This is a genomic window from Planktotalea sp., from assembly GCF_018607995.1.
Lineage (GTDB): Bacteria > Pseudomonadota > Alphaproteobacteria > Rhodobacterales > Rhodobacteraceae > Planktotalea.
Genome location: NZ_JABBAL010000002.1, coordinates 1 through 57,671, shown reverse-complemented (window position 1 = coordinate 57,671; position 57,671 = coordinate 1). Strand labels below are relative to the sequence as shown.

At 54.3% G+C, this 57,671-nt stretch carries 56 protein-coding genes (1 of these 56 running past the window's edge); 45 read left to right on the top strand and 11 right to left on the bottom strand.

Translation table 11 applies throughout. The annotated features are described in order from the left end of the window. The 7 genes from QZ280_RS00570 to QZ280_RS00540 form a co-directional block, all read left to right on the top strand. On the top strand, positions 1–726 hold the 3' end of the coding sequence (locus QZ280_RS00570) for a penicillin-binding protein 2 (RefSeq protein WP_293440132.1). It extends 1,059 nt beyond the left edge of the window; the window shows 726 of its 1,785 coding nt (coding positions 1,060–1,785); its start codon lies beyond the left edge, outside the window; its stop codon occupies positions 724–726. 42 nt (positions 727–768) lie between these two features. Beyond that, entirely contained in the window at positions 769–2,250 is a 1,482-nt protein-coding gene (locus QZ280_RS00565; RefSeq protein ID WP_293440130.1) for a UDP-N-acetylmuramoyl-L-alanyl-D-glutamate--2,6-diaminopimelate ligase, read from the top strand. After that, positions 2,247–3,704, top strand: a complete 1,458-nt coding sequence (gene murF, locus QZ280_RS00560; RefSeq protein ID WP_293440128.1) for a UDP-N-acetylmuramoyl-tripeptide--D-alanyl-D-alanine ligase — start codon at positions 2,247–2,249, stop codon at positions 3,702–3,704. The genes QZ280_RS00565 and murF overlap by 4 nt, the downstream gene beginning before the upstream one ends. Then, the gene (gene mraY / locus QZ280_RS00555) at positions 3,704–4,786 is read left to right on the top strand and encodes a phospho-N-acetylmuramoyl-pentapeptide-transferase (RefSeq protein ID WP_293440127.1); all 1,083 of its coding nucleotides are present in this window, start codon (positions 3,704–3,706) and stop codon (positions 4,784–4,786) included. Before murF ends, mraY begins: the two co-directional genes overlap by 1 nt. 177 nt (positions 4,787–4,963) lie before the next feature. After that, positions 4,964–6,364: a UDP-N-acetylmuramoyl-L-alanine--D-glutamate ligase gene (murD, locus tag QZ280_RS00550; RefSeq protein ID WP_293440125.1), complete on the top strand. Its 1,401-nt coding sequence runs from the start codon at positions 4,964–4,966 to the stop codon at positions 6,362–6,364. A 25-nt stretch (positions 6,365–6,389) separates the two neighbouring features. Further along, positions 6,390–6,719 carry a DUF2322 family protein gene (locus QZ280_RS00545; protein ID WP_293440123.1) on the top strand — a complete coding sequence of 110 codons (330 nt, stop codon included), beginning with the start codon at positions 6,390–6,392 and terminating at the stop codon, positions 6,717–6,719. 36 nt (positions 6,720–6,755) lie between these two features. Continuing rightward, on the top strand, positions 6,756–7,106 hold the full coding sequence (locus QZ280_RS00540; RefSeq protein ID WP_293440121.1) for a hypothetical protein: 351 nt from the start codon (positions 6,756–6,758) through the stop codon (positions 7,104–7,106). Positions 7,107–7,132: 26 nt separating this feature from the next. On the opposite strand, the gene QZ280_RS00535 is transcribed toward QZ280_RS00540, so the two are convergent. From QZ280_RS00535 to QZ280_RS00510, 6 genes are all read right to left on the bottom strand, one after another. Next, complete coding sequence (locus tag QZ280_RS00535; RefSeq protein ID WP_293440119.1) at positions 7,133–7,864, bottom strand: amino acid ABC transporter ATP-binding protein; 732 nt, start codon at positions 7,862–7,864, stop codon at positions 7,133–7,135. After that, entirely contained in the window at positions 7,864–8,697 is an 834-nt protein-coding gene (locus QZ280_RS00530) for an amino acid ABC transporter permease (protein ID WP_293440117.1), read from the bottom strand. The genes QZ280_RS00535 and QZ280_RS00530 overlap by 1 nt, the downstream gene beginning before the upstream one ends. A gap of 6 nt (positions 8,698–8,703) precedes the next feature. Next, a complete protein-coding gene (locus QZ280_RS00525) occupies positions 8,704–9,519 on the bottom strand; it encodes a transporter substrate-binding domain-containing protein (RefSeq protein ID WP_293440115.1) in 816 nt (271 codons plus the stop codon). A 64-nt stretch (positions 9,520–9,583) separates the two neighbouring features. Next, positions 9,584–10,558, bottom strand: coding sequence for an ABC transporter permease (locus QZ280_RS00520; RefSeq protein ID WP_293440114.1), 975 nt, complete (start codon positions 10,556–10,558; stop codon positions 9,584–9,586). Next, complete coding sequence (locus QZ280_RS00515; protein ID WP_293440112.1) at positions 10,551–11,558, bottom strand: ABC transporter permease; 1,008 nt, start codon at positions 11,556–11,558, stop codon at positions 10,551–10,553. The genes QZ280_RS00520 and QZ280_RS00515 overlap by 8 nt, the downstream gene beginning before the upstream one ends. Positions 11,559–11,702: 144 nt before the next feature. After that, on the bottom strand, positions 11,703–13,406 hold the full coding sequence (locus QZ280_RS00510; protein ID WP_293440110.1) for a peptide ABC transporter substrate-binding protein: 1,704 nt from the start codon (positions 13,404–13,406) through the stop codon (positions 11,703–11,705). A gap of 350 nt (positions 13,407–13,756) precedes the next feature. Here QZ280_RS00510 and QZ280_RS00505 point away from each other — a divergent pair, with 350 nt between their 5' ends. The 37 genes from QZ280_RS00505 (at position 13,757) to QZ280_RS00325 (ending at position 51,780) form a co-directional block, all read left to right on the top strand. Continuing rightward, positions 13,757–15,577: an ABC transporter ATP-binding protein gene (locus QZ280_RS00505; protein ID WP_293440108.1), complete on the top strand. Its 1,821-nt coding sequence runs from the start codon at positions 13,757–13,759 to the stop codon at positions 15,575–15,577. A gap of 1 nt (position 15,578) precedes the next feature. Then, positions 15,579–16,751 carry an acetylornithine deacetylase gene (argE, locus tag QZ280_RS00500; protein WP_293440106.1) on the top strand — a complete coding sequence of 391 codons (1,173 nt, stop codon included), beginning with the start codon at positions 15,579–15,581 and terminating at the stop codon, positions 16,749–16,751. Continuing rightward, on the top strand, positions 16,751–18,091 hold the full coding sequence (locus QZ280_RS00495) for an FAD-binding oxidoreductase (RefSeq protein WP_293440104.1): 1,341 nt from the start codon (positions 16,751–16,753) through the stop codon (positions 18,089–18,091). The genes argE and QZ280_RS00495 overlap by 1 nt, the downstream gene beginning before the upstream one ends. 57 nt (positions 18,092–18,148) lie before the next feature. Then, positions 18,149–19,324: a M20 aminoacylase family protein gene (locus QZ280_RS00490; protein ID WP_293440102.1), complete on the top strand. Its 1,176-nt coding sequence runs from the start codon at positions 18,149–18,151 to the stop codon at positions 19,322–19,324. Positions 19,325–19,336: 12 nt separating this feature from the next. Further along, positions 19,337–20,503 (top strand): M20 aminoacylase family protein, encoded by a 1,167-nt coding sequence (locus QZ280_RS00485; protein WP_293440100.1) that lies wholly within the window; start codon positions 19,337–19,339, stop codon positions 20,501–20,503. Positions 20,504–20,582: 79 nt separating this feature from the next. Further along, positions 20,583–21,383: a glycosyl transferase gene (locus QZ280_RS00480; RefSeq protein ID WP_293440098.1), complete on the top strand. Its 801-nt coding sequence runs from the start codon at positions 20,583–20,585 to the stop codon at positions 21,381–21,383. 152 nt (positions 21,384–21,535) lie between these two features. Next, entirely contained in the window at positions 21,536–22,699 is a 1,164-nt protein-coding gene (locus tag QZ280_RS00475) for an isovaleryl-CoA dehydrogenase (protein ID WP_293440096.1), read from the top strand. Then, positions 22,699–23,007, top strand: coding sequence for a hypothetical protein (locus QZ280_RS00470; protein ID WP_293440094.1), 309 nt, complete (start codon positions 22,699–22,701; stop codon positions 23,005–23,007). The genes QZ280_RS00475 and QZ280_RS00470 overlap by 1 nt, the downstream gene beginning before the upstream one ends. Position 23,008: 1 nt before the next feature. Further along, a complete protein-coding gene (locus QZ280_RS00465) occupies positions 23,009–24,550 on the top strand; it encodes an AMP-binding protein (RefSeq protein WP_293440092.1) in 1,542 nt (513 codons plus the stop codon). Beyond that, on the top strand, positions 24,547–26,151 hold the full coding sequence (locus QZ280_RS00460; protein ID WP_293440090.1) for a carboxyl transferase domain-containing protein: 1,605 nt from the start codon (positions 24,547–24,549) through the stop codon (positions 26,149–26,151). Before QZ280_RS00465 ends, QZ280_RS00460 begins: the two co-directional genes overlap by 4 nt. A 64-nt stretch (positions 26,152–26,215) precedes the next feature. Further along, on the top strand, positions 26,216–28,162 hold the full coding sequence (locus QZ280_RS00455; protein WP_293440088.1) for an acetyl/propionyl/methylcrotonyl-CoA carboxylase subunit alpha: 1,947 nt from the start codon (positions 26,216–26,218) through the stop codon (positions 28,160–28,162). Beyond that, positions 28,159–28,827, top strand: coding sequence for a glutathione S-transferase family protein (locus QZ280_RS00450; RefSeq protein WP_293440087.1), 669 nt, complete (start codon positions 28,159–28,161; stop codon positions 28,825–28,827). Before QZ280_RS00455 ends, QZ280_RS00450 begins: the two co-directional genes overlap by 4 nt. Next, positions 28,824–29,669: a hydroxymethylglutaryl-CoA lyase gene (locus tag QZ280_RS00445; RefSeq protein ID WP_293440085.1), complete on the top strand. Its 846-nt coding sequence runs from the start codon at positions 28,824–28,826 to the stop codon at positions 29,667–29,669. Before QZ280_RS00450 ends, QZ280_RS00445 begins: the two co-directional genes overlap by 4 nt. A 14-nt stretch (positions 29,670–29,683) precedes the next feature. Further along, positions 29,684–30,478 carry a crotonase/enoyl-CoA hydratase family protein gene (locus QZ280_RS00440; RefSeq protein WP_293440083.1) on the top strand — a complete coding sequence of 265 codons (795 nt, stop codon included), beginning with the start codon at positions 29,684–29,686 and terminating at the stop codon, positions 30,476–30,478. A gap of 305 nt (positions 30,479–30,783) precedes the next feature. Then, positions 30,784–31,149 (top strand): NADH-quinone oxidoreductase subunit A, encoded by a 366-nt coding sequence (locus QZ280_RS00435; RefSeq protein WP_040777564.1) that lies wholly within the window; start codon positions 30,784–30,786, stop codon positions 31,147–31,149. After that, positions 31,140–31,685: an NADH-quinone oxidoreductase subunit B gene (locus QZ280_RS00430; protein WP_293440080.1), complete on the top strand. Its 546-nt coding sequence runs from the start codon at positions 31,140–31,142 to the stop codon at positions 31,683–31,685. Before QZ280_RS00435 ends, QZ280_RS00430 begins: the two co-directional genes overlap by 10 nt. Positions 31,686–31,706: 21 nt before the next feature. Next, on the top strand, positions 31,707–32,315 hold the full coding sequence (locus QZ280_RS00425) for an NADH-quinone oxidoreductase subunit C (RefSeq protein WP_293440078.1): 609 nt from the start codon (positions 31,707–31,709) through the stop codon (positions 32,313–32,315). After that, positions 32,315–33,538, top strand: a complete 1,224-nt coding sequence (locus QZ280_RS00420; RefSeq protein WP_293440076.1) for an NADH-quinone oxidoreductase subunit D — start codon at positions 32,315–32,317, stop codon at positions 33,536–33,538. The genes QZ280_RS00425 and QZ280_RS00420 overlap by 1 nt, the downstream gene beginning before the upstream one ends. A gap of 86 nt (positions 33,539–33,624) precedes the next feature. Further along, positions 33,625–34,779, top strand: a complete 1,155-nt coding sequence (locus QZ280_RS00415; protein WP_293440074.1) for an NADH-quinone oxidoreductase subunit E — start codon at positions 33,625–33,627, stop codon at positions 34,777–34,779. A gap of 27 nt (positions 34,780–34,806) precedes the next feature. Continuing rightward, a complete protein-coding gene (locus QZ280_RS00410) occupies positions 34,807–35,649 on the top strand; it encodes an endonuclease (RefSeq protein WP_293440072.1) in 843 nt (280 codons plus the stop codon). Between the two features lie 12 nt (positions 35,650–35,661). Beyond that, positions 35,662–35,889: a DUF5337 domain-containing protein gene (locus tag QZ280_RS00405; protein ID WP_293440070.1), complete on the top strand. Its 228-nt coding sequence runs from the start codon at positions 35,662–35,664 to the stop codon at positions 35,887–35,889. 7 nt (positions 35,890–35,896) lie between these two features. Further along, entirely contained in the window at positions 35,897–37,198 is a 1,302-nt protein-coding gene (nuoF, locus tag QZ280_RS00400) for an NADH-quinone oxidoreductase subunit NuoF (RefSeq protein WP_293440068.1), read from the top strand. Further along, positions 37,195–37,524 (top strand): hypothetical protein, encoded by a 330-nt coding sequence (locus QZ280_RS00395; protein ID WP_293440067.1) that lies wholly within the window; start codon positions 37,195–37,197, stop codon positions 37,522–37,524. Before nuoF ends, QZ280_RS00395 begins: the two co-directional genes overlap by 4 nt. A 130-nt stretch (positions 37,525–37,654) precedes the next feature. Continuing rightward, positions 37,655–38,065 carry a DUF5333 domain-containing protein gene (locus QZ280_RS00390; RefSeq protein WP_293440065.1) on the top strand — a complete coding sequence of 137 codons (411 nt, stop codon included), beginning with the start codon at positions 37,655–37,657 and terminating at the stop codon, positions 38,063–38,065. A 3-nt stretch (positions 38,066–38,068) separates the two neighbouring features. Further along, entirely contained in the window at positions 38,069–40,090 is a 2,022-nt protein-coding gene (gene nuoG / locus QZ280_RS00385) for an NADH-quinone oxidoreductase subunit NuoG (protein ID WP_293440063.1), read from the top strand. Positions 40,091–40,113: 23 nt separating this feature from the next. Beyond that, on the top strand, positions 40,114–40,491 hold the full coding sequence (locus QZ280_RS00380) for a hypothetical protein (RefSeq protein ID WP_293440061.1): 378 nt from the start codon (positions 40,114–40,116) through the stop codon (positions 40,489–40,491). 7 nt (positions 40,492–40,498) lie between these two features. Then, positions 40,499–41,539, top strand: a complete 1,041-nt coding sequence (nuoH, locus tag QZ280_RS00375) for an NADH-quinone oxidoreductase subunit NuoH (protein WP_293440060.1) — start codon at positions 40,499–40,501, stop codon at positions 41,537–41,539. Between the two features lie 3 nt (positions 41,540–41,542). Continuing rightward, a complete protein-coding gene (nuoI, locus tag QZ280_RS00370; RefSeq protein ID WP_293440059.1) occupies positions 41,543–42,037 on the top strand; it encodes an NADH-quinone oxidoreductase subunit NuoI in 495 nt (164 codons plus the stop codon). After that, complete coding sequence (locus tag QZ280_RS00365) at positions 42,034–42,441, top strand: carboxymuconolactone decarboxylase family protein (RefSeq protein WP_293440058.1); 408 nt, start codon at positions 42,034–42,036, stop codon at positions 42,439–42,441. The genes nuoI and QZ280_RS00365 overlap by 4 nt, the downstream gene beginning before the upstream one ends. Further along, positions 42,438–43,046, top strand: coding sequence for an NADH-quinone oxidoreductase subunit J (locus QZ280_RS00360; protein ID WP_293440057.1), 609 nt, complete (start codon positions 42,438–42,440; stop codon positions 43,044–43,046). The genes QZ280_RS00365 and QZ280_RS00360 overlap by 4 nt, the downstream gene beginning before the upstream one ends. Positions 43,047–43,145: 99 nt before the next feature. Then, positions 43,146–43,451 (top strand): NADH-quinone oxidoreductase subunit NuoK, encoded by a 306-nt coding sequence (gene nuoK / locus QZ280_RS00355; RefSeq protein ID WP_072630106.1) that lies wholly within the window; start codon positions 43,146–43,148, stop codon positions 43,449–43,451. Between the two features lie 4 nt (positions 43,452–43,455). Then, positions 43,456–45,567, top strand: a complete 2,112-nt coding sequence (gene nuoL, locus QZ280_RS00350; RefSeq protein WP_293440052.1) for an NADH-quinone oxidoreductase subunit L — start codon at positions 43,456–43,458, stop codon at positions 45,565–45,567. Further along, entirely contained in the window at positions 45,567–47,111 is a 1,545-nt protein-coding gene (locus QZ280_RS00345; protein WP_293440050.1) for an NADH-quinone oxidoreductase subunit M, read from the top strand. The genes nuoL and QZ280_RS00345 overlap by 1 nt, the downstream gene beginning before the upstream one ends. A 15-nt stretch (positions 47,112–47,126) precedes the next feature. Next, a complete protein-coding gene (gene nuoN, locus QZ280_RS00340; protein ID WP_293440049.1) occupies positions 47,127–48,569 on the top strand; it encodes an NADH-quinone oxidoreductase subunit NuoN in 1,443 nt (480 codons plus the stop codon). Beyond that, on the top strand, positions 48,559–49,317 hold the full coding sequence (locus tag QZ280_RS00335) for a biotin--[acetyl-CoA-carboxylase] ligase (protein WP_293440047.1): 759 nt from the start codon (positions 48,559–48,561) through the stop codon (positions 49,315–49,317). Before nuoN ends, QZ280_RS00335 begins: the two co-directional genes overlap by 11 nt. 15 nt (positions 49,318–49,332) lie before the next feature. Further along, on the top strand, positions 49,333–50,106 hold the full coding sequence (locus QZ280_RS00330) for a type III pantothenate kinase (protein WP_293440045.1): 774 nt from the start codon (positions 49,333–49,335) through the stop codon (positions 50,104–50,106). A 6-nt stretch (positions 50,107–50,112) separates the two neighbouring features. Continuing rightward, positions 50,113–51,780, top strand: a complete 1,668-nt coding sequence (locus QZ280_RS00325; RefSeq protein ID WP_293440043.1) for a ribonuclease J — start codon at positions 50,113–50,115, stop codon at positions 51,778–51,780. Here QZ280_RS00325 and QZ280_RS00320 read toward each other — a convergent pair. Beyond that, positions 51,777–52,142: a MarR family transcriptional regulator gene (locus tag QZ280_RS00320; RefSeq protein ID WP_293440041.1), complete on the bottom strand. Its 366-nt coding sequence runs from the start codon at positions 52,140–52,142 to the stop codon at positions 51,777–51,779. The two genes, QZ280_RS00325 and QZ280_RS00320, sit on opposite strands and share 4 nt — an antisense overlap. A 250-nt stretch (positions 52,143–52,392) precedes the next feature. Between QZ280_RS00320 and QZ280_RS00315 the strand changes: the two genes are divergently transcribed. Further along, positions 52,393–52,881, top strand: coding sequence for a hypothetical protein (locus tag QZ280_RS00315; protein WP_293440039.1), 489 nt, complete (start codon positions 52,393–52,395; stop codon positions 52,879–52,881). Between the two features lie 65 nt (positions 52,882–52,946). On the opposite strand, the gene QZ280_RS00310 is transcribed toward QZ280_RS00315, so the two are convergent. From QZ280_RS00310 to QZ280_RS00295, 4 genes are all read right to left on the bottom strand, one after another. Then, the gene (locus tag QZ280_RS00310) at positions 52,947–54,434 is read right to left on the bottom strand and encodes a DEAD/DEAH box helicase (protein WP_293440038.1); all 1,488 of its coding nucleotides are present in this window, start codon (positions 54,432–54,434) and stop codon (positions 52,947–52,949) included. Positions 54,435–54,584: 150 nt separating this feature from the next. Further along, the gene (locus QZ280_RS00305; RefSeq protein ID WP_293440037.1) at positions 54,585–56,141 is read right to left on the bottom strand and encodes a glycosyltransferase family 2 protein; all 1,557 of its coding nucleotides are present in this window, start codon (positions 56,139–56,141) and stop codon (positions 54,585–54,587) included. Between the two features lie 118 nt (positions 56,142–56,259). Next, positions 56,260–56,469 (bottom strand): hypothetical protein, encoded by a 210-nt coding sequence (locus QZ280_RS00300; protein WP_293440035.1) that lies wholly within the window; start codon positions 56,467–56,469, stop codon positions 56,260–56,262. A 3-nt stretch (positions 56,470–56,472) separates the two neighbouring features. Beyond that, a partial coding sequence (locus QZ280_RS00295) for an EF-Tu/IF-2/RF-3 family GTPase (RefSeq protein WP_293440033.1) occupies positions 56,473–57,671 on the bottom strand: 1,199 nt, incomplete at its 5' end.

Below are 57,671 nucleotides of genomic sequence, written 5' to 3'. Positions count from 1 at the left end.
AGGAATTATGGCGTTTTGAGTGTTGCGGACATCATTGTCAAAAGCTCGAACCGTGGCACGGGTCGTTTGGCGTTGCAGATCGGTGCGAAGCGTCAAAAAGAGTTCATGAAGCTGATGGGTTTCATGGATTACACCCCGCTTGAAATCATTGAGGCGAAAGGTGGTAAGCCGCTTTACCCAGAGCGTTGGACGGATTTGAGCGCGGTTACGATTTCTTATGGCCACGGCATATCGAATTCGCCGCTACATTTGGCCGCGGGCTATGCTGCGCTGGCAAATGGTGGCACCTATATTAAGCCAACAATCGTCAAACGCATGGGAGCTCCGCAGGGCACGCGCGTTGTGCGCGAAGACACTGCGCGCTTTGCGCGTCAGATGCTGCGTAAAGTGGTGACCGAGGGTACGGCAAGCTTTGGCGAAGTGCAGGGTTATGCGGTGGGCGGCAAAACTGGCACCGCCGATAAACCCAAGCCACGCGGCGGGTATTATAAAGACAAGGTCATCGCGACGTTTGCGTCACTCTTTCCCGCGCACAATCCAAAATATGTGCTGGTCGTGACCTTGGATGAGCCGAGCGAAACATCTGGCAAAAAACCGCGCAGAACTGCAGGATGGACGGCAGTTCCCGTCGCTGCAGAGATGATTGGCCGTGTCGCGCCGCTTTTGGGGTTAAGACCAGAGATTGAACCGGGTGAATTGGCTGGTATAACGCTTACATCGAATTAAGGGGTGCGCGTACCCGTGAACCGCAAGATGTAGGGGCAGCCCATGGCAGCATCAGTGACTTTGCAACAGCTCGGTTTGACCGCGGCAGAGGGGCGTAATCCCGCCATTACAGGTATTGCGGTGGATAGCCGTGAAGTGCAGGCAGGCTTCTTGTTTGCGGCCTTGCCAGGCTCCAAAGTACATGGTGGTGAGTTCATTCAATACGCTTTGCGCATGGACGTGGGCGCGATCCTCACGGATGCGGTTGGTGCCGAAATCGCAGCGGATGGGCTTGCCAATTCCGATGCTGCCATCATTGTCACAGACGATCCGCGCAGCGCTTTGGCCTTTGCGTCGGCACTTTATTTTGGTGCGCAACCACAGATTGTGACGGCTGTGACAGGCACCAACGGCAAGACATCGGTGAGCACATTTGTGCGCCAAATTTGGAATCTTCTGGATCTTGAGGCAGTGAACCTTGGCACCACGGGTGTCGAGGGAAGTCTGTATCTCCCGCTCGCGCACACAACACCAGAACCGATAACATTACATCGCACCCTTGCGACCTTGGCACGCGAAGGGATTTCGCATGCGGCGATGGAAGCTTCGTCACACGGGTTGGATCAGCGTCGCCTTGATGGTGTGAACCTCGCTGCTGCTGGCTTTACCAACTTCACGCAGGACCACCTTGATTATCACGGCACGTTTGAGGCGTATTTCGACGCGAAGATCGGCCTGTTTACGCGGGTCTTGCAAGATGATGGCGTAGCTGTCGTCAACCTTGACGATCCCAAAGGGGCAGAGGTGGCGATGATCGCTCAAGCTCATGGGCACGAGTTGATCGGCGTGGGTAGGGACCCCGAAGCGGACCTATGTTTGCAGGGGCAACGCTATGATGGCACGGGGCAGGATCTGTTGTTCAAATGGCACGATAGCCCGTTCCAAGTGCGGCTCAATTTGATTGGTGGCTTTCAGGCAGAGAATGTTTTGCTTGCCGCTGGTCTCGTTATTGCGTGCGGTGAAGACCCTGCGCAGGTGTTTGACACGCTGGGTGATCTCGAAACGGTGCATGGTCGTATGCAACTGGCCGCGACGCACAGTAATGGCGCTACGGTTTTCGTGGATTACGCGCACACGCCAGACGCCATCGAAACTGCTCTGCAAGCGATGCGCCCGCATGTGATGGGGCGGCTTGTCGCCTTGATTGGTGCGGGTGGGGATCGTGATGCGGGCAAACGCCCATTAATGGGACAAGCGGCTACCGAAAACGCCGATCTGGTGTTTGTGACGGATGACAATCCGCGCTCTGAAGACCCGGCGCTAATACGGGCCGCTGTGATGGGCGGCGCACCAGAGGCAATCGAGGTTGCAGATCGCGCCGAAGCCATTTTGCGCGCGGTTGACGCGCTTGGGCCGGGTGATGCGTTGTTGATCGCGGGGAAAGGCCATGAGACGGGACAAACCGTCGGCGACACAGTGTTTCCGTTTGATGATTGTGAACAGGCCAGCGTTGCGGTCGCCGCTTTAGAGGGAGATCGCGCATGACACTATGGACAGCCGCAGATGCGGTGAACGCCACAGGTGGCAAGGCGGTTGGCGATTGGTCGGTGAGCGGCATTTCCATTGACACACGCAGCATCGAGGCGGGCGATTTGTTCGTCGCTTTGAAAGCCGCGCGCGATGGGCATGAATTCGTGGCGCAAGCGTTGGCTAAAGGGGCAGGGGCTGCCTTGGTTACCCATGTGCCGGAGGGGGTGGCGGGGAAAGCGCCTTTGCTGCTGGTCGAGGATGTGCTGAGTGCACTCGAAGATCTGGGCCGCGCAGGTCGCGCCCGCACAGAGGCAAGAATTGTAGCGATCACTGGCTCTGTGGGGAAAACATCCACCAAAGAAATGCTGCGCGATGTTCTGTCAGCGCAAGGGCGCACACATGCCTCTGTGGCGAGCTACAACAACCATTGGGGCGTGCCTTTGACCTTGGCGCGTATGCCGCAAGAGACCGAATTCGCGGTGATCGAGATCGGTATGAACCACCCCGGTGAAATAGCGCCTTTGACCAAGATGGTGCGTCCGCATGTGAGCTTAATCACTACAGTCGCCGCCGCGCACCTTGAAGCGTTCGACAATATCGATGGCATTGCCGCTGAAAAAGCAGCCATCATGAATGGACTGGAGCCTGGCGGGGTTGTGATCCTCAACGCTGATATCGAGACTGCGCATGTTTTGAAGGCTAAGGCTGAGACTATGCACATAAACGCAGTTTGGTTTGGTGCATCGGCGGATGAATACTGCTTAGAAAAATGCGTGTTAAGCGGTAACACGACAGTCGTCGAAGCCAATATTCTGGGCGCACCGCTGTTGTTCAAAATACAAAGCGCTGGACAGCATTTTGCGATGAATGGGTTGGGGGCTTTGGCGAGTGCAGAAGCACTTGGCGCTGACCTCGCGCTCGCGGCGCAATCTATCGCAAATTGGACGCCGATTACAGGACGCGGCGCACGTGAAGTGATCGCGCTTGACCCTGCAGACAGCCGCATGACCCTCGAGCTGATTGATGACGCCTATAACGCAAATCCAACGTCGCTGAGTGCGGCTTTGGAGGTGCTCGCCGCAGCTGAGGTGACCCATGATATCGGGCGTGTCTACAAGGGGCGGCGCATTGCGTACTTGGGGGATATGAAAGAGCTGGGCGACGATGAAAACGCGATGCATAAAGCCGTCGCATGGCTTTCTAGTATTGAGCATTTGGATATGATCCACTGCGTCGGCCCTTTGATGCGCCATTGCTATGAGGCCTTGCCCGACGCTAAGCGCGGCCACTGGTTTGAAACTAGCGCTGAGATGGCATCCACAGTGGGGCACGATCTTGATGCGGGCGATGTGGTGTTGGCAAAGGGATCTTTGTCTGTGGGGTTGGCCCGCGTAGTAGACGCGGTTCGCAAATTGGGCCATACGGCCAAGAAAGACGCTATGATTACGCGTAAAAAGGACGATTTTTAATGTTATATTGGTTAACAGCCCTCTCTGACGGAGGCGATTTTTTTAACCTCTTTCGCTACATCACTTTTCGTGCGGGCGGTGCGTTTTTGACAGCGCTTATTTTCGGATTTGTGTTTGGCAAACCTTTGATCAATGTGTTGCGCCGCCGCCAAGGCAAGGGCCAACCGATCCGCGATGATGGTCCCGAAGGGCATTTCGTGAAGGCGGGCACGCCCACGATGGGCGGGCTTTTGATTGTGGGAGCTTTGCTAACATCGACGCTGTTGTGGGCACGTTTGGACAATCCGTTCGTTCTTATTTGTCTATTTGTTACAATATCTTATGGTACAATCGGGTTTGCAGATGATTACGCGAAAGTGTCCAAGCAAACCACCGCCGGCGTTTCCGGTAAGATCCGTTTGCTGCTTGGCTTTGCCATCGCCGCGATCGCGGGATTTTGGGCGGCGCAGTATCATCCAGAAGGCTTGCAAAACAAACTTGCCTTGCCAATTTTCAAAGATACTCTGATCAATTTGGGGTATCTGTTTATCCCATTCTCAGTGATTGTGATCGTTGGTGCGGCCAATTCCGTTAACCTAACCGACGGTCTCGACGGTCTCGCAATCATGCCCGTGATGATTGCCTCTGGCACATTGGGCGTCATCGCCTATGCGGTGGGGCGCGTCGATTTCACCGAGTATCTCGACGTTCACTACGTTCCTGGCACAGGCGAAATCCTGATCTTCACGGCAGGTATCTTCGGCGGTGGCCTTGGCTTCTTGTGGTACAATGCTCCCCCAGCGGCGGTCTTTATGGGCGATACCGGTTCTCTCGCGCTTGGCGGCGCTTTGGGCGCAATCGCGGTGTCCACTAAACACGAACTGGTGCTTGCGATTGTTGGCGGTCTATTTGTGGTGGAGGCGCTTTCGGTCATCATTCAAGTGCTCTACTTCAAGCGCACAGGCAAACGCGTCTTCCTAATGGCACCGATCCATCACCACTATGAGAAAAAGGGTTGGGCAGAACCGACGATTGTGATCCGCTTCTGGATTATATCCCTGATCTTAGCGATGATTGGTTTGGCGTCGTTGAAGGTACGATAACGATTTCGATTGCCTCGTGTGCTGCAGCACACGAAGCCACTTCTCTATCTCAGACCATTTTGAAAGAAGGTTTCCACAGATCTTTTAGAGCGCTTTATCTTGCAGTATTGAACGGTGTAAGCCTTCCCAAACGGGGCTATTTCATTTAGCCAGATCGTAAGAATTGGGAGGCTGACCATGATTCCAGTGCAAGGTTATAAAGGCGCACGGGTGGGTGTGCTGGGGCTCGGACGGTCCGGCTTATCTGCTGCGCGTTCTTTGCGCGCGGGTGGCGCGATCCCAATCTGTTGGGATGATAATGAAGCAGCCCGTGCAATCGCGGAGGGCGAGGGCTTTGAGACGGCGAAACTCACAGGTCAAACGCTTGCCAATCTCGCGCTGCTCGTCATATCGCCCGGCATTCCACATCTCTTCCCGACGCCTAATCCTGTGATCAAAGAGGCACTGCAAATGGGCGTGCCTGTAGATAATGATATATCGCTCTTCTTCCGCTCTTTTGCGACGTCGCAATGGGACGACATGGACGTGACCCCGCGCGTTGTGGCGGTGACGGGATCGAATGGGAAATCCACCACGTCTGCCTTGATCCACCACGTATTGGAGCACACAGGCCGCGCCACGCAATTGGCGGGGAACATCGGGCGCGGTGTTTTGGACATAGACCCTGCAATAGATGGTGAGGTCGTGGTACTTGAACTTTCGTCCTATCAAACCGACCTTGCGCGTGCGTTAACGCCTGATGTTGCGGTCTTCACCAACCTTTCGCCAGATCACTTGGATCGCCATCAGGGCATAGGCGGCTATTTCGCTGCTAAACGACGTTTGTTCGCCGAAGGTGGACCAGAGCGTGCGATTATCGGCATCGACGAGGATGAGGGACTGTACTTGGCCGGGCAAATGGCTGAAGGGCCACAGGATGATCGGGTCATCCGCATCTCTGTCGAGCGCAAACTGACCGATTTCGGCTGGACCGTATTTGCCAAGAAGGGCTTTTTGTCAGAGTACCGCAAGGGGCGTCAGATCGGTTCTATCGATCTACGTGCGATCAAGGGTTTGCCGGGCACGCACAACCACCAGAATGCCTGCTGTGCCTATGCTGTGTGCCGCACCTTGGGGTTAGCACCACGCGTGATCGAAGCCGCGTTTGCGAGTTATCCAGGCTTACCACACCGCAGTCAGATTGTGGCGGATGTCGCTGGTGTGACCTACGTGAACGATAGCAAAGCGACCAACGTTGACAGTGCTGCGAAGGCTTTGGGCGCATTCAAAAAGATCCGCTGGATCTGCGGTGGATTGGAAAAAGAAGGCGGCGTTGAGGCTTTGGCGAACGCGGCGGACGAAGTGCTGAAAGCCTATGTGATCGGGCGCGAAGCCTCAGGATTTGCGATGCAATTGGCAGGGGTTAAGACGGAGGTCTGTACCTCGATGGAGCAAGCTGTGGCGCGCGCTACGGAAGATGCGAGCGAGGGCGAAACGGTGTTGCTGGCCCCTGCGGCGGCGAGCTTTGATCAGTATGATAGTTTCGAGAAACGCGGTGAGCATTTCACACAGTTAGTGCTGGGTGAACTGGCCAAATGAAACACACTCCATTGAGGACTAAGACATGATCCAACCGACGCTTTCCTTCAAAGAAAACCTGAAGCTTTTGCCATCAATCGACACGCTCGCGCGTATCGAGCTTATTGGTGCCACTGGCGATGTGATGGCGAGCATCGAAAACCAGCCGGGCAAACAGGGCTCACTGGTGGTGTATCAATATCTTTCCCAAGAATTCGGAGAGATTAACGCGGAGGCTGCACAGCACGGTCTGGAAGTTTTTGCGGAACACACAGCAGATGCCAAAGCACGTCCTGGAGCGCATCCGAATATCGATCATTTGTTGAGCATTCTTGATGGGTCTGACACGCTTCAAGTGCGTTTGGTTCAGGCCTGATCTTGCGAGGCTTGGTGCAGTGAAATCGCTCGCAACATGTTAGCTGATCGCGTTCGCCGCCACCTGACCGAAATTGCGGCGCAAGGCCAGTCCGTTACCTACAGCGCGCTTGCGCAACAGCTCGATCTTGAACCGCCCAACACCATTCAACAAGTGACGCAAGCACTTGAACAGCTGATGCAAGAGGATGCTGCGGCAGGCCATCCGTTGATCGCGGCACTTGTCGTTAGCAAGGCGACGGGTGGCATCCCGCGTCAAGGGTTCTTTGAGTGCGCGCAGCGCATTGGGTGCTTTCACGGGGATGCGTTTGGGGTGGAGGCGATCAGCTTTCATGACGCGGAATTTAAGCGGGCCGTTGCTTATTGGCCGTCTGCTGCACTGCGGTGAACCAGGGTAGGTTGGCTTAATGCGACTTACTTCAGGGTCCGCGCCAAAAACTGTTGGGTGTCTTCGTTTTGGGCACGCTCGAAAATCTCTTCTGGCTTGCCTTCTTCAAGGACGCGACCATCCTTCAGAAAACAGACCTTATCCGCGGCTTCACGGGCAAAGCCCATTTCGTGCGTTGCAAGGATCATCGTCATGCCATCTGCCTTTAGAGCGCGCAATGCGTCCAGAACGTCGCCCACGAGCTGAGGGTCGAGGGCGGATGTGATCTCGTCAAACAGCATCACCTCAGGGCGCATAGCTAACGCACGCACGATGGCGACGCGTTGTTGTTGGCCACCTGACAGTTGGTCTGGATATTTGCCCATGTGTTCGGCCAACCCGAAGCGCGCAAATAGGGCTGTGACTTCGGGCATCAGTTCTGCACGGGATTTTTTGTGGTTGCGGCGTGGGGCGAGCAGGACGTTTTCAACAGCTGTCATGTGCGGGAAAAGATTATAGCTTTGGAACACCATACCAATGCGGCGACGCACAGGTTCAGGGTCCAGACCGGGAATGGAGATGTCCGCGCCATCCAGAAAGATCTCTCCATCCTCAACGGGTTCCAGCAGGTTGATGCAGCGCAGAAGTGTTGATTTACCCGCGCCGGATGCGCCGATCAGGCAGACCATTTCGCCCGCATTCACGTCCAGATTAATACCATCACAAACCGTATTGTCACCAAAGCGTTTCACCACGCCGCGCAGGGAGAGTTTGGGCATTAGCTGCGCTCTCTGTTTTGTTTGTTCATCAGATAATCAGCATAGCGCGTGGCGGGGATTGTCACGCATAGAAAGATCACTGCAGCGCCCACATAGGGTGTGAAATTGGCGAGCAAGGATTTGAACACGCCCGCTTGGCGGAAGATCTCAACGGGGCCGATAAAGCTGAGGAGGGCCACGTCTTTTTGCAAAGCGATCAATATGTTCATTTGCGCAGGCACCACGCGGCGGATTGCTTGGGGTAGGACCACAAATTGCATGACATCGCGCTCTGCAAGGCCCAGTGATTGCGCGGCCGCGCGTTGGCTTTGATGCACTGAGGTGATGCCAGAGCGGAAAATTTCGGCCACATAAGCGGAGTATGTGAGGATCAGTGCAAGGCTGCCCCAAATGTAGGGTGAATTCCAAGGGCGCGGCAGGCCTAGACCGGGAATGCCAAAGCCGATGAGGTAGACGGTAAGGACCACAGGCACGCCGCGGAAGATGTCGGTGTAAAGTGCGCCGAAAATACGCAACGGAAACAGCGCAGGGGAACGCACATCTCGCATCAATGCTACGGCGAGGCCAAGGAGCGCTATGAGGGGCGCGCACCAAGCGAAGATGGCGACGTCGAGCAGGAATGCGTCGAGCAATTTGGGAAAGGTTTTTAGGAAAACGTCTTTGTTGAAGAAGCTTTTTTGTACTTTCTCCCAACCTGGAGCCATGGGCACAAGCACAACAATCGCACCGACGACCAGCGCGGTTGAAAGGGCCGCAATGCGTAAGGACCGGCGACGAAGCCGGTCCTCGTAAATTTGGCGACGGGTTTTGCCGCCTGTCTCTTTGGTGCTCATCAGCGCTTACTTAACCAGTGGAACGCCTGTTGTTTCTTGCAGCCATTCGGCTTCGATCGCAGCTAGTTTGCCGCTCTTGCCCATTGAGGCAAGCGCTTCGTCAACGCAGGTTTTCAAAGGGTTGCCGTCTTCCATCAACATGCCGAACTCGTCCCCGTCGCCACTTGCGCTGGCATCGAACTGGCCGATAACTTTGGAGCCTTCGATAACCACAGCGGATAGATATAGCGCGGTTGGCAGATCATAAAGCGCGGCGTCGATCTGGTTGGCTTGGATCGCTGCGTTCACGTCGGCATTGTCACCGTAGAGCAATAGATCAGAACTGGGTTGGATCACATCTTGCAGCACGGAAACGGCGGTTGTTGTGCCGACAGCCCCCCATTTGAGCGCTTTCAAGGCTTCTAGCGTTGGCATTGTTTCAACTGCGCCCGGGCCTGCAAGAACGGCCATTGGGGCTGCATAGTAGGGGGAGGAGAAGTCGACGACTTCATCGCGCTCTGGAGTGATCGAATACTGCTGCATGTTTAGGTCGAAGTTCTTCACGCCCGGTTGGATCGCTTCGTCGAAAGAGGAGCGTACCCAGACGACATCGTCTGCGGCAAAACCCATTTCTTCGGCTACGGCATAGGCGACGGCGGCTTCAAAGCCTTTTCCGCTTTCGGGCGCATCGTCCATGACCCAAGGGTAGTAGGCGGGGTTGCCTGTGGCGAAGGTGATTTTGCCATCTGTGAGCGTCTTGCCAGCGGCGCAATGACCTGCGGCAAATGCGGATGTTGCGGAGAGGGCGAGGGCTAGCCCGGTTGTGAGAAATAGAGTTTTCATATGTGATGTCCTTTGTTCGGGTATTGGGTGGCCCTGCGTGTTGAGCACGCAGGGGTATGTTCGCTCAGCGCCCTCGAATGCGCGGATCAAGCGCATCACGTAGCCCGTCGCCAAGGTAGTTCACCGAAAGCACTGTTAGGGAAATGGCGATGCCAGGCAGCATTACGCGTTCTGGGTATTCGGTCATGCGTGGCACACTATCGGCAAGCATTTTTCCCCATGTGGGGAAGTCGGATGGGAAGCCCACGCCAAGGAAACTGAGCGCGCTTTCCGTGATGATCGCAGTCGCAAGACCCAGCGTCGCGGAGACCATGATGGGCGACATGATGTTGGGCAGTAAATGGCGAGTGATAATTTTATAAGGAATCGTGCCGATCGAGCGGGCAGCGAGGATGAATTCGCGCTCTTTCAGTGCGAGAATTTCACCACGCACGATGCGTGCGGTTTGCATCCATGAGGTGATCGCGATGATGCCAACAATCAGCACGAACATGCCTTGCTCTGGCCCAAAGGCCGCGCGCAGGGGTTGGCGGAAAAGAGTTACAGCAACCAACAACAAGGGCAACAGCGGCAAGGACAGTACGAGATCCGTGAAGCGCATCAAAATGCCATCGAGGCGTTTGAAGTAGCCCGAGAGCACGCCGATTAGCGTGCCGACGAACAAAGCCAGCACCATCGCGGCCCAACCCACCGCGAGCGATGTGCGCCCACCTTTGATCATATTGGCCAGCATATCACGCCCTAGATTGTCTGTACCAAAGGGGCGGGTCCACGACACTTTTGCATCGCTGTCCCACAGCCATGTGTAGATCGGGCGTACATCTTTGTTGCGTATGTCCAGTTTTTGCGGATCAAGTTGCCAAACGTAGGGGCCAAAGATCACAAACAGGGTGATGAACACCAAAAAACCACCACCAAAGAGCGCGCCTTTGTGTTTGCGGAACTGGTCCCACACATCTTTCCACTGGCTGCGAGGTGGCTTGGACGGTTCCTTGTCCTTGAGGGCGGCAATCGGGTCAAGCTGGGCTGTATCAGTCATAGCGGATCCTCGGATCAAGCACGCCGTAGAGGATATCGGCAATCAGGTTAAAGACCACGATCAGGATCGCGAAGATGAAGGTGAGCGTGAGAACCATTGGGATGTCATTGGCAAATAGCGCGGTCAGCAAGAGCTGGCCAATGCCGTTCACTTTGAAAACGTTCTCAGTAATGATCGCGCCACCAAAGATCGCAGGCATACCCAGCGCAATGACAGTGACCACGGGGATCATCGAATTCCGGAGGACATGCACCATGACAACCACCGCCTCGGAAAGGCCTTTAGCACGGGCCGTGCGCACATAATCTTGGTTGAGATTCTCGAGCATCGACGCACGCATATAACGGCTGATTTGCGCGGTGGTTTGCAGCGCAAGCACCATGACCGGCATGATCATTTGTAAGAACTGTACTTTGAAGCTGGCCCAGTCTGTCACAACATGAGTGGTGTCATAGATCGAGGGGAACCAGCCAAGCTGCACCGAGAAGAGTACGATCAGCAAAGGCCCCGTAAAAAATGGAGGAATAGAGAAACCGATCATCGACACGAATGTGCCCGCTTGGTCAAACACAGAATACTGGCGATAGGCGGAGTACACGCCAATAGGCAGCGCAATCAGGATGCCCACGATATAGGCCATTCCAACCACCCAAAGCGTTTGCGGCATACGCTGGATCACGATGTCCATCACTGGGCTGCGGGTCTGCCATGAAATGACGCGCTGCACGCCTTCTGTGTGGGCGGTACCCCACAGATAGTCCCAAAACACCATCGGCTCTATAACGAAGAACTGATAAAGCCACTTGAGATAGCGAATATAGCCGGGCTGACCGAGACCAAGAGCTTCGCGCATTTTTTCTTTGACCTCGGGTGGTACCGTTAAGGGCACCTGCGCCATCGGATCACCGGGGGCGAGTTCCATCAGCAGGAAAATCACGAGGCTGATAAAGAGCAACGTTGGAATAGACAAAATCAGACGTCTAATCGTGAATGTTAGCATGAGGATCCAGACATGAGATCGGGTTGATTAGCGACTGCGCCTTGAGAGTATGGCGTCGGGCGAAGCGGCAAACAAACCAGTGGGCTGGGGGAGATACGCCCCGCCAGTGAACGACCAGCGGGGCGCGAAAGCTAATGGATTAGCTTATTTTACACGGTGCCAATCTGCGATGTTCCACAGTTCGCTGTCCCAAACATTTAGAACAACGCCACCAAGTGAGTTTGCATGCGCGGAAACGCGTGCACGGTTCACCAATGGGATGATCGTGTTTGTGTCTTTCGTAACCATATCGTTCATCTTACGCGCGATTTCACCACGCTTGTCGATGTCACCTGTACGGCCAAGCTCATCAATCATCTCGTCATATGCTGGATCGCAGAAACGGTTGATGTTCTCACCCTGCCATTGGCTGGATGGCTTTGGCTCTGCGCCACAACGATACGCTGCAAGGTACTGCTGCGGATCTGTGCCGTTGAACGTGTTCGCATACATTTCTACGTCCGCGTAGAACTTCTGGAACGTGTCAGGCGAGCCTGGGTCACCACCGAAGAAGACAGACGCGTCGAGGTTACGAAGCTCTGTTTCAACGCCGATCTGGCTCCACCAGTCTTTGATCAACGCTTGGAAGTCCTGACGAACCGCGTTTGTGGATGTCTGGTAGAGGATGGAAAGCTTCACGCCGTCCTTCTCACGCACACCGTCGCCGTCGCTATCAACCCAGCCAGCACCATCGAGAAGCGCTTTCGCGCCATCGAGGTCTTGCGTCAAGCAAGCAGTGTTGTCGGATGCATAGATTGCAGGAGCAGGCACGAGATTACAGGTTGGTGTACCCGCTTTGCCGTAGCCAACTTCAGTTAGAAGTGCGCGGTCGATGGAGATAGACAGAGCTTCGCGTACCGCAGGATCGCTAAGGAACGGGTGAGGTTCCGCAACCGTGGAGCGCGTCTCTGCAGGCAGATCAGGGCTTGGGTTGGTCATGTTCATCTCGAGACGCTCAACCAACGGGCCGAAACCTGCGATTGCTTTGCCTTTACCTGCTTCTTCCATCTTTGCGATGACGTCTGGTGCCAGCTGAAGGTTCCAAGCGTAATCGAATTCGCCTGTCTCAAGAACAGAACGACCCGCGCCGTTTGCGTCGCCGCCACCTTTGAAGTTCACTTTCGCGAACGCAGGCTTAGCTGGGTCACGGTAGTTCGGGTTCGCAGACATCTGGATCACGTCGTTTGGACGGAAATCGTCAACCACGAAGGGGCCTGTGCCGATTGGCTTGAAGTTCGCGTCTGTGCACTCTGGTGCTTTTGCACCAAGGCAATCCGCGAATTGCGCTGCTTGGATGATCGGGGACTGTCCGCCAACGAAGGGGCCATATGGGTTTGGCTTAGACTCGCTGAATGTCACTTTTACCGTCAGATCATCGACAGCTTCGACACTGTCCACACCGTCAAAGAATGCAAGCTGAGCACAGCCGCCCTCTGGGTGCATACAATATTCGGCTGTGAACTTCACGTCCGCGGAGGTGAGTGGCGTGCCATCAGACCACATCAGACCCGGAGCGATTTTCCATGTGATCTGTGTCAGATCCTCGGAAACGCCGCCATTGGCAACTGTTGGGATTTCTGACGCAAGGAAAGGAACCATTTCACCGGTTTCATTGTAACGCGCTAGCGGCTCGATCACGAGGGATGCCGATTCGACGTCCTTAGTTCCGCCCGACAGGAACGGGTTCAGGATGGAAGGCGCTTGCCAATAGATGATGTTAACAGTGCCGTCCGATCCGCGCTCAGCCATGGCCATTGGGGCCATCGCAAAACTCGCAGCAGCACCCAACATGAGTGTACGAAGCTTCATAAAAGTCTCTCCTTGTTGTGCAAAGACAGCGCTATATCAGCAGCGCTTCCTTGCGTTCTATACGGATCGGTTTCGGCCGATCTCGTCTTCACAGCTTGGGAAAATACCGCAGCGATAACGCGTCAAAAGACGCAAAATGCACGAAGGCGTCCCCCAGCCAATAGCTGTATCGAAACAGAGTTTAAGAAAATTGCAAGCGCCTTGCGGGACTGCTTTCGTCTTGCTTAAAAATTTTTGGTTCCTGTCTTGCGGTGGGGCACCGTGAAGCGTCTAAGCTGTTTGACATCGCGCGCGATGTGCCTCTAGCGTGTTGAAAGGCACGCCGGATGTTGCCGGCTGGGGGACTTCATATGCTCGACCAACCGATTGCACAGATTGAAAATCTAAGGGTTGAATTTCAAACTAAAGACGGACCCGTGGTCGGTGTCGAAGACGTATCTTTCTCGATTAACTCCGGCGAAACGGTCTGTGTGGTTGGCGAATCTGGGTCTGGAAAATCCGTGTCTTCGCTATCGCTTATACGTCTTGTGGAATACGGCGGTGGTGAAATAGCAGGCGGGCGCCTAATTTTTGATCGAAAAGATGAAGGCGAAATGGATCTGCGCGCGGCGGACCCTAATTTGATGCGCACGATCCGTGGCAATGAAATCGGGATGATCTTCCAAGAACCTATGACGGCGCTAAATCCCGTGTTCACCGTAGGTCGCCAGTTGACTGAAGGCCTGCGCGTGCATCGCGGCATGTCCAAGAAACAAGCGGAAGAGCGCGCGTTAGAGCTGATGCGCCAAGTGCGAATTCCAGAACCTGAGAAGCGTCTTGATCAATATCCGCATGAATTGTCCGGCGGTATGCGCCAGCGTGTAGTGATTGCGATTGCACTGGCGTGCGAGCCGCGTTTGCTGATCGCGGACGAGCCAACGACGGCTTTGGATGTTACCATTCAAGCTGAAATATTGGCGCTGATGGATCGGCTCAAGCGCGAGACGGGCACGGCCGTAATGTTCATCACCCATGATATGGCCGTCGTTGCGCAGATGGCGGATCGTGTTGTGGTGATGTTCCGCGGCACTAAGGTCGAAGAGGGCACCGTCGAAGAAATTTTCGAGAACCCGCAGCATCCCTATACCAAAGCGCTCTTGGCTGCTGTTCCGAAACTCGGCGAAATGCGTGGCAAAGCAGCGCCGGAACCGATGAAACTACTTGGCAGCGATCAGGGCGAGATCAAGCCGATCCTTGGCACGGATGAGCCGCTTTTGACCGTAAAAGGCCTCACAACGCGGTTCCCTGTGACGGGCGGTTTGCTGCGGCGTATCGTCGCGAATGTGCATGCCTCGGAGGATATCTCCTTCACAATTAACAAAGGCCAAACACTGTCTTTGGTGGGCGAGTCTGGCTGTGGTAAATCTACTGTCGGGAGATCACTGCTTCGTCTAGTTGAGCCTTTGAGCGGGCAGATCACGCTCGAGGGCAAAGAGATTATGGAGATGAACCAATCCGAGCTACGCGAAAGCCGTTTGGATATGCAGATGATTTTTCAGGATCCCTTCGCATCGCTAAACCCCCAGATGCAATTGATTGATCAAGTCGCCGAACCTATGCGCAACTATGGAACCGAAACGGGCCAAGCGCTGACGGATCGTGTTGAAATGCTGTTTGATCGTGTGGAACTGCCGCGCTCTTTCTTGCGCCGCTTCCCGCATGAGCTATCGGGCGGTCAACGCCAGCGTGTCGCGATTGCGCGCGCGCTTGCGCTGAATCCCAAGTTGATTGTCGCGGATGAAGCGGTCTCTGCATTGGACGTGTCCGTGCAGGCGCAGGTTGTCAATTTGATGATGGAGCTTCAGGCAGAAATGGGTCTGAGCTATCTGTTTATTAGTCACGATATGGCTGTGGTGGAACGTGTAAGCCATTATGTAGGCGTGATGTATTTGGGCCGAATCGTTGAAATGGGTCCGCGCGCGGCGGTGTTTGAAGACCCGCGCCACGCTTATACGCAAGCTTTGATGAAAGCGGTGCCGATTGCCGATCCGCGTAAACGCAAGGATGAGAAAGACTTGAATTTCAAACCGATCCCGTCGCCGATGCACCCAGTTGGCTACGCACCTGAGCCTTCGATGTATCAAGAGGTGTCGCCAGAGCACTTCGTGTTGTTGACTGATAGCGGGTATTGAAATGGTTGAAACGTTTACGCCTTTAGAGCTGATGACTAAGCTCATCAGCTTTCCGACTGTCTCGTGCGATAGCAATCTGCCATTGATTGATTGGGTGGAGGAATATCTCATGTCGCACGGCATCACTTGCCACCGTTACTACGATGACGATGAGAACCGCACCGTTGAAAAGGCCGCGTTGTTTGCCCATGTGGGACCGGATCAAGAGGGCGCTATCGTACTGTCGGGTCACACCGACGTGGTGCCGATTGATGGCCAACCTTGGGACACGGATCCTTGGTCCGTCACCGAAAAAGAAGGCAAATACTACGGGCGTGGCACCTGCGACATGAAGGGTTTTGACGCCCTCGCGATCTGGGCCTTGGTTGAGGCGCACAAGCGCGCTGTGAAACGGCCTTTGCAGATTGCGCTTAGCTTTGACGAGGAAATCGGCTGCACAGGTGCGCCACCTATGATCAATCGCATGCTTGACGTTTTGCCCAAGGCGAGCGCGGTGATCGTGGGTGAACCCAGCATGATGCAAGCGGTCACGGGTCACAAAGGCGGGCGCGGGTACATGACCCATGTGAAGGGTTTCGAGGTGCACTCATCCTTGCTGCACACAGGCGTCAACGCGATCATGTATGGATCGAAACTGATTGACTGGGCCAATGATGTGAACGCTGCGAATATGGCACAAGAGCCAACAGAGGTCGCCGCACAATTTGATCCGCCTTTCACCAGTGCGCATGTAGGCGTTATCGAGGGTGGCACAGCACATAATATTACCGCCAAGGACTGCCACTTCGGCCTGGATTTTCGCGTTGTCCCCGGCGAAGATCCCCTTGATTGGCGCGACCGCTATTTCGCGAAAGTCCGCGAGGTGGAAGCGATGATGCAAGCTGTGGTGCCCGAGACGTCGATTGAGCTGACTGAGCGGTTTAACGTGCCCCCTTTGGTGCCCGAAGAAAACGGCGAAGCAGAAACTCTGGTGCGCCAGATTACGGGCGACAATGCGAGTCACAAGGTGAGTTACGGCACCGAAGCAGGCCAGTTCCAAGAGCACGGCTATTCCGCTGTGATCTGTGGTCCGGGTGATATCGCACAAGCGCATCAACCGAATGAGTTTTGTACCGTTGCGCAGTTCAACGCAGGACACGCCTTTATGGAGAAGCTGCTTGAGCGCTTGATGTAATGGCGTTGCCGATCACTGATCAAAGCCCGATCGAGCATGACGCGCCACTGCCAAATGACGCGGATGCTGTGGTGATTGGTGGCGGGATTATTGGGGTCATGACCGCTTGGGAGTTGGCTAAAGTGGGTCTGAAACCTGTGCTTTTGGAGAAGGGGCGCATCGCGGGAGAGCAATCTTCGCGCAATTGGGGCTGGATCCGTGCACAAGGGCGCGACCTTGCAGAAATCCCCATCATGCTTGAGGCGCAATCGATATGGCGCGACTTGGATGCGCGTGTTGGTGGGTTAGGCTTGGCACAGACGGGCACACTTTTCATGGCCCCCAAGGACGGCGATATGGCGGGCTTTCAGGAGTGGCTGGAGCTCGCCGTCCCGTATCAGCTCAACTCGAGACTACTCAATGCACGTGAACTTGCAGATCATATTCCGCATGCAAACGCGCGCTGGGCGGGGGCGCTTTACACGCCGAACGATCTGCGAGCGGAACCTTGGGTGGCTGTGCCAGCATTAGCGCGTGCGGCGGTCGAGGATGGCGTCACAATCATCGAGAATTGCGCGGTGCGGATGCTTGACATCGAAGGAGGCGCAGTCACAGGAGTGATCACCGAAAAGGGCCGTATTAAGTCGGAGCGCGTGGCGCTGGCGGGCGGGTCGTGGTCCTCACTTTTGCTTCGACGCCATGGCGTGTCGATCCCGCAATTGTCCGTGCGCGCTACTGTGGCAGCGACCGATGCTTTGCCCGAGGTGGTCAGCGATAGTGGCGTGGATGATCGCCTTGCGTGGCGGCGGCGCGCGGATGGGGGCTATTCACTGGCACCCTCAGGATTTCACGAATTGTTTGTTGGCCCTGATGCGTTTCGTGCGGCGATGGGATTTTTGCCGCAACTAATCAAAGATCCGCTTGGCACGCGCTATTTGCTTGCTGCACCTAAGGGGTTTCCTGATGCCTGGGGGACAAATCGACGGTGGAGTGCGGATAAGCAAAGCCCGTTCGAGAAGATGCGCATCCTCAACCCCAAGCCCAATGCGCGAAAGGTTGAAAAACTCGCACGCGAGTTTGCGGGTACTTTCCCCAGCCTTGGTGCGGTGACGATCAAAGACGCATGGGCCGGCATGATCGACGTAATGCCTGATGTTGTGCCTGTTGTGGATGCCTGTGCGGCCCTACCCAACCTTACGATTTGCACAGGGATGTGCGGACACGGCTTTGGGATTGGGCCTGCGTTTGGGCGGATCACTGCTAAGCTGATGCAGGGCAAAGAGCCTGGGCATGACTTGAACCGATTCCGCCTCAGCCGGTTTTTTGATGGCAGCACGTTGGAATTGGGTCCGAACCTATAGCGCTTGCCCAATGCGGCGAGATAGGACAGGCTGCCGCCAAACAGGGGGAGAGCGGATATGCCAATTCACAATCGTTTCGCGGATTTACATGCTGAAATCACCAAGTGGCGCAAACATCTGCATACGATCCCTGAGTTGAATTTCGACCTGCCTAAAACTGCCGCTTACGTCGAAGAACGCCTGCGCGAGATTGGTGTTGATAGACTTGAGACGGGTGTCGCACAGACCGGTATGGTCGCGGTGATCAAAGGCAAGACCGACACCTGCGGCCGCGTCATTGGGTTGCGTGCGGATATGGATGCGCTGCCGATCCATGAAACGGCCGATGTTAATTATAAATCCACGCACGACGGAAAAATGCACGCTTGTGGTCATGATGGTCACACGGCGATGCTACTCGGGGCCGCTAAATATCTAGTGGAGACGCGTAATTTCGATGGCACTGCAGTGCTGTTGTTCCAACCCGCAGAAGAGGGCGGTGGCGGTGGCAAAGTCATGGTCGATGAAGGTGTGATGGATACATACGGCGTGCAAGAGGTCTATGGCCTGCACAATATGCCCGGCGGTGCCGTGGGTGAATTTGCGATTCGAGCGGGCGGATTGCTCGCGGCAACGGATGAGTTTGCGATCACCATCACCGGAAAAGGCGGGCACGGCGCTGCTCCGCACGAAGCGATTGATCCGAATGTCGCCTCTGCGCATATCATTTTGGCGTTGCAAAGCATAGCAAGTCGCAATGTTGATCCTTTGGGCAATGTTGTAGTCTCGGTCTGCACGATGAGCAACGACAGTGCTGCGTTTAATGTGATTCCGCAGATGGTAAAACTTGGCGGCACTGTGCGCACGCTTGATCCTAAAGTGCGCGATCTTGTAGAGGGGCGCTTCCAAAAGATTGTCACCGCGACAGCGGAGGCGTATGATTGCGTCGTCGAGATTAACTATGACCGCGGCTATCCTGTTACCGTGAACACGGAAGAAAACACCGTTTTCGCCGCCGAAGTTGCGCGCGCGGTTGCAGGCAGCAGTACCGTGGATGATGACACGCCGCCGATCATGGCGGGCGAAGATTTTTCCTACATGTTAGAAGCGCGCCCCGGAGCCTATATTTTCCTTGGAAACGGGGAAGAGGGTGTGAATGTGCATCACCCCGACTATGTCTTTAACGATGATGCGATCCCTGCGGGCTGTTCCTGGCTTGCTGGCATGATCGAAACCCGCATGCCTGCTGCTTAAGGAGCTACTGAAATGCCTATCAAAAATCGCCTTGCCGAAATGCTGCCCGAGATCACCGAATGGCGCCGTGATCTGCATGAGCATCCTGAAATCCTGTTTGAAACCCATCGCACTTCAGCGATTGTTGAAGAAAAGCTAAAAGCGTTCGGTTGCGATGAGGTTGTGGGCAAGATTGGCCGCACGGGTGTTGTAGGTGTGATTAAGGGTAAGCAAAACGGCTCTGGCAAAGTGATTGGCCTGCGCGCGGATATGGATGCCTTGCCGATCCATGAGGAAACGGGTCTGGACTATGCCTCCAAGACGCCCGAAGCGATGCATGCATGTGGTCATGATGGGCACACGGCAATGCTTTTGGGTGCCGCGAAGTATCTGAGCGAGACACGCAATTTCGACGGCACAGTCGTGGTGATTTTCCAACCTGCGGAAGAAGGCGGCGGTGGCGGTCGCGAGATGTGTGAAGATGGCATGATGGAGAAGTTTGGCATCCAAGAAGTCTATGGCATGCACAATTGGCCGGGCCTGCCTGTTGGGGAATTCGCAATCCGTTCTGGTCCTTTCTTTGCGGCGGCGGATCTTTTCGAGATAGAGCTGGAGGGCAGGGGCGGTCACGCGGCGAAACCGCATGACACCGTGGATACGACTGTCATGGCGAGCCAATTGGTGCTGTCTTTACAAACGATTGCGTCGCGTAATGTGGACCCGGTAGAGCAGCTTGTTGTGTCTGTGACGTCGTTTGAAACATCCTCCAAGGCACACAATGTGATCCCCCAAAAGGTTAACATTAAAGGCACTGTGCGCACCCTAAGTAACGCCACGCGCGATTTGGCTGAAACGCGGATGGGCGAAATTTGTGCAGGTGTCGCTGCGACCTATGGCGGGCGGATTGATCTGGATTACACGCGCAACTATCCGGTGATGGTGAATTCCGAGGAACAGACTGAGTTCGCAGCAAAAGTGGCTGAAAGCGTGTCGGGCAAGCCAACAGAAGAAGCGCCGCTTGTCATGGGTGGCGAGGACTTCGCGTTCATGTTGGAAGAGCGTCCAGGTGCTTATATCGTTGTCGGCAATGGCGACACGGCGATGGTGCATCACCCTGAATACAACTTCAACGATGAGACTTCTCCGTCAGGTGCTAGCTGGTGGGCCGAAATTGTCGAGCAACGCATGCCTGCGGCCTAAGCGCCAATTGCCTTACGTGCTGAGCACGTAAGGCAACCTTTGTCTTGCCCCACACAGATGTCCCGCGTAGACCGCGTTCATGAACACACCAGCTACAATCGTCTGCATCAAATGGGGCAAGCTTTTTGGCCCTGAATACGTGAACCGCCTCTATTCCGGCGTGCGCCGTAACATGTCCCGCCCCATCCGGTTCATCTGCATGACAGAAGATACACGTGGCTTTCATCCTGACATCGAAACGCTCGACCTGCCTGAGGAACCGTTCCTAGGTCCGATGAATGACGCGTTGGCTGTGGCAAATCGCCAAGGCGCAATGCGCAAAGTGTCCCTATTCAAACCGGGCCTGATCCCCAATCTTGAAGGCCCTGTCTTGGGCTTTGATCTGGATGTGGTGATCACCGGCCCATTGGATGACATCTACGATATGACCACGGGTAAAATTGCGATGCGTCACGATTGGACCGAAAAACGCAAAGGCCGCCCGACGGGACATGGATCGGTCTTTCGATATGACCCTGAGGCGCATACATTTCTCTACAATGACCTTGCCGCAAATCCCTATGCGGAGGTTGAAAAAGCACGTGGATCTGAGCAGCGTTACACTTCGCACAAAGCCATGGACAACGACTGCTTCGCGTACATCCCACCTGAATGGGTCGTATCCTTCAAATATGACACCAACCCATTCCCAATGAACTACTTGCGCCCCTCAACACTCCCCCAAGACGCGCGCGTGGTTTGCTTTCATGGCCGCCCGAAGATGTCTGACGCACTCACCGGCTATACAGGCCAAATCATCCGCTACGCCAAACCCTGTGCGTGGTTGCAAGATCACTGGATCGACCGCGCCAAAGCAGACCTTGGACCAGATTACGCATAACCCGCGGCCTTCTATCTCTGTTAGCATCCCCACCGGAGGCTCCGCCATCCGCCAAAATGGGCTGCGCTACTCATTTGCGCGCCCTGCTTGACGGAATCGCATGTCTGAGCCATTATCTGAACAAGTGTTCAATAAATTCGGGAGCCAACGCCATGTTCACCCATTCAATGAGTTTCGATCTGGGCGAAGACATCAACGCGCTGCGTGATATGGTGCATCGGTGGGCGCAAGAGCGCGTGAAGCCGATGGCGGGGCAGATCGATGCTGATAACACGTTTCCACCAGAGCTTTGGGCTGAAATGGGCGCGCTGGGCCTGCATGGCATTACTGTGGATGAAGAGTTCGACGGCTCCAATATGGGCTACCTCGCGCATGTGATCGCGGTTGAGGAAATCGCGCGGGCCTCGGCCTCCGTGTCGCTCAGTTATGGTGCGCATTCCAATCTTTGTGTGAACCAAATCAGCCTTAACGGTACACCAGAACAAAAGGCGCGATATCTACCAAAGCTCGTGTCTGGCGAGCATGTGGGCGCACTCGCGATGTCGGAGCCGAATGCGGGCAGTGACGTGGTTTCGATGAAGTTGCACGCGGAAAAGCGCAATGATCACTACCGTTTGAACGGCAATAAATACTGGATCACCAATGGCCCGGACGCGGACACCTTGGTGGTTTATGCCAAAACTGATCCCGATGCGGGCTCCAAAGGGATGACAGCGTTCCTTATCGAAAAATCAATGGTGGGCTTCTCCACCTCTAATCATTTCGACAAGCTTGGGATGCGCGGCTCCAACACGGCGGAGCTGATCTTTGAGGACGTTCAAGTTCCGTTCGAGAACGTGCTCGGTGAGGAGGGCAAGGGCGTACGCGTGCTCATGTCTGGTCTCGATTACGAACGCGTGGTGCTCTCCGGTATTGGCACAGGGATCATGGCCGCCTGTCTGGATGAAATCATGCCCTATATGGTCGAGCGTAAGCAATTTGGCCAAAGCATTGGTAATTTCCAACTGATGCAGGGCAAAATTGCCGATATGTACACTAAAATGAACACAGCGCGCGCTTACGTGTACGAGGTCGCAAAGGCCTGCGACCAAGGCCAAGTCACACGTCAAGACGCAGCCGCTTGCGTGCTCTATGCCTCGGAGGAGGCAATGGTTGTCGCGCATCAAGCGGTGCAAGCGATGGGCGGAGCGGGGTTCCTGAACGATAGCCCTGTTGCGCGGATTTTCCGCGATGCCAAATTGATGGAAATTGGTGCAGGCACGTCGGAAATCCGCCGCATGTTGATCGGACGCGAATTGATGGGAGCGATGGGCTGATGCCCCGCTGGCTACTTTGGATGCCGATAGCGGCGCTCACAGTGGCGACAGCTTTGTTTGGGTTGCGGGCTGGCTGGCATGTCTCCGATCTGAACGAAAGTGATGTGATCAGCCGTGCGGCTACCGACTATCTCCTAGGGGGGGACGGACGCCAAGCCACTGATTGTGCCGCAAAACCATCGGATCAACGTGGTGTTTGGCTGATTGTGACCTGCACTTCGCGAGATGGTGCTTCAGAAGTGTATGAAGCAAGCCGTTACGGTAAAGTTCAGCTCGGCGCTGTACCTTTGGACAAGCCTGAAACCTGATATGTTGAGCGCAACCAACAGTTATGAAGAGATGCGCGCGGCGTTCCAGTGGGACTTGCCAAAACAGCTGAACATGGCGCGCCAATGTTTATCACAGCCAAAAGAACAGGTCGCGATCATTGACTTGGAACATGGCGCGGTCACTTACGCGCAGCTTGAGTGGATGAGCGCAACGCTAGCCAATGCCTTGAAAGCGGGCGGGATAGAACGCGGTGATCGCGTGGGTGTGTTGCGTTCGCAAGACGCATGGACCGCCGCCGCTCATCTTGCGATTTGGTCCCTTGGGGCGATTTCGGTTCCGCTTTTTACTTTGTTTCAGGCGCAAGCACTGGATACGCGTACTTCGGATGCTGGCGTGTCTTTGATTATTACAGATGCCAAAAACGCGTTGCGCGCTATGACCGCACCAGCGTTGGTTCCTGAGGGTTTTGCCCAACTCACCAACCAAAACCTGAACATCGAAACGACAACACCCGACACACCCGCTTGCCTGATCTACACGTCTGGCACCACGGGCGCACCCAAAGGCGCGCTACACGGTCACTGCATGCTGACTGGCCACTTGCCGGGTGTCGAGATGAGCCATGATTTCCTTGGCCAAAAAGATGATTGCCTGTGGACCCCAGCGGATTGGGCATGGATCGGTGGCCTTTTCGATGTGTTGATGCCCGCGCTTGCACTTGGTGTACCTGTCGTTGCTGCGCGTTTGCCAAAGTTCACGCCTGAGGCGTGTTTGGACGTCATGTCACGTGCGCCAATCCGCAATGTGTTCTTCCCACCGACTGCGCTGCGGATGCTCAAAGCAGCTGACATTCGGATAGACGGCCTGCGCTCTGTCGCGTCAGGCGGGGAGCCTTTGGGGGCTGAAATGTTAGCCTGGGGCAAACGCGCATTCGGCCTCGATATTAACGAATTTTATGGCCAGACCGAATGCAATATGGTGGCAAGCTCTGCCGCATCCTTGTTTGCGCCGCGCCCCGGATGCATCGGAAAAGCCGCGCCTGGTTTTGAGATTGCAGTTCTGGACAGGTTTGGCCGCAAAACATTGGGCGAGGGCGACGTGGCGATCCGAAAGGGCACTGCCTCGATGATGCTTGAATACTGGAACAGGCCCGAAGAGAGTGCTGAGAAGTTCAAAGACGAATGGATGCTGACAGGGGATCGCGGGATTTGGGAGGTGGATTATCTGCGCTTCATTGCACGAGAAGACGATGTGATCACGTCATCTGGTTACCGCATTGGCCCTGCTGAAATTGAGGATTGTTTGCTCACCCATGACAGTGTGGCGACTGTCGCCGTGATCGGCAAACCCGATGCTTTGCGCACAGAGATAGTAAAGGCCTATGTTGTGCTAAAAGAGGGTGTCACAGCAAGCACCGCGTTAGCAAATAGACTTCAGGTTTTTGTTAAACAACGCCTCGCATCTTATTCATATCCAAGAGAAATAGAATTTCTTTCAGAATTACCAATAACCGTCACAGGCAAGGTGATCCGTAAAGAACTCAAAGCGCGTGCCTGCGCTGAACAGGAGGCTGCACAATGAAATTATCCAGCACAGCGTTGCCAAGCTCCGCCGAGTTTCAGGCCAATGTTGCGGCTCATGAAGCGGCTCTCGCGCAGATCGCAGAGGCTGCTGTCGAGGCGGCTTTGGGTGGGGGTGAAACATCGCGCGCGCGTCACATCAAGCGCGGTAAAATGCTTCCGCGCGACCGTGTTGCCAACCTTCTTGATGCGGGTTCGCCCTTTCTTGAAATAGGGGCAACTGCGGCGCACGGGCTGTATGATGGCGCGGCTCCAAGTGCAGGCGTGATCGCGGGGATTGGCACCGTAGAGGGCCAAGAGTGCATGATCGTGTGCAATGATGCGACCGTGAAGGGTGGCACCTATTTCCCGATGTCCGTCAAAAAGCACCTGCGCGCGCAGGAGATAGCGGAAGAGAATAACCTGCCTTGCATCTATCTTGTGGATAGCGGTGGCGCGAACCTGCCCAATCAGGATGAAGTCTTTCCTGACCGCGATCATTTTGGGCGCATTTTCTACAATCAAGCACGGATGAGCGCGAAGGGCATACCGCAAATCGCTGCCGTTATGGGCTCCTGCACGGCGGGTGGTGCCTATGTGCCTGCGATGAGCGATGTGACAATTATCGTACGTGAACAGGGAACAATATTCCTGGCAGGGCCACCCTTGGTGAAGGCCGCGACGGGGGAAATCGTGTCCTCAGAAGATCTTGGTGGCGGCGATGTGCACACGCGGCTGTCTGGCGTGGCGGATTATCTGGCGGAAGATGACGCGCATGCGCTTGCCCTTGTGCGCCGTGCTGTAAGTCACTTGAACCGCGCTAAACCGCAGACCGTTCAATGGCAAAGCTCAGAAGAGCCGGTCTATGATCCTAGCGAATTGTTTGGCGTTGTGCCCGCTGATTTGCGCACGCCTTACGACATCCGCGAGGTGATTGCGCGGGTTGTTGATGGTTCGCGATTTGACGAGTTTAAGCCACGCTATGGAGAGACTTTGGTGACAGGGTTTGCCCACCTCAAAGGCTGTCCTATCGGAATTATCGCCAACAATGGCGTGCTGTTTTCGGAAGCTGCACAGAAGGGCGCGCACTTCGTTGAACTGTGTTCGCAGCGTAAAATTCCGCTGGTGTTTTTGCAAAATATCACGGGCTTTATGGTTGGACGAAAGTACGAAAACGAGGGTATCGCACGTCACGGTGCGAAGTTGGTGACGGCAGTCGCAACCACCTCTGTGCCCAAAATTACCATGCTTGTTGGCGGCTCTTTCGGGGCTGGAAACTACGGTATGGCTGGGCGTGCCTATCAACCTCGTTTCCTGTGGACTTGGCCGAACAGTCGAATTTCTGTGATGGGCGGCCCGCAAGCGGCTGGCGTGCTTGCGACGGTGAAACGCGATGCGATTGAGCGTAAGGGTGGAACATGGTCCGCAGAGGAAGAGGCGCAATTCAAACAGCCGACAATTGATATGTTCGAAGAACAAAGCCACCCGCTTTATGCGTCAGCGCGGCTCTGGGATGACGGTATTATTGATCCGCGAAAGACCCGCGATGTACTGGCGCTCAGCTTGTCAGCTGCGTTGAACGCGCCGATTGAAGACACGCGCTTTGGCGTGTTTCGGATGTAAAGAGCTAATTAAAATTTTACTTTATAATGATAGCGCAAGTATCTGAATTAAAAGGATAGTAAAGATGTTTAAGGCAATCCTGATAGCCAATCGAGGCGAGATAGCTTGCCGCATTATGCAAACCGCGCAAGCAATGGGACTGCGCTGTATCGCGGTATATTCCGATGCTGACGCAACTGCGCGTCATGTCGAAATGGCGGATGATGCTGTCTATATCGGGGAATCATCGTCTGTTCACAGCTACTTACGTGGCGACGTTATTATAGAAGCAGCGCGTGCGACGGGTGCCGAAGCAATTCACCCTGGCTATGGCTTTCTGTCTGAGAACCCTGACTTCGTTGAGCAGGTCGAAGCGGCGGGATTAACCTTTATCGGACCAAGCAGCGATGCGATCCGCGCTATGGGATTAAAAGATGCTGCTAAGGTATTGATGGAAAAGGCGGGTGTTCCAGTTGTACCTGGCTATCATGGTGCTGATCAAAGCGATGATTTACTAGCGCGAGAAGCTGAAAAGATCGGCTACCCTGTCCTGATCAAAGCGGTTGCTGGCGGTGGTGGCAAAGGTATGCGCCTTGTCGAAACTCCGCAGGAATTCGTGGATGCACTGATTAGCGCACGATCAGAGGCGAAAGCAGCGTTTGGAAATTCAGACGTTCTCGTTGAGAAATTTGTAACCAAACCGCGTCATATAGAAGTTCAGGTGTTTGGTGATGGCGAAACTGCGGTGCATCTTTTTGAACGTGACTGCTCGCTGCAACGGCGTCATCAGAAGGTGATTGAAGAAGCGCCTGCGCCGGGCATGACCGATGTTGTGCGCCATGCGATGGGCGACGCGGCAGTGCGCGCGGCCGAGGCGATTTGCTATGCTGGGGCGGGCACGATTGAATTCATCGTCGACGGTTCGGACGGGCTGCGTGAGGACAGGTTCTGGTTCATGGAAATGAACACGCGCTTGCAGGTGGAACATCCCGTGACAGAGGCTGTGACAGGCGTTGATCTGGTCGAGTGGCAATTGCGCGTGGCTTCGGGAGAGGCCTTGCCGCTAAAACAGGAGGAGTTGAGCCTTACAGGCTATTCTTTCGAGGCGCGCATTTACGCTGAGGACGCTGAACAGGATTTTCTGCCTGCAACGGGGCGTTTGGCGCATCTAGAATTTGCGCAAAACGCGCGAGCGGACACAGGGGTGCGTAGCGGGGACGACATCAGCCCGTTTTACGATCCGATGATCGCAAAATTAACGGTGCACGGGTCAACTCGTTCGGTTGCGTTGGCCAAATTGCGCAAAGCCTTAGCGGAAACACAGGTCGCGGGCACTGTGACCAACCTTGGATTCCTCCACGCGCTTGCCAGCCATGAAGGGTTCGCAGCTGGGGATGTGGATACGGGCCTAATCGCACGGGACTATGAGGCGTTGATCGCAAAACCGCCGCTGAGGGCTGCGAACCTTGCGCAAGCCGCAGTGATGGTTGCCGGTGTGGATGATCTTCCTGCATCCGCTGGCTTTACCCTTTGGGCACCGCTCGCTCGCACGATTACTCTGCGACGCAACGATGAGGACTTTTTATGCGTCTTGCGCTTTTCCGGCGCGGATAATGTCGAGATTGAAACGCCTCTTGGAACCTGTGGTGCGAAACGACACAAGACAGGGTGGCAGATTGATAAAACTGACTTTAAACCCGCGAAACGCATCGAGAATACGGTCGTTATGTTCGGACCAAACAGCACCACTTTCGAGGTTGTTGATCCGCTTTATCGCAGCTCCGATCTTGTTGGTGACACGGACGTTGTGAACGCTCCTATGCCCGGGTTGGTCAAAGCAATGCTTGTGAAAAGCGGACAAAAATTACACGCTAGGGATCGAATATCGGTTCTAGAGGCTATGAAAATGGAACATTCTTTACTTGCGCCGCGCAATGGGGTCGTAGCTGAGGTGCTCGCGCAAGAAGGGGATCAAGTGGAGGCAGGTGCCGCGCTTGTGCGCTTGGTACCCGTCGAGAAAGCCGCATCATGAACCGCATTGTTTTGCACCACTGTCCTCAAACGCGGTCGATGCGATCACTTTGGTTGCTTTATGAATTGAATGTGCCGTTTGAGCTCGTCGAGCACGCGTTCGACAAAAGCCTGCGTGCACCTGCGTATCTAGTGGTGTCGCCCGCTGGCCGCGTCCCTGCACTAGAGATTGAGGGCGCGCGCATGTTCGAGACGGGAGCGATCACCGAATATCTTTGCGAGCGATTTCCAGACGCAGGACTTGGACGTGAAGCAGGCCATGCGGAACGCATGGAGTGGTTGGTTTGGGTGCATTTTGCCGAAACCATCAGTCAGCATGTCGCGGCATTGACCCAGCAACATATTGTGTTGCGCGATGATATCATGCGCTCGCCCGCGGTCATGAAGTTGGAAGCGGCGCGATTGTCTAAGTGTTATGATGCTATTGAAGCGCGCCTAAACGAACCGCGCGACACTCTGTTGGATGCTGGGTTTTCAGCAGCCGATATCAGTGTCGGTCAGGCGATGTATTTGGCGTTGAAATTCTGCACGCTTGAGCAACATCCAAAGACTGCCGCGTGGTTCAAACGCTTGCAGGCGCGCGATGCGTTTCAAAAGAGCCTGCCCGATGCAGATAGTCTGCTTTACACGCAGAACTTCTACGCGCCATGGAATATGCCAGAATGAGCGAGTGGGTTGAATTATTTGAGGTCGGTCCGCGCGATGGCTTGCAAAACGAAGCGTCGCTTATTTCGGCGCAAGATAAGATTGCGCTGGTGAATTTGCTTAGCACTGCAGGGTTTCGCAGGATCGAAGTGGCGAGCTTTGTTAGCCCCAAATGGGTGCCGCAAATGGCGACTAGCGCAGATGTCTTGGCAGGGATCACACGAAGTGAAGGTATTTCTTACGCAGCGTTGGCCCCGAATATGCGTGGGCTTGAAGGCGCGATTGCAGCACGCGCGGATGAGGTGGCGATCTTCGGTTCCGCGAGTGAAGAGTTTTCCAAGGCCAATATCAACGCCAGCATTGCTGAAAGTCTGGAGAGGTTTCGCCCCGTCGCCAAGACCGCGATCGAGCGGGGGGTTCCCGTGCGCGGCTACATTTCTTGTGTGATCAATTGCCCCTATAATGGGCCGACCGATCCAGTCGCAGTTGCCAACGTCGCATGGGAGTTACATCAGATGGGCTGCTATGAGCTTTCTGTGGGCGACACCACGGGTCATGCTTATCCTGAAGAAATTACCAAAATGCTGCGCGCCGTGAAGGACGTTGTGCCTGACGCTGTGCTTGCGGGGCATTATCATGACACCTCTGGTCGTGCGCTTGCAAACATCGAGGCATCTTTACACGAAGGTGTGCGGGTCTTCGATACGTCAATTGGTGGTTTGGGCGGCTGTCCGTATGCGCCGGGTGCTTTGGGCAATGTTGCCACTGAAACTGTGGCGGAGCGGATGTTGGAGCTCGGATATGAAACGGGATTGAACAGGGATGTTTTGGCGCAGGCCGCGCGTTTTGCAGCATCCTTGTAGGGAGAGGCGAAAGTATGACGTTTGAAACGATAAAGCTAAGCTGCGATGGACGCGGTGTGGCGACGCTGACACTTGCGCGCGCGGACAAGCATAATGCGATGTCGGAATTGATGCTTGACGAGCTAACCGCTGCAGCCAAACAGATCGCAGTGAACAAAGACATCCGCGTCGTTACTTTATCTGCCGAGGGTCAGAGTTTCTGCGCTGGTGGCGATCTCGCGTGGATGCGTGCGCAGATGGAAATGGATACAGAGATGCGCAGCCGGCAGGCGGGTAAGCTGGCTTATATGTTGCAAGCGCTTGATACGCTGCCGCAACCTTTGATTGGGCGCATTCAAGGCAATGCTTTTGGGGGTGGTGTCGGGTTGGCGAGTATCTGCGACGTTGCAATCGGCGTCGAAGGAGCGTTGATGGGCCTAACTGAAACGCGGCTTGGGCTGATCCCTGCAACGATTGGACCTTACGTAATTGCACGCATGGGGGCGGCGCATGCGCGGCGGGTCTTTATGTCCGCCCGTCGCTTTGGCACAGATGAAGCGCAAGAGCTTGGGCTGTTGGCGAAGGTAGTCAAGCCAGATGCGCTTGATGCGGCTGTTGAGGGGGAAGTGATCCCGTATTTGTCGTGCGCGCCCGGTGCTTTAGCGGATGCGAAGGCGCTGATCCGCGCGTTATCCGCGCCGATTGATGACAATGTGATTCAACATACCGTCGAAGCGCTGGCAAATCGTTGGGAAGATCCTGAATCTGGCGAAGGAATCGGAGCGTTTTTCGAAAAACGCACACCTGATTGGTCTAAGAAACAGAGCTAGCCGGCGTCTTAGCCTGTTCTCGATAGGAATCGCAGTTCTTTTTCGCTATCTTTTGCGCCATGTGATCACAAATTTCTAAGCAAGTTGTCGGATTGATCACTCGGATTTGACAGTTTTTTAAGACTTTGCCCGTTAAGCCCATAGTAATAAGGGGAATGGCGATACACAGCCTGTCTCAATTGTTGCACGCGCGGAGTTGACCCTCTATGCGGGGCTCGGTAAACCCCACAACAACGCCAAACTAGCCATTTGAGCGCGCAATCGACAAAAAAATGCGCGCGCAAAGCCGAAGGGACCCGGTCTTCGTGGAAGATATAGCAAGAGAATACCTCCCCATATTGATCTTTTTAGCCGTCGCTATTGGCCTTGGATTGGTTCTGATCCTTGCCGCCATCGTGATCGCGGTGCGCAATCCTGACCCTGAAAAAGTGTCTGCTTATGAATGCGGATTTAACGCCTTTGACGATGCGCGGATGAAGTTCGATGTGCGCTTCTATCTGGTATCGATCCTGTTCATCATCTTTGATCTTGAGATCGCATTTCTGTTTCCGTGGGCGGTCGCGTTTAAAGACATAAGCATGGTCGGCTTCTGGTCGATGATGATATTCCTCGCGGTCCTTACCGCTGGTTTCGCATATGAGTGGAAAAAAGGAGCGTTGGAATGGGAGTGATGGCAGGAACATCAACCGGGATCGCAACTGCTGGTGGGGATCGTGATCACGGCACAGCCGCGCTGAATGCCGAGCTTGCGGACAAGGGCTTTCTGCTCACGTCCACGGACGACATTATTAATTGGGCGCGCACAGGTTCGCTTCATTGGATGACTTTTGGTTTGGCCTGTTGTGCGGTTGAGATGATGCACACGTCTATGCCGCGATATGACCTGGAGCGTTTCGGTACAGCGCCGCGCGCTTCCCCACGTCAATCTGATTTGATGATCGTGGCTGGCACGCTGACCAACAAAATGGCGCCTGCTTTGCGCAAGGTCTATGACCAGATGCCAGAGCCACGCTATGTGATCTCCATGGGATCCTGCGCGAATGGTGGTGGCTATTATCACTATTCCTATTCAGTCGTGCGCGGCTGTGATCGCATCGTGCCTGTCGATATCTATGTCCCGGGTTGTCCCCCTACGGCGGAAGCTCTTCTATACGGTATCATGCAATTGCAGCGCAAAATGCGCCGCACCGGAACAATCGCGCGCTAAGGCGCGTATGGGGAGACGCAGATGAGCGCAGCATTGATAGAACTCGGCACTCACATCGAAGCCAAACGCCCTGACTGCGTGCTGGCTTGGGCGATAGAGCAGGGCGAGTTGAATGTGACCGTGGCCCCCTCGAATATCGTGGGGCTTGTCGATTTTCTGAAAACCGACCCGAATTGCAAGTTTTCGTCTTTGGTCGATATCACGGCGGTGGATTACCCCGAGCGCGGGAAGCGCTTCGATGTGGTGTATCATTTCCTCTCTATGTACATGAACCACCGCATTCGTTTGCGCCTGCAAGTGCGCGAAGATGATATGGTCCCCTCAATCGTGGAGGTGCATCCCAGCGCCAATTGGTTCGAGCGTGAGATCTATGACATGTTCGGCTTGCTGTTCTCGGGCCACCCTGATTTGCGCCGCATCCTGACGGACTACGGGTTTCGCGGGTATCCTTTGCGCAAAGATTTTCCCACGACGGGCTATACGGAAGTGCGCTACGACGAAATTGAAAAGCGCGTTGTCTATGAGCCCGTGAGTTTGGTGCAAGAATACCGCCAGTTTGATTTTATGTCCCCATGGGAAGGCGCGAAATATGTGCTTCCGGGTGATGAGAAACAGGAGGAGGCGAAATAATGGACGGCTCCAAATTCGACGACAACTCTCTTGATGCGCTTTCTGGCGAACAGAAAATCCGCAACTTTAACATCAATTTCGGCCCGCAGCACCCTGCGGCGCACGGGGTTCTGCGTCTTGTCTTAGAACTTGACGGCGAAATCGTAGAACGCTGCGATCCCCACATCGGCCTGCTGCACCGCGGCACTGAAAAGCTGATGGAAAGCCGCACATACCTGCAAAACCTGCCATACTTCGACCGTCTCGATTATGTGGCCCCGATGAATCAAGAACATGCTTGGTGCCTTGCGATTGAAAAGCTTTGCGGTGTTGAAGTGCCGCGCCGCGCCTCACTGATCCGCGTGCTTTATTCCGAGATTGGCCGCGTGTTGAACCACCTTTTGAATGTCACGACTCAAGCGCTCGACGTTGGAGCGCTCACCCCGCCGCTTTGGGGTTTTGAGCAACGTGAACAGTTAATGATTTTCTACGAGCGCGCCTGCGGTGCCCGCCTTCACGCGGCCTATTTCCGCCCTGGCGGTGTACATCAGGACCTACCCGATGCGCTGCTTGATGATATCGAAGCATGGTCGCATGAATTCCCAAAATTCATGGACGACATGCATGGCCTGCTGACTGAGAACCGCATCTTCAAACAGCGTAATGCTGATATTGGTGTGGTCACGGAAGAAGACATCTTAAACTACGGCTTCTCTGGCGTGATGGTGCGCGGCTCTGGCTTCGCGTGGGATTTGCGCCGCGCGCAGCCTTATGAGTGTTATGATGAATTCGAGTTCCAGATCCCAGTCGGCAAGAATGGCGATTGCTATGATCGCTACCTGTGCCGCATGGAAGAGATGACGCAATCCGTCTCCATCATTCAGCAAGCTATTGCCAAACTGCGCGAAGAGCCCGGTGACGTCATGTCACGCGGCAAACTCACGCCGCCCAAGCGGGGCGATATGAAAACTTCGATGGAAGCCTTAATCCACCACTTCAAACTCTACACAGAGGGCTTTCACGTGCCAGCGGGCGAAGTCTACTGCGCGGTCGAAGCCCCCAAAGGCGAGTTCGGCGTATACCTTGTCGCGGATGGCTCTAACAAACCCTATCGTTCCAAAATTCGCGCACCGGGTTTCTTGCACTTGCAGGCGATGGATCACATCACAGTGGGTCACCAGCTCGCCGATGTGGCCGCGATCATTGGTACCATGGACGTCGTCTTCGGCGAAATTGACAGGTAAACGATGATGCGCCTTGCCCTTCCTATCTTTAAAAATATCCCCGCCGGAGGCTTCTATACCTCAATCGCGCACAAAGGGTCGTTCTAATGCTCCGCCGCCTTCACAAAGACCAGCCCGACAGCTTTGCTTTCACCCCTGCGAACCAAGCATGGGCAGAAGCGCAGATTACGAAATACCCTGAGGGTCGCCAAGCATCTGCAATCATTCCGCTTCTGTGGCGTGCGCAGGAACAGGAAAGCTGGCTTACGCGTCCAGCGATTGAACATGTTTCTGACATGCTCGGCCTAGCTTATATTCGCGGTCTTGAGGTGGCGTCGTTCTATTTCATGTTCCAGCTGCAGCCGGTTGGTTCTGTCGCACACATCCAGATTTGCGGCACGCTGTCGTGCATGATTTGCGGTGCCGAGGATCTTGTCGAGATTTGCCGTGAAAAAATCGCTGACAAGCCGCATGTGATTAGCGCAGATGGCAAGTTTTCATGGGAAGAGGTGGAATGCCTTGGCGCATGTACGAACGCACCTATGGCGCAGATCGGCAAGGACTATTACGAGGATCTCACCACTGAGGGCCTGAGCAAACTGCTCGATGATATGGCTGCAGGCACCGTGCCAACACCTGGTCCGCAAAATGGCCGATATTCTTGTGAGCCGCTCTCGGGTTTGAGCAGCCTCAAAGACTACGATAGCGGTAAGACGCAGTATAATGCCTCCGCCCAATTAGCGAGCGACATTGGCGATACGATCAAGCGCATTGATGGCACCGAAGTGCCGTTGCTTGCCCCATGGCAGGGTAAAACCACGTCGAAGCCAAAAACCAAAGCAAAACTAGTTGCTGCGAAAAAAACGTCTGTGCCTAAAGCAGAAGCCGCGAACGAAAAGCCAGCGCCGACGTCCAAAGCAAAACCCAAATCCAAGCCTGCGACTACACCTGCGGAGGCTCCAAGCGCCAGCGCGGGCAAGAAACCTCGCACAATGAAAGCGCCGCGAAAAGCTGGCGCGGATGATTTCAGAATGATCAAAGGTGTCGGACCTAAAATGGAAAAATTACTGAACTCGCTTGGCTTCTACCATTTTGATCAAGTTGCAAAATGGACCGCTGACGAAGTGTCATGGGTTGATCAAAATCTCGAAGGATTCAAAGGCCGCGCCAGCCGTGACAATTGGGTGGAACAAGCCGGAGTGCTTGCAAGCGGGGGAGCCACTGAATTTGCATCCCGCGTTAAAAAAGGGGGCGTCAACTGATGCACCTTGTAAACCGGGAGAGTCATAATGAGTGACCTTAAGAAAAAGTCATCCTGCCAAATGGGTTGCTGGGCAATGGCTGCAGCTGCAGGTTTGCTGACGTTTATCATGCTATTAACAACTGCCGATTACAGCTTTTTTCCAGCAGCCTTTTTAGGAATTTTGGCTTTTGTTTTGTTGGGATTTTTGTTCAATTTGCTGTTCTGCGCACCGCTCTCGGCGACGCGTGAAAAAACTGATGTAAGTGCAGCATCTGCGAGTGCTGCTTCACCGAGCACAAGCGCAACCAGTGCTGCGACCGCAGGCACGGCAACAGTCGCTGCAGGTGCCCCAGCAGCAGTCGCAAGCACGGCCACAAGCAATAGCGCACCCGGCGACAAAGTAGCTGCAGACGGGAAAGCCCAGGCTGCCGCTAACAAAAAGGCCAAGGCGGCTGCTGACAAGAAAGCAAAAGCTGCGGCAGACAAGAAAGCCAAGGCCGCGAAGACGAAAGCTGAGAAAGCAGCAGCTGCAAAAGTGGAAGCTGATGCAAAAGCTGGCGAAGATTTCGACGGTGATGGCGTGCGCGAAGGGGCCGATCCAGGCACCAAGCCTGCAACGCTTGCGGCCGCACGCGAAGGTGGTGCGGATGATCTCAAGCGGATCAAAGGCATCGGACCAAAGCTCGAAAAGCTCTGCAACACGATGGGCTTCTTCCACTTTGATCAAATCGCAGCTTGGACGCCAGATGAAATGGCGTGGGTCAATGCGAACCTTGAAGGGTTCAAAGGCCGTGCGACACGTGACAAATGGATTGATCAGGCCAAATTTTTGGCTGCGGGCAAGGAGTCAGAATTCTCCAAGCGCGCAGACAAAGACTCGGTTTACTAAGGAAACACCCCAATGGGCCAAGACAAAACAGAGGACGTATTGGCGAAAAAAGGGCGCATAGTCGCTCTTGTTATCGCGGGATCAATGCTTCTTTGGATCTTGGCCCAAAGGATCGCACCAATGCTCGGAGTCCCGGGCAGGTTCGTATTTCTCTTCGACTTTGCCGTTCTCGCGGCGCTTATTTGGTCGATGGTTGTGACGTATCAAATCTGGCGCGCGCGTCAGGACACGAAAGGATGACCTTAAGATGCTAGCCGATAAGGATCGCATTTTTACCAACCTCTATGGCATGCATGACCGTACCCTTAAGGGTGCGCAAGCGCGTGGACATTGGGACGGCACAGCCGCGATCATCAAAAAGGGTCGTGATTGGGTCATTGATCAGATGAAAGCCTCTGGCCTGCGTGGGCGTGGTGGTGCTGGTTTCCCGACAGGTTTGAAATGGTCGTTTATGCCCAAGGAAAGTGACGGACGGCCTGCTTATCTTGTTGTGAACGCGGATGAATCTGAGCCGGGAACGTGTAAAGATCGCGAGATCATGCGCCACGACCCGCATACGCTGATTGAGGGCTGCTTGATCGCGAGCTTCGCTATGAACGCGAACGCCTGCTATATTTACATTCGCGGCGAGTACATCCGTGAAAAAGAAGCGCTGCAAGCCGCGATTGATGAGGCATATGACGCCGGTCTGGTTGGTAAGAACGCAGCCAAATCCGGTTGGGATTTTGACATCTACTTGCACCACGGGGCAGGAGCGTATATTTGCGGCGAAGAAACCGCGCTGCTCGAAAGCCTTGAGGGCAAAAAGGGCATGCCGCGTATGAAACCGCCGTTCCCTGCGGGTGCAGGCTTATATGGCTGTCCGACGACTGTAAACAATGTAGAATCTATCGCGGTGGTACCGACAATTTTGCGCCGTGGTCCTGAATGGTTTTCCAGCTTTGGGCGTCCGAATAATGCGGGCACCAAGCTCTTTGCGATCTCTGGCCATGTGAATAATCCATGCGTCGTTGAAGAAGCTATGAGCATTTCGTTCGAAGAGCTGATCGAAACCCATTGCGGCGGCATCAAAGGCGGTTGGGATAACTTAAAAGCGGTCATTCCGGGCGGATCTTCGGTGCCTTGCGTGCGTGGCGAAAAGATGCGTGATGCGACAATGGATTTCGATTATTTGCGTAATGATTTGGGATCCGGTCTTGGCACGGCGGCGGTCATCGTCATGGACAAAGACACTGATATTATCAAAGCGATTTGGCGTCTTGCGAAGTTCTACAAGCATGAAAGCTGTGGTCAGTGTACGCCGTGTCGCGAAGGCACTGGCTGGATGATGCGTGTCATGGAACGCTTGGTTCACGGCAATGCGGACCCGTCCGAGATTGATATGCTTTGGGACGTGACCAAGCAGGTCGAGGGTCACACGATTTGCGCACTTGGCGATGCTGCGGCTTGGCCGATCCAAGGTTTGATCAATAACTTCCGTGATGAAATCGAAGATCGCATCAAAGCGCAGATCACCGGCAAAATAACACGCGCGGTTGCTGCGAAATGATCCGTGCGACGCTCATATGTGTTGGCGTGATTGGCCTATTGGCTGGCTGTTCTGATCCAGACAAGATGGTCTTGTTTGATGGCCAGCAATTCAATGGTCGCTTGCAAGCGGACAAAGAGGACAAGCGCAACTTCGTCGCCTCTGCTTCTCCGGTTAGCCAAAGCCTTGAGGGCGCCCGCGAAGCCGCACGGTTTGAGGGCGCGTCATATTGCGTTCGCAGATATGGTCGTTCCGATATCGAGTGGGTCGCAAGCCCCGAAGCCGAAGCGACTGCGCTGAATGTTGTCGGAGACGTTCTGACTGTGCAAGGACGCTGTGCAGAATGATGAAATTCAACGAAATAAGGGGTGCTATTGCATATCAAGCCGTTCAAACCCCACTTGGGTATCAGCTCTTGGCACGCAGCTTTGAAGCGCGCCGAGCTTTGAGAGCAGTTTGCATGACAGGAGAAACAACATGCATTTGACATGTACATTCACCGCTTCCCTTTTCGCCATGAGCCTTGCGTTTGCAGCACCTCTTTCCGCCAAAGGGTTGCAAAACGAAACACAAATCAACAACGGCCTGTTAGCTGTGGGCATTGCCGACGAAATTCGTAATCGCTGTGATAGTATTTCCGCGCGCACCTTTAGGGCACTCGGCTTTTTGAATTCTCTCAAGCGTGACGCGCGTTCCAAGGGCTATTCGAACGATGAAATCAATAGATACACCAAAAGCAAAACCGAGAAGACCAAGATGCGCAAACGCGGTCAGGTTTATCTCGCGCAGAATGGTGCTTCCACATCCGATGCCGCATCTATGTGCCGTTTGGGCCGCGCGGAAATCAAGAAACGCAGCCAAATTGGCGTTCTTCTAAGAGCAAGGTAGAACATGTCCGACCTACGCAAGATCATCATCGACGGTAATGAAGTCGAAGTAGACGGGGCGATGACCCTTATTCAGGCCTGTGAAGAGGCGGGGGTCGAGATCCCTCGTTTCTGCTATCACGAGCGTCTGACGATTGCTGGCAACTGCCGCATGTGCCTTGTTGAGGTCGTGGGTGGTCCACCCAAGCCTGCCGCGTCTTGCGCTATGCAGGTGCGTGATTTGCGCCCCGGTCCAGAAGGTCAGCCACCTGTGGTCAAGACTAACTCGCCCATGGTCAAGAGAGCGCGCGAGGGCGTGATGGAATTTTTGCTGATTAACCACCCGCTTGATTGCCCGATCTGCGATCAGGGTGGCGAGTGCGATTTGCAAGATCAAGCCATGGCCTATGGCGTCGATTTTTCGCGTTTCCGCGAGCCAAAGCGTGCAACGGACGATCTGGATCTAGGCCCGTTGGTCGAAACCCATATGACGCGTTGCATTTCTTGCACCCGTTGTGTGCGCTTCACATCTGAGATCGCGGGTATCACGCAGATGGGCCAAACAGGTCGCGGTGAGGATGCAGAGATCACGTCTTACTTGGGCGAAACTTTGGATAGTAACATGCAGGGCAACATCATCGATTTGTGCCCTGTTGGGGCGTTGGTCTCGAAGCCTTACGCCTTTACTGCGCGCCCTTGGGAACTGACGAAGACTGAGTCCATTGATGTGATGGATGCGCTTGGCAGCTCTATCCGTGTTGACACAAAGGGCCGTGAAGTGATGCGCATGTTGCCGCGCAACCATGACGGTGTGAACGAAGAGTGGATTTCCGACAAAACGCGCTTTGTTTGGGATGGCCTGCGCCGTCAACGTCTGGACCGCCCTTATATCCGCAAGAATGGCAAATTGCGTCCTTCCAATTGGGGCGAGGCACTTTGCGCAGCTGCCGCCGCAATGAAGGGCAAGAAAGTTGCGGGTCTCGTTGGCGATTTGGTTCCTGTAGAGGCAGCGTTTGCGTTGAAGCAAATGATTGAAGGCATGGGCGGCAATGTTGAATGTCGCACGGACAAAGCGAAGCTGCCTGCTGGCAATCGCTCTGGCTATGTTGGAAACGCCAAGATCGAAGATTTTGATGACGCTGAGATGATCTTCATCATCGGGTCTAATCCTGTGATTGAAGCGCCTGTTCTGAACGCGCGCATCCGCAAAGCTTGGACAAAAGGCGCGACCGTTGCGTTGATCGGTGAGCCGGTTGAACTGACATATGACTACATTCACCTCGGCACTGATCGCGCGGCGCTGCAGAAGATTGCAGATATGGATCATTCCAAAAAACGCGGCAAAGCTGGCGTGATGATCATCGGTCAGGGCGCATTGCAAGAAGCTGATGGCGAAGCTGTGCTTGGCACGGCAATGACGGCCGCCGCGGCGGCGCAATCGAAATTTATGGTACTTCACACAGCCGCAGGTCGCGTTGGTGCGATGGATGTTGGGTGCACCACGAATGGTGGCGTTGAAGCGGCAACTTCGGATGTGGAGGTGATTTATAACCTTGGTTCTGACGAAGTCGACATTGATACAGGGGCGTTCGTGATTTACCAAGGCAGCCACGGTGATCGAGGGGCGCACCGTGCCGATATCATTCTGCCGGGCTCAGCCTATACGGAAGAGCAGGGCTTGTTCGTAAACACAGAAGGGCGTCCGCAACTTGCGATGCGCGCTGGGTTTGCACCGGGTGAAGCAAAAGAGAACTGGGCAATTTTGCGTGCGTTGTCTGCAGAACTTGATGCGACACTGCCATATGACAGTCTTGCAGGATTGCGCACCGCTTTGATTGCAGAGGTTCCCCATCTTGCAGACATCGACGAAGTGCCTGAGAACGAATGGGACGCGCTGCCAGCCAAAAAGATGGGCAAAGCAGAATTCCGCAATGCGATCAGCGATTTCTACCTGAGCAACCCAATTGCCCGCGCGTCCGAGTTGATGGCAGAGCTGTCGGCGAATGCAAAAGCGCGCCGCGCTTCAGATAAGATTGCTGCAGAGTGAGATCAGCGGCGATCATATCCTCAATGACACTGGCGCTCGCTAGCGCTGTATCTGGCGGTGAACAGCAAACAAGTGATAAACCAACGCCGTTCAAGCTGGAATATGAGGGCGTGCAAACGCGCCTTCTCGATGGTGATTTGGTGAACTTTCAAGTAAAAATGAAGGGCGCGCGCGATAATTCTGACGTGGACGCCTACGTAGAATGTGCCGCCGCTCAGTGCGCGTTAATCAGCGGTTATGGTTTTGCGTGTCATTTACGCACAAACACTGCCGGAGAGGGTGGCACATGGGTCCGGGATGCTGTTTATACCATCTCGCCAGCGCTCCCGTGTGGGCTGAAAACGATAGATGCAGAAGTCACGGTTTCGGCCTGCGACGAGAACAAGATACCGACGGTGTGAGGACCTAATGTACGACTTTTTCACCACCACAACATTGGGCATGGGCCTGACAATCGTTGGGCAAATCTTCTTGCTCGTGATCCCTTTGCTGCTCGCGCTTGCATTCTTGATGTACGCGGATCGAAAAATCTGGGCTGCTGTCATGATGCGCCGCGGACCTAACGTCGTTGGCGTGTTCGGTCTGCTGCAAAGTTTTGCGGACTTTCTGAAATACATCGTTAAGGAAGTCGTCTTCCCTGCGGGCGCGGACAAAGTGGTCTTCTTGATGGCGCCGATGGTCACTTTGGTGATGAGCCTGATCGCTTGGGCGGTGATCCCGTTTAACGAAGGCTGGGTGCTGTCGGAAATCAACGTGGCGATCCTTTATGTCTTCGCTGTGTCATCGCTCGAAGTATACGGCGTGATCATGGGTGGTTGGGCGTCTAACTCGAAGTACCCATTCCTTGGAAGTTTGCGTTCTGCCGCGCAGATGATCTCTTATGAGGTCTCTATCGGCTTGATTATTATCGGTATTATCCTGTCGTCGGGGTCTATGAATTTCGGTACGATCGTCGCTGCACAGGATAGCGACTACGGACTGCTCAGCTGGTATTGGCTGCCGCACTTCCCGATGTTGGTGCTTTTCTTCATCTCGGCGCTTGCCGAAACGAACCGTCCACCGTTTGACCTTCCTGAAGCAGAATCCGAATTGGTCGCGGGCTATCAGGTGGAATATTCCTCGACGCCGTTCTTGTTGTTCATGATCGGTGAACTCGTTGCCGTCGTTCTGATGTGTGCGCTGATCTCGCTGATGTTTTTTGGCGGATGGTTGTCACCGATCCCAGGTTTGCCCGATGGCATCTTCTGGATGGTGAGCAAAATGCTCTTGGTGTTCTTCTTCTTCTCCATGGTGAAGGCGATCACACCACGCTACCGCTATGACCAATTGATGCGCATTGGTTGGAAAATCTTCCTACCTATGAGCCTCGCTTGGGTCGTGTTCGTCGCGTTTGCTGCAAAATTTGGATGGTTCTGGGGCGTTTACGCGCGCTGGACAGTAGGAGGTTAACCAATGGCTGACTTCGATTATGGCCGCGCGGCCAAGTACTTCCTTCTTGCAGACTTTGTGAAAGGTTTCGGCCTTGGTCTGCGCTATATGTTCTCACCGAAAGTGACGCTGAACTACCCGCATGAAAAGGGGCCTTTGTCCCCTCGTTTCCGTGGTGAGCACGCTTTACGTCGTTACCCGAATGGCGAAGAGCGTTGTATTGCGTGTAAGCTTTGCGAAGCGGTTTGCCCTGCGCAAGCGATCACGATCGATGCGGAGGCACGCGATGACGGCAGCCGCCGCACCACGCGCTATGACATCGATATGACCAAATGCATTTACTGTGGTTTCTGCCAAGAAGCTTGTCCTGTAGATGCGATTGTCGAAGGGCCAAACTTTGAATTTGCCACCGAAACCCGTGAAGAGCTGTTTTACGACAAGGACAAATTGCTTGAGAACGGCGATCGTTGGGAAGCGCAGATTGCGCGCAACCTTGAGATTGATGCGCCCTACCGATGACTGATGCGAACAACCCCTTTGCTATGATGATGGCCCAAGCTCAGGAGATGGCGAAAGCCTTCAATCCTGCGCTTTCGGGTGCGTCCGCGCAGGCAATGGAAAATCTTTGGCCGACAATGACGAAGGACATGATGGAAATGTCTTTCGGCAAAGGTGCGTCCAAGGAGGGCTTAGATGCAAAGACACGATTGCTGCTGACGCTGGCTGGTTTGACCATGCAAGGCGCGCAGAATGAAACGCAGATTAGAATGACCGTGCGCCATGCTGTCGAGGCGGGTGCAACGAAAGATGAAGTGACTGAAAGCATTGCACAAATGTCGATGTTTGCCGGTCTCCCCGCCATGACCCGCGCGATGGAATTCGCGAATGAGGTTTTGCAAGTTAGCAAGGAAGCGCAAACATGAGCGTCGCTGTATTTACCTTTTACCTGTTTGCGATCTGCACGATCACGGGCGGCCTGTTCACAGTGATCAGCCGCAATCCGGTGCACTCTGTGTTGTGGTTGATCCTTGCGTTCCTGTCCTCTGCGGGTCTGTTCGTACTACTTGGCGCGGAGTTCGTGGCAATGCTGTTGATCATCGTTTACGTCGGCGCGGTCGCGGTTTTGTTCTTGTTCGTTGTCATGATGCTCGACATCGATTTTGCAGAACTGAAAGCGGAAATGGCGAAATACATGCCGCTAGCGTTGCTGATCGGCCTTGTTTTACTGATGCAATTCACCATGGCCTTCGGCGTTTGGGAAGCGAGTGATCAAGCCGCAGGCCTACGCGGAGCGGTCACACCGACGGATGCGCATAATACTGAGGCACTTGGCCTTTTACTTTATGACCAATACTTCCTGATTTTCCAGCTCTCTGGGATGATCCTGCTGGTTGCGATGATTGGCGCGATTGTTTTGACGCTGCGCCACCGTACCGATGTGAAGCGCCAAGACGTGATGGCGCAAATGCACCGGGACCCAGCAAAAGCGATGGAGCTGAAAGACGTTAAACCAGGGCAGGGGCTGTGATTGTTCTTGCTGCATACATACTATTCGGAGCCGCAATCGGCGCGACGGTTGTGCTCTACCTGAATTCTAAGAATACGAACAATAACAAGGACATCGACAATGATCGGTCTTGAGCATTACCTGACGGTCGCAGCAACGCTGTTTGTCATCGGCATTTTCGGGCTCTTTGTGAACCGCAAGAATGTGATCATTCTGCTCATGTCGATTGAGCTGATGCTGCTGGCGGTGAACATAAACCTTGTTGCTTTCTCCAGTTTCCTTGGTGATTTGGTTGGACAGGTGTTCACGCTCTTTGTTCTGACTGTCGCTGCCGCGGAGGCCGCGATTGGCCTTGCGATCCTTGTCTGTTTCTTCCGTACCCGCGGAACGATTGCGGTCGAAGATGTCAACGTGATGAAAGGCTGATCAGATGGAAACGCTCATTCTTTTCGCGCCTCTTATCGGTGCACTTATTGGTGGCTTTGGCTGGCGCTTGATCGGTGAAAAGGGCGCAATGTGGGTGACCACGGGCCTGCTCTTTGTTGCTTGTTTCTTTAGCTGGATTGTCTTTTTGGGGCATGACGGCGTCACGGAAAAAGTGCAGATTTTGCGTTGGATCGAAAGTGGTAGCCTGAGTACAGATTGGGCGATCCGTTTGGACCGCCTCACCGCGATTATGTTGATCGTGATTACGACGGTTTCGGCGCTGGTGCACCTTTATTCCTTTGGCTACATGGCTGACGATCCCCAGTGGAAAGAGGGCGAAAGCTACAAGCCGCGCTTTTTCGCATACCTGTCGTTCTTTACCTTTGCGATGTTGATGCTGGTGACCTCTGACAACCTTGTGCAGATGTTCTTTGGTTGGGAAGGGGTTGGCGTCGCGTCCTACCTATTGATCGGGTTTTACTATCGTAAACCCACAGCAAACGCGGCGGCGATCAAAGCGTTCGTTGTGAACCGTGTCGGTGACTTCGGTTTCGCACTGGGTATCTTCGCGCTCTATTACCTTACGGATAGTGTCAAGTTTGACGATATCTTTGCCGCAGTTCCGGCTTTGGCGGAAACGCAGGTCACCTTCCTTTGGGCAGAGTGGAATGCGGCTAACTTGATCGCGGTCCTCTTGTTCATTGGTGCGATGGGTAAATCGGCGCAGTTGTTCTTGCACACATGGTTGCCGGACGCGATGGAAGGTCCGACACCTGTATCCGCATTGATCCACGCCGCGACAATGGTGACTGCGGGTGTATTCCTTGTATGCCGCATGTCGCCTTTGATGGAATACGCGCCGGAGGCGACCGCCTTCATTACATTCCTAGGTGCAACGACTGCTTTTGTCGCCGCAACCATCGGTCTGGTGCAAAACGATATCAAGCGCGTGATTGCTTATTCAACGATGTCTCAGCTGGGCTATATGTTTGTGGCCGCGGGCGTTGGTGTTTACTCCGTCGCGATGTTCCACCTCTTCACGCATGCGTTCTTCAAAGCGATGTTGTTCCTTGGTGCAGGTTCGGTCATTCACGCGATGCATCATGAGCAGGATATGCGTAACTACGGTGCTCTTCGTAAGAAAATCCCATACACGTTCTGGGCGATGATGATCGGTACATTGGCGATTACGGGCGTTGGTATTCCGCTGTCTGGCTGGATCGGCTTTGCGGGTTTCGCGTCTAAAGATGCCGTGATTGAAAGCGCCTATGCGGGAACAGATGGCGGATATGCCTTCTGGATGCTAGTGATCGCGGCGCTGTTCACAAGCTTTTATAGCTGGCGTTTGATGTTCCTGACCTTCTACGGCAAGGCGCGCGGTGACAAGCATACGCATGAGCATGCACATGAAAGCCCGATGGTGATGTTGGTGCCACTTGGTGTTCTCAGCTTTGGGGCGATCTTTGCGGGTGCCATCTGGTACGGCAGCTTCTTTGGTAAAACGAATGAGGTCGCGGGCTTCTTTGGTGTGCCTTACGCGGAAGCGTCAGAGCATGGCGAAAAGGATGATCACTCTGATGATCACGGTGAAGCTAAAGATGATCACGCAGCCAAAGATGACGGCAAAAAGAAAAAGACGTCCTACGCCTTCACTGGCAAGCCGGGCGAAGGCGCGATTTACACGCATAAGGACAACCATGTTCTGTACGACGCGCACTATGTCCCGACTTGGGTAAAGCTCAGCCCGTTTATCGCGATGGTGATAGGTTTCTTGTTGGCGATGTGGTTCTACATTTGGGACCCGAAAATGCCGAAGCGTGCGATGGAAACTAACCGTCCGCTTTACAACTTCTTGCTCAACAAATGGTACTTTGATGAGCTGTATGACGCTGTCTTCGTCAAGCCAGCCTCGATGATCGGTCGCTTCTTCTGGAAGCGCGGTGATGGAGATGTGATTGACGGTACTTTGAACGGTGTGGCGATGGGTATTGTTCCCTTCTTCACGCGCCTCGCAGGTCGTGCGCAGTCCGGCTATATCTTTACCTATGCCTTCGCCATGGTGATCGGAATTGTGGTTCTGGTCACGTGGATGACGTTCTCCGGAGGAGCGCACTAATGGATAACCTCCTTTCCATTGTCACTTTCATTCCCGCGCTTGCGGCTCTGATTTTGGCGCTTTTCCTACGCGGTGACGATGAAGCTGCCGCGCGTAATGCCAAGTGGCTGGCTATGATTGCAACAAGTGCTACTTTTGTCGTGTCGCTGTTCATTTTGTTCCAGTTCGATAGCTCCAACACGGGTTTCCAAATGGTTGAAGAAGCCAGCTGGGTCATGGGCATGCAGTATAAGATGGGCGTGGATGGAATTTCCGTGCTCTTCGTGATGCTAACGACCTTCATGATGCCACTGGTGATCGCGGCGAGCTGGGACGTGAATACGCGCGTCAAAGAATATATGATCGCGTTCTTGCTCTTAGAAACACTGATGTTGGGCGTGTTCATGGCGCTTGATCTTGTATTGTTCTATGTTTTCTTCGAGGCGGGCCTGATCCCTATGTTCTTGATCATCGGCATTTGGGGCGGCGCGAACCGCATTTATGCGAGTTACAAGTTCTTTCTCTACACCTTCCTCGGGTCGGTTCTGATGTTGGTGGCGATGGTGGCGATGTTTGTGGATGCAGGCACAACTGACATTCCAACACTGATGACGCATTCTTTCGGTTCTGAGAACTTCTCATTGCTCGGCATTCAAGTGGTTGGCGGCTTGCAGACGCTGATGTTCCTCGCTTTCTTTGCGAGTTTCGCGGTGAAAATGCCCATGTGGCCTGTGCACACATGGTTGCCAGATGCGCACGTCCAGGCTCCGACGGCAGGCTCGGTCGTGCTGGCGGCGATCCTGTTGAAGATGGGGGGCTACGGGTTCTTGCGGTTTAGTTTGCCAATGTTCCCTGTGGGCGCAGAGTTGATGACACCGCTGATCTTGTGGATGTCTGCGATCGCGATTGTGTACACCTCGCTGGTGGCGCTGGTGCAGGAAGATATGAAAAAGCTGATCGCTTATTCATCCGTCGCGCATATGGGCTACGTCACAATGGGTATTTTTGCAGCGAACCAGCAGGGAATTGACGGCGCGATCTTCCAGATGATCAGCCACGGTTTCATTTCTGGTGCGCTATTCCTCTGTGTCGGTGTGATCTACGACCGGATGCACACGCGCGAAATTGATGCTTATGGTGGTCTTGTGACACGCATGCCAGCTTACGCGCTGATCTTCATGTTCTTCACGATGGCGAACGTAGGTCTGCCGGGTACATCGGGCTTTGTCGGTGAATTCCTGACATTGATCGGCGTATTCCAAGTCAACACATGGGTTGCGGCAGTTGCAACGGCGGGTGTAATCCTGTCTGCGGCTTACGCGCTTTGGCTCTATCGCCGTGTTGTGATGGGCGATCTGATCAAAGAAAGCCTGCGCACGATCACCGACATGTCAACGCGCGAGCGTGCGATTTTCGCGCCGCTTGTAGTGATGACACTGCTTCTTGGTGTCTATCCTGCGCTCGTCCTCGATATCATCGGCCCTTCGGTTGAAGCGCTGGTGTCCAACTATGAAACGGCACTGGCAAGCGCACAAGACGCGCTCCAGACTGCCGCCACGAACTAAAGAAAGCGCTGCACCATGATACAGGCTGACCTGAACATCATACTGCCGGAAATTGTTCTGTCGCTCTTCGCGATAGGAGCTTTGTTAGGCGCGGTCTACACATCCAAGGACAAAATGGGTCCTGTGCTGGTTTGGGCGACGGCGGCTGTGTTTCTTGCGCTGGCGCTTTGGATCGGCGTGAGCGGCGAAGGTACGAATGCAGCCTTTGGCGGAATGTTCGTCGACGATGCGTTTTCGCGCTTTGCAAAGGTTGCTATTTTGCTTTCCTCTGCTGCCGTTTTGGTGATGAGCCAGGAATATATGCAACGCAAAAGCTTGCTGCGCTTTGAATACCCGGTGCTTGTCGCGCTTAGCGTAGTTGGCATGATGGTCATGGTCTCGGCCGGTGATCTGCTGACGCTTTACATGGGCCTCGAGTTGCAATCGCTTGCGCTTTATGTGGTGGCGTCCTTGCGTCGCGACAGTGCGCGCTCGACCGAAGCCGGCCTTAAGTATTTTGTCCTTGGCGCGCTCAGCTCTGGTTTGCTGCTCTATGGTGCATCGCTGACATACGGCTATGCCGGTACGACACTGTTCTCTGACATCATCCAGACCGCAACAAAGGGCCATATCTCAATCGGCTTGCTATTTGGTCTGGTGTTCATCATTTCAGGTCTCGCTTTCAAAGTTTCCGCAGTGCCGTTCCACATGTGGACGCCTGACGTCTATGAAGGTGCACCAACGCCTGTCACTGCGTTCTTTGCGACAGCGCCGAAAATTGCAGCTATGGGTCTTTTTGCACGTGTTTTGCATGATGCATTTGGTGGCGCCGTCAGCGATTGGAGCCAAGTGATCGCTTTGCTTTCGCTTGTGTCCATGTTCCTTGGCGCCTTCGCAGCCATTGGCCAAACCAATATCAAACGTCTGATGGCCTTCTCGTCCATCGCGCATATGGGCTACGCGCTAATGGGCCTCGCGGCGGGTACGGTTTTGGGTGTTGAAGCGATGCTTGTTTACATGGCGATCTATGTGACGATGAATATTGGAACCTTTGCGTTCATCCTGTCGATGGAGAAGGACGGCCAAGCGGTGACTGATATTGGCGCGCTTAACCAATACGCGAAACGCGAGCCAGGCAAAGCCTTGGCGATGTTAATTTTGCTGTTTTCCATGGCTGGTGTACCGCCAATGGTTGGCTTCTTTGGCAAGCTCTACGTACTGCGTGCTGCCTATGAAGCGGGTCTTGCGTGGCTGGCCGTAGCTGGCGTGATCGCGTCGGTCATTGGTGCCTATTATTACCTGCGCATCGTCTATTATATGTACTTTGGCGAAGAGCCTGATGAAACGCTAGACAAGAGCAACTCACCCGTTCTGTGGGGTTTTTTAATGGCTTCCGCAGCGATCATGGTCTTGGGCCTAATTAACCTCTTCGGTGTTGAAGGTGCAGCGGCGGCAGCGGCGGCGACGCTTGTTAACTAAGACAGGCTTTCCACTTGGCTATGGCCGACGTGTGTTGTTCGAGGTCGATAGCACCAACGCAGAAGCTGCGCGTATCGCAGGATCGCTTGCAGGGCCGGAATGGATCTTGGCTCTGAAACAGACTGCGTCGCGTGGCCGTCGTGGCCGCGCGTGGTACTTTCCCAAAGGTAATTTCGCCGCCACTCTGGTGCTACATCCGCACGAGACGCCCGATGTGGTTGCGCTGCGCTCTTTCGTGGCCTCGCTCGCGCTTTTTGATGCTCTCATTGCCTGCGGTGTTCAGGCGCAATCGCTTGCGCTGAAATGGCCAAACGATGTGTTGCTCAATGGTGGTAAAGTCGCCGGCATTTTGCTGGAAAGTATTGGGACAGGCGGCGGTATTTCTCATCTCGCGATTGGGATCGGTGTGAACCTTGCGGATGCGCCTTTGGCCTCAGACTTGGAAGCGCGGGCGATGCGGCCGGTTTCACTCCTGTCGGAAACTGGCGTTGCGGTCGCCCCCGAGGATTTTCTTGATTTGCTCGCCAGTGCCTACGCGCGTCAAGAAAGCCAGTTCACTACCTATGGGTTCGCCCCGATCTGCGACGCTTGGCTCGCACGCGCGGCAAAACTGGGCGAAGTGATCACAGCGCGCACCATGAACAGTGAAACTACTGGCACGTTCGAGACGGTAGACGCACAGGGCAACCTTGTTCTAAAGACCTCTGAGGGCCGTGTGGCAATTGCCGCCGCGGATGTATTTTTCTAAACGCGGAGAGACGCGATGCTTCTGGCGATTGATTGCGGCAATACGAATACGGTGTTCTCAATTTGGGACGGCACGAATTGGCTCTGCACGCTGCGCACCTCGACCCATCATGGGCGTACAGCGGATGCGTATTTCACTTGGTTTTCAACCTTGGTGAAGCATTACGATATCGAACTCGACATCAAAGATGTGATCATTTCAGCGACAGTGCCGCGCGTTGTGTTCAACTTGCGTATTTTTTCGGATCGCTTTTTCAATTGCCGCCCTTTGGTCGTTGGCAAGCCGGAGTGCGCGCTGCCACATGCGCCACGTGTTGATGCAGGCACAAAGGTAGGTCCTGATCGTTTGGCCAATGCGGCAGGGGCCTATGATCGTCATGGCGGCAATGTAGTCGTCGTTGACTTTGGTACCGCTACCAATTTCGATGTGGTCGCAGAGGATGGCGCATATGTAGGCGGGGTGATTTCGCCCGGTGTGAATCTCTCGCTTGAAGCGCTGGCACTTGGTGCGGCCGCGCTCCCGCATGTGGATATTTCCCAGCCAGAGCATGTGATCGGCGTGAATACAGTCGAATGCATCCAGTCAGGTGTGTTCTGGGGCTATACAGGCCTCATCGAAGGTATTACCAGCCGGATCAAGAATGAATATGGCAAGCCGATGAAAGTGGTTGGCACAGGCGGTCTTGCCCCGCTGTTTGCGTCAGCCGAAAACTTGTTTGATGTGATTGAAGATGACCTCACTATGCATGGTCTGATCGTAATCCACGAGCATAATAAGAAGAACGGATAAACCGAAATGAGCGCAGAGCGTTTGATCTACCTTCCCCTTGGCGGGGCGGGCGAAATTGGCATGAATGCCTATGTATACGGCTACGGGAAACCGGGCAAAGAAAAACTGATCCTTGTGGATCTTGGCGTGACTTTTCCTGACATGGACGGCACCCCGGGGGTGGATTTGATCCTGCCCGATATCACCTGGCTGAAAGAGCGCCGAAATGATCTGGAGGCGATCTTCATCACCCACGCCCATGAGGATCATGTCGGCGCAATTGGTCACTTTTATGAGCAACTGAAAGCGCCGATTTATACGCGCGCGTTTACGGCGAATATCGCGCGTCGCAAACTAGATGAATATGGGGTTGAAGCGAAAGCAGTCACGACTGTTTCCCCTTGGCCTGAGGTTGTGAAAGCGGGACCGTTTAGTGTTGGCTTCTTGCCGATTTCACATTCTATCCCCGAAAGCTCTGGTCTGTGCATCGACAGCCCAGACGGGCGCGTTTTGCACACAGGCGATTTCAAAATCGACGAAACCCCGCTGGTGGGCGAAGCGTTTGATGAGCAACTCTGGCGCGATGTATCCAAAGACGGCGTCAAAGCACTGGTCTGCGATTCAACAAACGTATTTTCGTTGAATGAAGGCCGGTCCGAAATCACCGTCGGGCCCGAGATCGAAAAACTGATCAAGGATCAACCAGGTATGGTTGTGGCAACGACCTTCGCCTCCAACGTGGCGCGGGTGAAAACGCTGGCGGAAGCTGGTGTGCGGGCAGGGCGGTCTGTCGTGCTCTTGGGTCGTGCGATGCGGCGCATGGTGGAAGCCTCGATCGAAACGGGCGTGCTCAGCGACTTCCCTACCTGCATCAATCCTGAAGACGCAACGCAACTGCCGCGCGAAAATGTGATGCTTCTCGTGACAGGTTCGCAAGGCGAACGCCGCGCGGCCTCTGCGCAATTGGCGCGTGGCAAGTACCAAGGCCTGATGTTGAAAGAGGGCGACACGTTCTTATTTTCCTCCAAAACCATCCCGGGAAATGAGCGCGGTGTGATCTATATCATCAACCAACTCTCCGAAAAGGGTGTGGATGTTATCGATGACAGCTCTGGCCTGTATCACGTGTCGGGCCATGCGAACCGTCCTGATCTGGAAAAGATGCACGAAATCACCAAGCCACAAATGTTGATCCCGATGCACGGCGAACATCGCCACCTGCGCACGCATGTGAAGATCGCTGAAGCCAAGGGTTTGAAGGGGATCGTGGCGGTTAACGGCATGATGATTGACCTCTCAGGCAATGCTCCAAAGGTTGCAGATTACATCGAAACAGGACGCACGTATTTGGACGGTTCCGTGCAAGTCGGCGCGCTTGACGGCGTGGTGCGCGACCGTATGCGTATGGCTTTGAATGGACATATCACCGTGACGGTCATCATCGATGAAAACGATGAAATGCTGGGCGATCCATGGTGCGAGCTGATGGGCCTTGCGGATCAAGGCAAGTCACGCGCGCCGCTGGTTGATGTGGTTGAAGAAGACCTCAGCCAGTTAATCGGTCGCTCAAACGGTAAGACCATGCGCGACGACAAGAAGCTGGAAGAGGCGATCAAACGCCAAGTGCGTCAAAGCTGCAATGCGGAAATCGGTAAAAAGCCGGAAGTCACGATTGTGGTGTCGCGACTGGCCTAAAGCCGGTTCTTGTCGAACCAATCGACCAATCTAAAAAGTTGCGCGGTGAGGGATGCTATGTCCTCATCGCGCCACCCGTCCATCATCGCCATATAATCAGGCAAAAGCGCGCGTTGCACATCAGGCAGATGTGCTTGGCCCGCTTGGGTGAGAAACACGTGTTTCGTGCGCGCATCGTTTTGCATCGCTTCGAAACGTGCCCAGCCCATACCCTCAAATTTAGTAACCATCTTGGATACGGCAGGTTGTTTCACTTCAACAGCGGCGGCAATCGCGGTCACGCTTTGCCCCTCAGGCATCCGACGGGCGAGGTGATTCAGAAACGAGAATTGTGCCTCCGTAAGGCCGAATCGATCCAGCATTGCGCCCATTCTTGTGCTGAATAGCTGTGTGCCGATACTGAGAGAAGCCACAAGTTTATCTTATTTTTCAATGTGTTCTGGTGACTTCAGTGTCGATTTCACAACTTGGCTTGCATAAGTATTCTATGGAATGAAATATTGAAGGGATGATCCCATGTTTTGCTCACTAAAGACTGCTGCACTTGCAACGCCACTTTGGCTTCACGCGACACTGACGAGTGTTAGCTTTGCTGCGTTCTAATGGACACGCTTGTCTCTGGACAAGCTCTATGCGGCCTCGGGTCATCCAGTTGACTTTGCGACGGGACAGTTAGCCTTTGATGGGTTGACGATCCTTGGCTATTACGGCGCGATGCTCGCGGCGGGGACGTTTGGCACCTATGTGCAAACCCAAATGTTCGATTTTGCCTTTATCGCTTCGGCGACTTTCTTTGGCATTTGCCTCGGCACGTTGATTGCGCGCCTTGGCCAGGCAAGCTGCGCGACGGTTTCGATGGGAATAGGAGCCGCGTTCTTCGCCTTTTCAGGCGGTACTTTAGATGCGCTTGAGAACTTAATGTCATTTTGGCTAATGCAGTTCGAAGCGGCCATCCCACAGATGTTGGCCTACATCTATTCCAGCTTTGCAGCGCTCAAGTTTATCTCGCTCACGATAGCGATGACACTTGCGATTGCCGCTATTGTCACTGGGTTGATCTCAGGTGGTATGCGGATGATCCGCCCGACGCAAAGGATTTAGAACAAAAGAAAAGCCCCAAACCGCAAACTGCGTGTTCGGGGCTTTCTCATTTCAATATTAGTGCTTTAGTTTGCGCTGCGCTCTTCAAAGCTCATCGCGATAAAGCCAGGAAGGTGATCGCCCAATCCCACAACGTTGTTGTTGCCGCCACCACGTCCACGGTTGGAGCGGCTGCGTGAGTTGTTTTCGCTTGAGGCTTGCTTGGATGCCGCTGTATTCGGTTCTGCCTTAGCAGGCTCAACCTCAGCCGCGACGACGGGTGCGTCTGCTTGGACTTCCTTCTTTGGCGCGTCGTCTTTGGGCTTGTTGCGCAAACGTGTGCGCGTGCGCTTTGGCTTGTCTTCGCGCGCGGGCGATGCGCCATCAGCTTTTGCCTCGCTCGGCGCAGGGGCGTCAGCAGGCTTCAACGGATTATCGATGCGCGTGATCTGCTTTTGGATCAGCTTTTCAATCGCGTCGAAATTCTTCTCGTCCCGTGGTACGCAGATCATTACGGCTTTGCCATCACGACCAGCGCGTCCTGTACGACCAATGCGGTGCACATAGTCTTCTGCGTGACCTGGTACATCAAAGTTGAAAACATGGCTCACCGAAGGGACATCAAGTCCACGCGCCGCAACATCAGAGGCAACAAGAAAGCGCAAACCGCCTTCGCGAAAGCCGTCCAAGGTCTTTGTGCGCTGGCTTTGATCGAGATCGCCGTGAATGGGCGCTGCATCATACCCATACTTTTTCAACGACTTAGCAACGACATCCACATCCATTTTGCGGTTACAAAAGATGATCGCGTTGGTGCAGGCGTCACCTTCAGCGTCGATCAGTTTGCGTAGTGCTTTGCGCTTTTCCGTGCCTTCGCGATCCCTGCGTGAGCCTTTGAACATCATCACGACCTGTTCGATGTTCTCGGACGCGGTCGCCTGACGCGCAACTTCGACGCGGGCAGGGTTGGACAGGAAGGTGTTGGTGATGCGTTCGATTTCAGGGGCCATGGTGGCCGAGAAGAACAGCGTTTGACGGGTAAAGGGTGTCAGGCCAAAGATACGTTCGATATCGGGAATGAAGCCCATGTCGAGCATGCGATCGGCCTCATCAACGACCATGACCTGCACACCCGTCAACAACAGTTTGCCGCGCTCAACGTGATCCAGCAGGCGACCGGGTGTTGCGATCAACACGTCCACGCCTTTGTCGATCAGACGGTCTTGTTCTTTAAATGACACGCCCCCGATCAAAAGCGCTTTACTTAGTTTCTTGTGGTATTTCGTGTATGTATCGAAATTTTCGGCAACTTGTGCGGCCAATTCGCGCGTTGGGCAAAGCACCAAAGAGCGCGGCATGCGTGCGCGTGCACGACCTTTGCCCAGCATGGTGATCATCGGTAGCGTGAAGCTAGCGGTTTTACCCGTGCCCGTTTGCGCAATTCCGAGTACATCGCGGCCTTCCAGCGCTGGTGGAATCGCGCCTTCTTGGATCGGGGTTGGGGATTCGTAGCCAGCGTCATCGATGGCTTTAAGGACCTTTGGGTCCAGATTCAGATCTGAGAACTTTGTCATGTGTTTCCGTAGCTTACGGACACAACTTGGCCCGTGCATCTAGATCAGGCCAAATCCGATTGATCGAGTGTCTTTGCACTCCATGGGCCTTGGATGACGGGATAGCGAAAAAGCTGCCTGCGGTCAAATCACCTTGGATTTATATCGATTTTAGCGGACTTTTAGCGAACTTAGGGACAAGAATAGCGCAGTTTGTTTCCGTTTTAGAAAAGATGAGGGGCTATTCGGAAACTGCTCATGCAACGCAGCGTCTGGATCAATGCGATACCAGTGCAAAAGACCATGCATTTCGAGCGCTTTGAGAAGGTCAGGCCGTGCTGTGCAGACCTCCGTATAAAAGACGCGCAGCGCTTGTGTGCCGCCCTCGGCTTCGAGCGTGTTGAGAAAGCTGTGCATGTTCAACCCGCCTTTGCCCTGATCAAAGGGCGCGTTCAGCTCGGCGCGATAGGCCCCTTTTGATTTGCGGTAGGCATAGTTTGCTTGCCAAGTGTCCCATGTGTCCCCATGCAAATGGCACAAGCGAGTGTCTGATAGTTCCTGTTGCCCCGGGTTTAGTTGATCGCCAAGGAATGCGTTGTGAATCTTAACTGAAAACCCTTCGATTCCAGTGCGATAGATCAATTTTCCAGCTACATGGCTAAGGAACCGACCGCTAAGATGTGCACCAAAACGAGGGTAGAGTGTTTTGGTAACTTTACGACGCTCTTGCATCAGTAAAACGAAGCTCTTGAACGGACGTGGCTCTGTTTGTGGGCCTTCCCACTCCAAAGCTTCAACGGGACGGATGCGCGCGCAGAGGCAATCCGCGCCCAAGGCCGCAAGTTGCGCCGAAAGCGGCGTGTTCCAAACAAGAAACTCGTCATGATCAATGTGTGCAAGCCATGCGACCTCGACACGTTTGGTATAAGCATCGGCTGCGTTCATTGTTTGGCGGGCTTGGTGTTTGTGTGGCCGGCCACCTTTCTTTTGCCAATAGGCCTCATCGGTATCGGTAACGCGCACCTTTGGATGGGATTTAAGCGCCGCATAGGTCGCAACATCAGCATCATCCAGATAAACGTACACACGATGCGCGCCCTGTTCCAGGTGATAGGCGACAAAACCTAACACCTCTTTAAGTGGTGCTTTGATCGTGCTGACAATGCCCCAGCTGTGCGACTTTGCCTTAGCGGGGGTGTGCGCAGGCTCAGGGTCGGGATCGTCATTGGCGCTTTGTTTCTGCGCGCGCTGACGTAATTTGCGGCCACGTAGGGTATTAAAGCGGCGAAACACAGTGCCCGGATCGGCGTTTATCAGGTTCAAAAGGTGATGCGCGAGGGGGGCAATCACGTCATCCTTCTTGGCGTCGAGCCACAAGCGTCCGAGCATATTCACATCAAGCCCGCCAGACACCAAAGCGTAACGGTCCATGTTCAAGGGCAGCGGCGCAGAGGCCAAGCGTTTCAATTTAAACGCATTATCGGGGGTGAAACCGGAAAAAAGCCGCTCGGATTCATAGAGCTTCATGGCCGCGAATAACACGCTCATCGATTGCCCGACACGGCGCTGCACTTCGGTCTGGCCGTGATTGCCAAAGGTGATAATCGCAGAGGCGAGCCAGCGCGGATCAAGATGTTGAAGCATGAAATCAGCCTGTTCAGCCCAAATGTGGGTGAACAAAGCCATCGTATGTGCAGGCTGATCGGATTTGCGCAGATGGGCGGTCAAGAGCCCTTGCAATTTGCAGAGTTCCGGCGGCCTCAGAATTTCTGTATTCAATTCCAATAACTTACGTTGATTCCCCGATTGCTGTTTAGGACGGGTAACATGCTCTGGATCAACTTCTTCAACCAATTTTTTTGCGCAACGCTGCGAGATCGGTATCCAAAGTCGCAAGCGCTTCATCCGTCGCAAAACTCAGCGGTTTTTCGCGGGCTTGCATACGGGTGACGATCGCCTCAAGCCCGCCCTCATAGGTCAGGGCGGGGGGCGTTTCGTGTGTGTCGTCAGGATTGCTAATACTGCGCAAGATGCCCGTATGGGGTGCAACCAGCAAGCGCTATTGGAGCATCATTTCCTTTGTCGCGCTGAGTGTGACATCGGGGTAGTCTCGCGCGACTCGGTCAATATCCCATTGCAGGCGCGTGAGGTAGACAGTGTCGCCGTCATTGTCCGTCGCGATATGGGCTTTATTGGCCTCTGCGAAGGCATCTACCGCCTTTTTGTCCCCCAGAACCCAGCGCGCAGAGGTGAATTGGCTTTGATCAAATCGCACAGGCAGACCGTATTCCAATTCAATACGGCTTGCGAGCACTTCAAATTGTAGCGCGCCAACAACGCCGACGATATAGCCTGAGCCGAAAGTGGGCTTGAAGACCTTCGCCGCCCCCTCTTCTGCAAATTGCATCAAAGCTTTTTCCAAGTGCTTAGATTTTAACGGATCGCCCGCACGTACGCCTTGCAACAATTCCGGTGCAAAAGAAGGGATACCCGTGACGCGCAGTGCTTCGCCTTCGGTCAGTGTATCGCCGATCCGCAATTGACCGTGGTTGGGGATGCCGATGATGTCGCCGGCCCAGCCTTCCTCCGCTAGCTCGCGATCAGAAGCAAGGAAAAGCACAGGATTCGAGATCGCCATAGGCTTTTTCGAGCGCACATGGGTCAGTTTCATACCGCGTTTAAAATGGCCGGAAGCTAAGCGCACAAAGGCGACGCGGTCGCGGTGCTTGGGGTCCATGTTAGCCTGCACTTTGAACACGAAGCCCGCGACTTTCTTCTCTTCAGGCGAAATTTCACGCGGAGAGGCGCGCTGGATCTGCGGCTCCGGCCCGTACGTGCCAATGCCATCCATCAATTCTTTAACGCCGAAAGAGTTGATCGCCGAACCGAACCAGATCGGCGTCATATGGCCTTCCAACACGGATTGCGGGTTAAGTGTTGGCAGCAATTCGCGTGCCATTTCAACGTCTTCTTTGAGTTTGTCGAGCAAATGCGCAGGCACATGTTCCGCAAGCGCAGGATCATCAAGACCGTTGATCTCGATGGAATCCGCGACCTTATTGCGGTCCGCGCGGTCCATAAGCTCTAGCCTGTCATTCAGCATATCATAGCAGCCCATAAAGTCAGGGCCGACCCCGATAGGCCAGCTGGCTGGGGTCACGTCGATGGCGAGATTTTCTTGAATTTCATCAATTATATCAAAGGTATCGCGGCTTTCACGGTCCATCTTGTTACAAAACGTCAGGATCGGCAGATCGC

Bases quoted from the DNA above. Each gene is read 5' to 3' on its own strand.
- QZ280_RS00565 (WP_293440130.1), top strand. From the start codon at position 769: ATGGCAGCATCAGTGACTTTGCAACAGCTCGGTTTGACCGCGGCAGAG.
- murF (WP_293440128.1), top strand. From the start codon at position 2,247: ATGACACTATGGACAGCCGCAGATGCGGTGAACGCCACAGGTGGCAAG.
- mraY (WP_293440127.1), top strand. From the start codon at position 3,704: ATGTTATATTGGTTAACAGCCCTCTCTGACGGAGGCGATTTTTTTAAC.
- murD (WP_293440125.1), top strand. From the start codon at position 4,964: ATGATTCCAGTGCAAGGTTATAAAGGCGCACGGGTGGGTGTGCTGGGG.
- QZ280_RS00545 (WP_293440123.1), top strand. From the start codon at position 6,390: ATGATCCAACCGACGCTTTCCTTCAAAGAAAACCTGAAGCTTTTGCCA.
- QZ280_RS00540 (WP_293440121.1), top strand. From the start codon at position 6,756: ATGTTAGCTGATCGCGTTCGCCGCCACCTGACCGAAATTGCGGCGCAA.
- QZ280_RS00535 (WP_293440119.1), bottom strand. From the start codon at position 7,864: ATGCCCAAACTCTCCCTGCGCGGCGTGGTGAAACGCTTTGGTGACAAT.
- QZ280_RS00530 (WP_293440117.1), bottom strand. From the start codon at position 8,697: ATGAGCACCAAAGAGACAGGCGGCAAAACCCGTCGCCAAATTTACGAG.
- QZ280_RS00525 (WP_293440115.1), bottom strand. From the start codon at position 9,519: ATGAAAACTCTATTTCTCACAACCGGGCTAGCCCTCGCCCTCTCCGCA.
- QZ280_RS00520 (WP_293440114.1), bottom strand. From the start codon at position 10,558: ATGACTGATACAGCCCAGCTTGACCCGATTGCCGCCCTCAAGGACAAG.
- QZ280_RS00515 (WP_293440112.1), bottom strand. From the start codon at position 11,558: ATGCTAACATTCACGATTAGACGTCTGATTTTGTCTATTCCAACGTTG.
- QZ280_RS00510 (WP_293440110.1), bottom strand. From the start codon at position 13,406: ATGAAGCTTCGTACACTCATGTTGGGTGCTGCTGCGAGTTTTGCGATG.
- QZ280_RS00505 (WP_293440108.1), top strand. From the start codon at position 13,757: ATGCTCGACCAACCGATTGCACAGATTGAAAATCTAAGGGTTGAATTT.
- argE (WP_293440106.1), top strand. From the start codon at position 15,579: ATGGTTGAAACGTTTACGCCTTTAGAGCTGATGACTAAGCTCATCAGC.
- QZ280_RS00495 (WP_293440104.1), top strand. From the start codon at position 16,751: ATGGCGTTGCCGATCACTGATCAAAGCCCGATCGAGCATGACGCGCCA.
- QZ280_RS00490 (WP_293440102.1), top strand. From the start codon at position 18,149: ATGCCAATTCACAATCGTTTCGCGGATTTACATGCTGAAATCACCAAG.
- QZ280_RS00485 (WP_293440100.1), top strand. From the start codon at position 19,337: ATGCCTATCAAAAATCGCCTTGCCGAAATGCTGCCCGAGATCACCGAA.
- QZ280_RS00480 (WP_293440098.1), top strand. From the start codon at position 20,583: ATGAACACACCAGCTACAATCGTCTGCATCAAATGGGGCAAGCTTTTT.
- QZ280_RS00475 (WP_293440096.1), top strand. From the start codon at position 21,536: ATGTTCACCCATTCAATGAGTTTCGATCTGGGCGAAGACATCAACGCG.
- QZ280_RS00470 (WP_293440094.1), top strand. From the start codon at position 22,699: ATGCCCCGCTGGCTACTTTGGATGCCGATAGCGGCGCTCACAGTGGCG.
- QZ280_RS00465 (WP_293440092.1), top strand. From the start codon at position 23,009: ATGTTGAGCGCAACCAACAGTTATGAAGAGATGCGCGCGGCGTTCCAG.
- QZ280_RS00460 (WP_293440090.1), top strand. From the start codon at position 24,547: ATGAAATTATCCAGCACAGCGTTGCCAAGCTCCGCCGAGTTTCAGGCC.
- QZ280_RS00455 (WP_293440088.1), top strand. From the start codon at position 26,216: ATGTTTAAGGCAATCCTGATAGCCAATCGAGGCGAGATAGCTTGCCGC.
- QZ280_RS00450 (WP_293440087.1), top strand. From the start codon at position 28,159: ATGAACCGCATTGTTTTGCACCACTGTCCTCAAACGCGGTCGATGCGA.
- QZ280_RS00445 (WP_293440085.1), top strand. From the start codon at position 28,824: ATGAGCGAGTGGGTTGAATTATTTGAGGTCGGTCCGCGCGATGGCTTG.
- QZ280_RS00440 (WP_293440083.1), top strand. From the start codon at position 29,684: ATGACGTTTGAAACGATAAAGCTAAGCTGCGATGGACGCGGTGTGGCG.
- QZ280_RS00430 (WP_293440080.1), top strand. From the start codon at position 31,140: ATGGGAGTGATGGCAGGAACATCAACCGGGATCGCAACTGCTGGTGGG.
- QZ280_RS00425 (WP_293440078.1), top strand. From the start codon at position 31,707: ATGAGCGCAGCATTGATAGAACTCGGCACTCACATCGAAGCCAAACGC.
- QZ280_RS00420 (WP_293440076.1), top strand. From the start codon at position 32,315: ATGGACGGCTCCAAATTCGACGACAACTCTCTTGATGCGCTTTCTGGC.
- QZ280_RS00415 (WP_293440074.1), top strand. From the start codon at position 33,625: ATGCTCCGCCGCCTTCACAAAGACCAGCCCGACAGCTTTGCTTTCACC.
- QZ280_RS00410 (WP_293440072.1), top strand. From the start codon at position 34,807: ATGAGTGACCTTAAGAAAAAGTCATCCTGCCAAATGGGTTGCTGGGCA.
- QZ280_RS00405 (WP_293440070.1), top strand. From the start codon at position 35,662: ATGGGCCAAGACAAAACAGAGGACGTATTGGCGAAAAAAGGGCGCATA.
- nuoF (WP_293440068.1), top strand. From the start codon at position 35,897: ATGCTAGCCGATAAGGATCGCATTTTTACCAACCTCTATGGCATGCAT.
- QZ280_RS00395 (WP_293440067.1), top strand. From the start codon at position 37,195: ATGATCCGTGCGACGCTCATATGTGTTGGCGTGATTGGCCTATTGGCT.
- QZ280_RS00390 (WP_293440065.1), top strand. From the start codon at position 37,655: ATGCATTTGACATGTACATTCACCGCTTCCCTTTTCGCCATGAGCCTT.
- nuoG (WP_293440063.1), top strand. From the start codon at position 38,069: ATGTCCGACCTACGCAAGATCATCATCGACGGTAATGAAGTCGAAGTA.
- QZ280_RS00380 (WP_293440061.1), top strand. From the start codon at position 40,114: ATGACACTGGCGCTCGCTAGCGCTGTATCTGGCGGTGAACAGCAAACA.
- nuoH (WP_293440060.1), top strand. From the start codon at position 40,499: ATGTACGACTTTTTCACCACCACAACATTGGGCATGGGCCTGACAATC.
- nuoI (WP_293440059.1), top strand. From the start codon at position 41,543: ATGGCTGACTTCGATTATGGCCGCGCGGCCAAGTACTTCCTTCTTGCA.
- QZ280_RS00365 (WP_293440058.1), top strand. From the start codon at position 42,034: ATGACTGATGCGAACAACCCCTTTGCTATGATGATGGCCCAAGCTCAG.
- QZ280_RS00360 (WP_293440057.1), top strand. From the start codon at position 42,438: ATGAGCGTCGCTGTATTTACCTTTTACCTGTTTGCGATCTGCACGATC.
- nuoK (WP_072630106.1), top strand. From the start codon at position 43,146: ATGATCGGTCTTGAGCATTACCTGACGGTCGCAGCAACGCTGTTTGTC.
- nuoL (WP_293440052.1), top strand. From the start codon at position 43,456: ATGGAAACGCTCATTCTTTTCGCGCCTCTTATCGGTGCACTTATTGGT.
- QZ280_RS00345 (WP_293440050.1), top strand. From the start codon at position 45,567: ATGGATAACCTCCTTTCCATTGTCACTTTCATTCCCGCGCTTGCGGCT.
- nuoN (WP_293440049.1), top strand. From the start codon at position 47,127: ATGATACAGGCTGACCTGAACATCATACTGCCGGAAATTGTTCTGTCG.
- QZ280_RS00330 (WP_293440045.1), top strand. From the start codon at position 49,333: ATGCTTCTGGCGATTGATTGCGGCAATACGAATACGGTGTTCTCAATT.
- QZ280_RS00325 (WP_293440043.1), top strand. From the start codon at position 50,113: ATGAGCGCAGAGCGTTTGATCTACCTTCCCCTTGGCGGGGCGGGCGAA.
- QZ280_RS00320 (WP_293440041.1), bottom strand. From the start codon at position 52,142: ATGCTGGATCGATTCGGCCTTACGGAGGCACAATTCTCGTTTCTGAAT.
- QZ280_RS00310 (WP_293440038.1), bottom strand. From the start codon at position 54,434: ATGACAAAGTTCTCAGATCTGAATCTGGACCCAAAGGTCCTTAAAGCC.